At 70.5% G+C, this 55508-nt stretch carries 52 protein-coding genes and 2 tRNA genes (1 of these 54 running past the window's edge); 30 read left to right on the forward strand and 24 right to left on the reverse strand.

Annotated features, from left to right (window positions below; all coding sequences use genetic code 11):
* From CRT23_RS29075 to CRT23_RS10380, 3 genes are all read left to right on the forward strand, one after another.
* A partial coding sequence (locus CRT23_RS29075) for a YDG domain-containing protein (protein ID WP_245436120.1) occupies nt 1-5156 on the forward strand: 5156 nt, incomplete at its 5' end.
* Nucleotides 5157-5182: 26 nt separating this feature from the next.
* Complete coding sequence (locus CRT23_RS10375; RefSeq protein ID WP_103709629.1) at nt 5183-5959, forward strand: SapC family protein; 777 nt, start codon at nt 5183-5185, stop codon at nt 5957-5959.
* Nucleotides 5956-6609, forward strand: a complete 654-nt coding sequence (locus tag CRT23_RS10380) for an invasion associated locus B family protein (protein WP_103709630.1) — start codon at nt 5956-5958, stop codon at nt 6607-6609. Before CRT23_RS10375 ends, CRT23_RS10380 begins: the two co-directional genes overlap by 4 nt.
* 135 nt (nt 6610-6744) lie before the next feature.
* Here CRT23_RS10380 and CRT23_RS10385 read toward each other — a convergent pair whose 3' ends face one another.
* The 5 genes from CRT23_RS10385 to queA all read right to left on the reverse strand — a co-directional run bounded on the left by CRT23_RS10385 (nt 6745) and on the right by queA (nt 10011).
* Nucleotides 6745-7005 (reverse strand): pyocin activator PrtN family protein, encoded by a 261-nt coding sequence (locus CRT23_RS10385; RefSeq protein ID WP_103709631.1) that lies wholly within the window; start codon nt 7003-7005, stop codon nt 6745-6747.
* 89 nt (nt 7006-7094) lie between these two features.
* Nucleotides 7095-7337, reverse strand: coding sequence for a hypothetical protein (locus CRT23_RS27760; protein ID WP_146056357.1), 243 nt, complete (start codon nt 7335-7337; stop codon nt 7095-7097).
* Between the two features lie 163 nt (nt 7338-7500).
* A tRNA-Lys gene (locus tag CRT23_RS10390) sits at nt 7501-7576 on the reverse strand.
* Between the two features lie 118 nt (nt 7577-7694).
* Nucleotides 7695-8867 (reverse strand): tRNA guanosine(34) transglycosylase Tgt, encoded by a 1173-nt coding sequence (gene tgt / locus CRT23_RS10395; RefSeq protein ID WP_103709632.1) that lies wholly within the window; start codon nt 8865-8867, stop codon nt 7695-7697.
* A gap of 58 nt (nt 8868-8925) precedes the next feature.
* Nucleotides 8926-10011 carry a tRNA preQ1(34) S-adenosylmethionine ribosyltransferase-isomerase QueA gene (gene queA, locus CRT23_RS10400; RefSeq protein ID WP_103709633.1) on the reverse strand — a complete coding sequence of 362 codons (1086 nt, stop codon included), beginning with the start codon at nt 10009-10011 and terminating at the stop codon, nt 8926-8928.
* Between the two features lie 182 nt (nt 10012-10193).
* Between queA and CRT23_RS10405 the strand changes: the two genes are divergently transcribed.
* From CRT23_RS10405 to CRT23_RS10425, 5 genes are all read left to right on the forward strand, one after another.
* Nucleotides 10194-10433: a hypothetical protein gene (locus CRT23_RS10405; RefSeq protein ID WP_103709634.1), complete on the forward strand. Its 240-nt coding sequence runs from the start codon at nt 10194-10196 to the stop codon at nt 10431-10433.
* Between the two features lie 119 nt (nt 10434-10552).
* Nucleotides 10553-11440, forward strand: coding sequence for a cation diffusion facilitator family transporter (locus CRT23_RS10410; protein WP_103709635.1), 888 nt, complete (start codon nt 10553-10555; stop codon nt 11438-11440).
* Nucleotides 11441-11528: 88 nt separating this feature from the next.
* Complete coding sequence (locus CRT23_RS10415) at nt 11529-12131, forward strand: TetR/AcrR family transcriptional regulator (protein WP_103709636.1); 603 nt, start codon at nt 11529-11531, stop codon at nt 12129-12131.
* Nucleotides 12132-12217: 86 nt separating this feature from the next.
* Nucleotides 12218-12469, forward strand: a complete 252-nt coding sequence (locus CRT23_RS10420) for a hypothetical protein (RefSeq protein WP_103709637.1) — start codon at nt 12218-12220, stop codon at nt 12467-12469.
* Between the two features lie 102 nt (nt 12470-12571).
* The gene (locus CRT23_RS10425) at nt 12572-13255 is read left to right on the forward strand and encodes a type 1 glutamine amidotransferase domain-containing protein (RefSeq protein ID WP_103709638.1); all 684 of its coding nucleotides are present in this window, start codon (nt 12572-12574) and stop codon (nt 13253-13255) included.
* A 145-nt stretch (nt 13256-13400) separates the two neighbouring features.
* Here CRT23_RS10425 and lipB read toward each other — a convergent pair whose 3' ends face one another.
* The gene (lipB, locus tag CRT23_RS10430) at nt 13401-14096 is read right to left on the reverse strand and encodes a lipoyl(octanoyl) transferase LipB (RefSeq protein WP_245436136.1); all 696 of its coding nucleotides are present in this window, start codon (nt 14094-14096) and stop codon (nt 13401-13403) included.
* A 110-nt stretch (nt 14097-14206) separates the two neighbouring features.
* Here lipB and CRT23_RS10435 point away from each other — a divergent pair, with 110 nt between their 5' ends.
* On the forward strand, nt 14207-14512 hold the full coding sequence (locus CRT23_RS10435) for a FliM/FliN family flagellar motor switch protein (protein WP_055958086.1): 306 nt from the start codon (nt 14207-14209) through the stop codon (nt 14510-14512).
* 135 nt (nt 14513-14647) lie between these two features.
* A tRNA-Leu gene (locus CRT23_RS10440) sits at nt 14648-14732 on the forward strand.
* A gap of 122 nt (nt 14733-14854) precedes the next feature.
* Here the strand turns inward: CRT23_RS10440 and CRT23_RS10445 are convergent.
* The gene (locus CRT23_RS10445) at nt 14855-15988 is read right to left on the reverse strand and encodes an FAD-dependent monooxygenase (protein WP_103709727.1); all 1134 of its coding nucleotides are present in this window, start codon (nt 15986-15988) and stop codon (nt 14855-14857) included.
* A gap of 371 nt (nt 15989-16359) precedes the next feature.
* Between CRT23_RS10445 and CRT23_RS10450 the strand changes: the two genes are divergently transcribed.
* Nucleotides 16360-16569 (forward strand): hypothetical protein, encoded by a 210-nt coding sequence (locus tag CRT23_RS10450; RefSeq protein ID WP_055958083.1) that lies wholly within the window; start codon nt 16360-16362, stop codon nt 16567-16569.
* Nucleotides 16570-16645: 76 nt separating this feature from the next.
* Here CRT23_RS10450 and ribB read toward each other — a convergent pair whose 3' ends face one another.
* From ribB to CRT23_RS10465, 3 genes are all read right to left on the reverse strand, one after another.
* Nucleotides 16646-17722 carry a 3,4-dihydroxy-2-butanone-4-phosphate synthase gene (ribB, locus tag CRT23_RS10455; protein ID WP_055958080.1) on the reverse strand — a complete coding sequence of 359 codons (1077 nt, stop codon included), beginning with the start codon at nt 17720-17722 and terminating at the stop codon, nt 16646-16648.
* A gap of 51 nt (nt 17723-17773) precedes the next feature.
* A complete protein-coding gene (aroC, locus tag CRT23_RS10460; protein ID WP_103709640.1) occupies nt 17774-18877 on the reverse strand; it encodes a chorismate synthase in 1104 nt (367 codons plus the stop codon).
* A 94-nt stretch (nt 18878-18971) separates the two neighbouring features.
* Nucleotides 18972-20111 carry an anhydro-N-acetylmuramic acid kinase gene (locus tag CRT23_RS10465; protein WP_181017313.1) on the reverse strand — a complete coding sequence of 380 codons (1140 nt, stop codon included), beginning with the start codon at nt 20109-20111 and terminating at the stop codon, nt 18972-18974.
* Between the two features lie 135 nt (nt 20112-20246).
* Between CRT23_RS10465 and tyrS the strand changes: the two genes are divergently transcribed.
* Nucleotides 20247-21551: a tyrosine--tRNA ligase gene (gene tyrS, locus CRT23_RS10470; protein ID WP_103709641.1), complete on the forward strand. Its 1305-nt coding sequence runs from the start codon at nt 20247-20249 to the stop codon at nt 21549-21551.
* A gap of 25 nt (nt 21552-21576) precedes the next feature.
* Here the strand turns inward: tyrS and CRT23_RS10475 are convergent, their stop codons facing one another.
* The gene (locus CRT23_RS10475) at nt 21577-22485 is read right to left on the reverse strand and encodes a LysR family transcriptional regulator (protein ID WP_103709642.1); all 909 of its coding nucleotides are present in this window, start codon (nt 22483-22485) and stop codon (nt 21577-21579) included.
* Nucleotides 22486-22628: 143 nt separating this feature from the next.
* Between CRT23_RS10475 and CRT23_RS10480 the strand changes: the two genes are divergently transcribed.
* Nucleotides 22629-23504, forward strand: a complete 876-nt coding sequence (locus CRT23_RS10480; RefSeq protein ID WP_280951977.1) for an aldo/keto reductase family oxidoreductase — start codon at nt 22629-22631, stop codon at nt 23502-23504.
* A 60-nt stretch (nt 23505-23564) separates the two neighbouring features.
* On the opposite strand, the gene CRT23_RS10485 is transcribed toward CRT23_RS10480, so the two are convergent.
* Nucleotides 23565-27014 (reverse strand): DUF3971 domain-containing protein, encoded by a 3450-nt coding sequence (locus CRT23_RS10485; protein WP_103709643.1) that lies wholly within the window; start codon nt 27012-27014, stop codon nt 23565-23567.
* A gap of 173 nt (nt 27015-27187) precedes the next feature.
* Here CRT23_RS10485 and CRT23_RS10490 point away from each other — a divergent pair, with 173 nt between their 5' ends.
* Together CRT23_RS10490 and CRT23_RS10495 are read left to right on the forward strand one after the other, a co-directional pair.
* On the forward strand, nt 27188-27655 hold the full coding sequence (locus tag CRT23_RS10490; RefSeq protein WP_103709730.1) for a peroxiredoxin: 468 nt from the start codon (nt 27188-27190) through the stop codon (nt 27653-27655).
* A 98-nt stretch (nt 27656-27753) separates the two neighbouring features.
* On the forward strand, nt 27754-28974 hold the full coding sequence (locus CRT23_RS10495; RefSeq protein WP_103709644.1) for a M23 family metallopeptidase: 1221 nt from the start codon (nt 27754-27756) through the stop codon (nt 28972-28974).
* Nucleotides 28975-29164: 190 nt separating this feature from the next.
* Here CRT23_RS10495 and prfB read toward each other — a convergent pair.
* A protein-coding gene (gene prfB / locus CRT23_RS10500; protein WP_103709645.1) for a peptide chain release factor 2 occupies nt 29165-30293 on the reverse strand; the annotation gives its coding sequence in 2 pieces (ribosomal slippage) (nt 29165-30223 and nt 30225-30293; 1128 coding nt in all).
* Nucleotides 30294-30410: 117 nt separating this feature from the next.
* Here prfB and CRT23_RS10505 point away from each other — a divergent pair.
* The gene (locus tag CRT23_RS10505) at nt 30411-30806 is read left to right on the forward strand and encodes a DUF2809 domain-containing protein (RefSeq protein WP_103709646.1); all 396 of its coding nucleotides are present in this window, start codon (nt 30411-30413) and stop codon (nt 30804-30806) included.
* Here CRT23_RS10505 and CRT23_RS10510 read toward each other — a convergent pair.
* The 4 genes from CRT23_RS10510 to CRT23_RS10525 all read right to left on the reverse strand — a co-directional run bounded on the left by CRT23_RS10510 (nt 30782) and on the right by CRT23_RS10525 (nt 33505).
* The gene (locus CRT23_RS10510) at nt 30782-31102 is read right to left on the reverse strand and encodes a hypothetical protein (RefSeq protein ID WP_082513268.1); all 321 of its coding nucleotides are present in this window, start codon (nt 31100-31102) and stop codon (nt 30782-30784) included. The two genes, CRT23_RS10505 and CRT23_RS10510, sit on opposite strands and share 25 nt — an antisense overlap.
* A gap of 211 nt (nt 31103-31313) precedes the next feature.
* On the reverse strand, nt 31314-31526 hold the full coding sequence (locus CRT23_RS10515; protein WP_103709647.1) for a hypothetical protein: 213 nt from the start codon (nt 31524-31526) through the stop codon (nt 31314-31316).
* A gap of 163 nt (nt 31527-31689) precedes the next feature.
* Complete coding sequence (locus tag CRT23_RS10520) at nt 31690-32922, reverse strand: LL-diaminopimelate aminotransferase (protein ID WP_055958044.1); 1233 nt, start codon at nt 32920-32922, stop codon at nt 31690-31692.
* 256 nt (nt 32923-33178) lie between these two features.
* Complete coding sequence (locus CRT23_RS10525) at nt 33179-33505, reverse strand: hypothetical protein (protein ID WP_103709648.1); 327 nt, start codon at nt 33503-33505, stop codon at nt 33179-33181.
* 142 nt (nt 33506-33647) lie between these two features.
* On the opposite strand from CRT23_RS10525, the gene phaC reads away from it, so the two are divergent.
* Both phaC and CRT23_RS10535 read left to right on the forward strand, forming a co-directional pair.
* A complete protein-coding gene (gene phaC / locus CRT23_RS10530; RefSeq protein WP_103709649.1) occupies nt 33648-35453 on the forward strand; it encodes a class I poly(R)-hydroxyalkanoic acid synthase in 1806 nt (601 codons plus the stop codon).
* A complete protein-coding gene (locus CRT23_RS10535; protein WP_245436123.1) occupies nt 35450-35920 on the forward strand; it encodes a GNAT family N-acetyltransferase in 471 nt (156 codons plus the stop codon). Before phaC ends, CRT23_RS10535 begins: the two co-directional genes overlap by 4 nt.
* Before the next feature lie 13 nt (nt 35921-35933).
* Here CRT23_RS10535 and CRT23_RS10540 read toward each other — a convergent pair whose 3' ends face one another.
* Nucleotides 35934-37271 (reverse strand): outer membrane protein transport protein, encoded by a 1338-nt coding sequence (locus CRT23_RS10540; protein ID WP_245436125.1) that lies wholly within the window; start codon nt 37269-37271, stop codon nt 35934-35936.
* 435 nt (nt 37272-37706) lie between these two features.
* On the opposite strand from CRT23_RS10540, the gene CRT23_RS10545 reads away from it, so the two are divergent.
* Together CRT23_RS10545 and bioB are read left to right on the forward strand one after the other, a co-directional pair.
* The gene (locus CRT23_RS10545; RefSeq protein ID WP_055958035.1) at nt 37707-38591 is read left to right on the forward strand and encodes a fumarylacetoacetate hydrolase family protein; all 885 of its coding nucleotides are present in this window, start codon (nt 37707-37709) and stop codon (nt 38589-38591) included.
* Between the two features lie 50 nt (nt 38592-38641).
* Nucleotides 38642-39661, forward strand: coding sequence for a biotin synthase BioB (bioB, locus tag CRT23_RS10550; protein ID WP_055958183.1), 1020 nt, complete (start codon nt 38642-38644; stop codon nt 39659-39661).
* Nucleotides 39662-39698: 37 nt separating this feature from the next.
* On the opposite strand, the gene CRT23_RS10555 is transcribed toward bioB, so the two are convergent.
* The 4 genes from CRT23_RS10555 to mnmA all read right to left on the reverse strand — a co-directional run bounded on the left by CRT23_RS10555 (nt 39699) and on the right by mnmA (nt 44030).
* Nucleotides 39699-41189, reverse strand: coding sequence for a HAMP domain-containing sensor histidine kinase (locus CRT23_RS10555; RefSeq protein ID WP_055958031.1), 1491 nt, complete (start codon nt 41187-41189; stop codon nt 39699-39701).
* A 186-nt stretch (nt 41190-41375) separates the two neighbouring features.
* A complete protein-coding gene (locus tag CRT23_RS10560; RefSeq protein ID WP_103709651.1) occupies nt 41376-42176 on the reverse strand; it encodes a VTT domain-containing protein in 801 nt (266 codons plus the stop codon).
* Complete coding sequence (locus tag CRT23_RS10565) at nt 42173-42826, reverse strand: class I SAM-dependent methyltransferase (RefSeq protein WP_055958025.1); 654 nt, start codon at nt 42824-42826, stop codon at nt 42173-42175. Before CRT23_RS10565 ends, CRT23_RS10560 begins: the two co-directional genes overlap by 4 nt.
* A 52-nt stretch (nt 42827-42878) precedes the next feature.
* Complete coding sequence (gene mnmA / locus CRT23_RS10570; RefSeq protein ID WP_103709652.1) at nt 42879-44030, reverse strand: tRNA 2-thiouridine(34) synthase MnmA; 1152 nt, start codon at nt 44028-44030, stop codon at nt 42879-42881.
* A gap of 274 nt (nt 44031-44304) precedes the next feature.
* Here mnmA and CRT23_RS10575 point away from each other — a divergent pair, with 274 nt between their 5' ends.
* The 8 genes from CRT23_RS10575 to CRT23_RS10610 all read left to right on the forward strand — a co-directional run bounded on the left by CRT23_RS10575 (nt 44305) and on the right by CRT23_RS10610 (nt 52185).
* Nucleotides 44305-45768: a flagellar hook-length control protein FliK gene (locus tag CRT23_RS10575; RefSeq protein WP_103709653.1), complete on the forward strand. Its 1464-nt coding sequence runs from the start codon at nt 44305-44307 to the stop codon at nt 45766-45768.
* Between the two features lie 12 nt (nt 45769-45780).
* Nucleotides 45781-46458, forward strand: coding sequence for a flagellar hook capping FlgD N-terminal domain-containing protein (locus CRT23_RS10580; RefSeq protein WP_103709654.1), 678 nt, complete (start codon nt 45781-45783; stop codon nt 46456-46458).
* 101 nt (nt 46459-46559) lie between these two features.
* Nucleotides 46560-46835: a DUF1153 domain-containing protein gene (locus tag CRT23_RS10585; protein ID WP_018044452.1), complete on the forward strand. Its 276-nt coding sequence runs from the start codon at nt 46560-46562 to the stop codon at nt 46833-46835.
* 226 nt (nt 46836-47061) lie between these two features.
* A complete protein-coding gene (gene fliF, locus CRT23_RS10590) occupies nt 47062-48675 on the forward strand; it encodes a flagellar basal-body MS-ring/collar protein FliF (RefSeq protein WP_103709732.1) in 1614 nt (537 codons plus the stop codon).
* A gap of 42 nt (nt 48676-48717) precedes the next feature.
* A complete protein-coding gene (gene fliG / locus CRT23_RS10595; protein ID WP_055958014.1) occupies nt 48718-49770 on the forward strand; it encodes a flagellar motor switch protein FliG in 1053 nt (350 codons plus the stop codon).
* On the forward strand, nt 49767-50366 hold the full coding sequence (locus CRT23_RS10600) for a FliH/SctL family protein (RefSeq protein WP_103709655.1): 600 nt from the start codon (nt 49767-49769) through the stop codon (nt 50364-50366). Before fliG ends, CRT23_RS10600 begins: the two co-directional genes overlap by 4 nt.
* A 40-nt stretch (nt 50367-50406) precedes the next feature.
* Nucleotides 50407-50751 carry a flagellar motor switch protein FliN gene (gene fliN / locus CRT23_RS10605; protein WP_055958008.1) on the forward strand — a complete coding sequence of 115 codons (345 nt, stop codon included), beginning with the start codon at nt 50407-50409 and terminating at the stop codon, nt 50749-50751.
* Nucleotides 50752-50817: 66 nt separating this feature from the next.
* Nucleotides 50818-52185, forward strand: coding sequence for a sigma-54 dependent transcriptional regulator (locus CRT23_RS10610; protein WP_103709656.1), 1368 nt, complete (start codon nt 50818-50820; stop codon nt 52183-52185).
* Nucleotides 52186-52224: 39 nt separating this feature from the next.
* Here the strand turns inward: CRT23_RS10610 and CRT23_RS10615 are convergent, their stop codons facing one another.
* Nucleotides 52225-52503 carry a hypothetical protein gene (locus CRT23_RS10615; RefSeq protein ID WP_103709657.1) on the reverse strand — a complete coding sequence of 93 codons (279 nt, stop codon included), beginning with the start codon at nt 52501-52503 and terminating at the stop codon, nt 52225-52227.
* Between the two features lie 52 nt (nt 52504-52555).
* Nucleotides 52556-53869 (reverse strand): capsule biosynthesis protein, encoded by a 1314-nt coding sequence (locus tag CRT23_RS10620; protein WP_103709658.1) that lies wholly within the window; start codon nt 53867-53869, stop codon nt 52556-52558.
* 268 nt (nt 53870-54137) lie between these two features.
* Between CRT23_RS10620 and CRT23_RS10625 the strand changes: the two genes are divergently transcribed.
* Nucleotides 54138-54515, forward strand: coding sequence for a (2Fe-2S) ferredoxin domain-containing protein (locus CRT23_RS10625; protein ID WP_103709659.1), 378 nt, complete (start codon nt 54138-54140; stop codon nt 54513-54515).
* A 99-nt stretch (nt 54516-54614) separates the two neighbouring features.
* Nucleotides 54615-55508: the 5' portion of a lysylphosphatidylglycerol synthase domain-containing protein gene (locus tag CRT23_RS10630; protein ID WP_103709660.1), read on the forward strand. It continues 213 nt past the right edge of the window; the window shows 894 of its 1107 coding nt (coding positions 1-894); its start codon is at nt 54615-54617; its stop codon lies beyond the right edge, outside the window.

The following is a 55508-nucleotide window of genomic DNA, read 5'->3' on the forward strand; positions in this document are numbered from 1 at the left end:
GCACCGGCGGCTTCGTGCCGGTGGGGGAGAGCACGAGCAACCCGTTCACCGGAAGCCTGGACGGGGCGGGCCGCACGATCACAGGGCTGACCATCTCGCGGCCGAGCCAGGATTTGGCCGGGCTGATCGGCGCTCTCGGCGCGGGCGGCCGCATCAGCGGCCTCGGCCTCGTCGGCGACAGCGTCTCTGGCACCAGCAACGTAGGCGGTCTGGTCGACACCAACGCCGGCAGCATCAGCCAATCCTATGCCACCGGCGCTGCCTCCGGCAGCAGCGCCGTGGGCGGCCTGATCGGCACCAACGCCGGCACCATCAGCCGATCCTATGCCACCGGCGCCGTCTCCGGTAGCGGCGCCGTGGGCGGCCTGGTCGGCGTTAACAACGGCACCATCAGCCAATCCTATGCTGCCGACTCCGTCTTCGGCATCACCTTGGTCGGTGGACTGGTCGGCGTCAACGGCAGCAGGATCACCCAAGCTTACGCCGCTGGCGACGTCTCCGGCAGCAATACCGTGGGCGGGCTGGTCGGCCACAACGGCAACATCATCAGCGAATCCTACGCCACCGGCGCCGTCTCCGGCAACACCATCGCCGGTGGGCTGGTCGGCCGCAGCACCGGCGGCACGTTGACAAGCACCTACTGGAACACCGCGACCGCCCGACAGAGGGACGGTGTGGGCAACGGCCCGGCCGCGGACGCCATCGGCCTGACCACGGCGCAGATGCAGGATCTCGCATCCTTCCGCGCCAACTACGCCGGCTTCGACTTCGCCACCGTCTGGGCGCCGCCGAACCAGGCCGGTCAGGGCGGGCTGGGCAGCGCCTTCTACCCGCAGCTCTACGGGGTCTCGAACGTCGTCGCGGTCACGCCCAGCAGCAGCCGCACCTATGGCAGCGGGAGCGCGCCGGTCGCCACCTATGCGGGCCTGCGCCCCGGCGACTTCGTGACGACGCTCGGAACCCTGAGCACCGGCGCCACCGCGTCCTCGGACGTCGGCAACTACGCGGTGACCGCATCCGGGGCCGCCGTGACGGGCGCGGCCGGCACCGCCTACCGGGTCGTCTATGCCCCCGGCACGCTCAGCATCACCCCGGCGACGATCACCGTGGCGGGGGCGACCGGGCTGGACAAGACCTACGACAGGACCACGGCCCTGCCGGGCGGCACCCCCGGCTTCACCAGCGCGGGCGTGCTGTTCGGCGACGCCGTCACGGTCTCGGCCGGCAGCGCGGCCTATGACAGCGCCAGGGCCGGCCCCCGCTCGGTGATCGTCTCCGGCCTGTCGCTGAGCGGGGCCAAGGCGGGCAATTACAGGCTCTCCGCCGCGTCCGTGACAGGCTCGGGCACGATCGATCCGGCGGCGCTGACGGTCTCCGGCCTCTCCGCCCTGGACAAGACCTACGACGGCACCACCGCCGCCCTGCTCGCCGGCACCGCCTCGGTGACCGCGCTGAGCGGCGACGTCGTCTCGGTGAGCGGCACGGGCACCGGCACCTTCGCCGACAAGAATGCCGGTACGGGCAAGGCCGTCACCGTCGGCGGCTATTCGCTGTCCGGCACCGACGCCGGCAACTACACCCTCGTGCAGCCGAGCGGCCTGAGCGCCGACATCGCCCGGGCCCCCCTGCCCGTCTCCGGCCTCTCCGCCCTGGACAAGACCTACGACGGCACCACCGCCGCCCTGCTCGCCGGCACCGCCTCGGTGACCGCGCTGAGCGGCGACGTCGTCTCGGTGAGCGGCACGGGCACCGGCACCTTCGCCGACAAGAATGCCGGCACGGGCAAGGCCGTCACCGTCGGCGGCTATTCGCTGTCCGGCACCGACGCCGGCAACTACACCCTCGTGCAGCCGAGCGGCCTGAGCGCCGACATCGCCCGGGCCCCCCTGCCCGTCTCCGGCCTCTCCGCCCTGGACAAGACCTACGACGGCACCACCGCCGCCCTGCTCGCCGGCACCGCCTCGGTGACCGCGCTGCGCGGCGACGTCGTCTCGGTGAGCGGCACGGGCACCGGCACCTTCGCCGACAAGAATGCCGGCACGGGCAAGGCCGTCACCGTCGGCGGCTATTCGCTGGCCGGCATTGACGCCGGCAACTACACCCTCGTGCAGCCGAGCGGCCTGAGCGCCGACATCGCCCGGGCCAACCTGGCCGTCTCCCGCCTCTCCGCCCTGGACAAGACCTACGACGGCACCACCGCCGCCACCCTGGCCGGCACCGCGACGGTCACCCCGATCGGCGCCGACCTCGTCGCCTTGACGGGGGCCGCCACCGGCCGCTTCGCCCGCCAGAACGCCGACCCCGGGATCCCGGTGATCCTGTCCGGGCTCGGCCTGACCGGGCTCGATGCGGGCAATTACGATCTGAGCCTGCCGACCCTCTCCGCCGCCATCTCCCCCGCGGCGCTGACCTACACGGCGGCCGCCGCGGCGCGGACCTACGGCGCGGCCAACCCGACCCTGGCTGGGACGGTGACCGGCTTCGTCGCCGGCGAGAGCCTGAGCAGCGCCACCACCGGCACCCTCGCCTTCGGCACGGCGGCGACGACGGCGAGCGACGTCGGCACCTATGCGGTCAGCGGCGGCGGACTCGGTGCCGTCGACGGCAACTACGTCTTCGTCCAGGCGGCGACGAATGCCGGCGCGCTCACCGTCGATCCGGCCCTGCTGAGCGTGAGCGGCAGCCGGAGCTACGACGCCACCACCGGCTTCGCGACCGCCCAGCTCGGCGTGGCCGGCGGCCAGAACGGCGAGACCGTCACCTTGATCCGCGGCAGCGGCACGGCCGCCTCGGCCGATGCGGGCCTCCAGGCCGGCTCGGCCCTCGCGGGCCTGGCCGTGCAGGTCGCAGGGGGCAACGCCAGGGCGGGCAACTACCGGCTGCCGACCACCGGCACCCTCAGCATCACCCCGGCGCCCGTCCGCGTGACGGCCACGGGCGGGCGCTCGACCTACGGCGACGCCCCGGCCGATCCCGGCCTGTCGGCGACGGGCCTGCAGGGCGGACAGGACGTCCGCGTGCTCACAGGCCTGTCCAACGGCTTCGGCATCGATGCGGCCACGGGGGCGGGCCGCTATGGCCTCGTGGTGGTCGGCGCACTGAGCAACGGCAACTACACGGTCGCGGCGCGCACTCCCGGCATCTGGCAGGTCGACCGGCGCCCGCTGACCCTGACCGCGGACGCGCAGAGCCGCGTCTACGGCGACGCCGACCCGGCCCTGACCTACAGGATCGGCGGTCTCGGCCTGGTCAACGGCGACCGCCTCAGCGGTGGTTTGGCGAGCGACGCCGACGCGGCCAGCGGCGTCGGCCGCTACGCCATCGGTCAAGGCTCGCTCGCAACCTCCGCCAACTACGCGCTGACCTATCAGGGTGCCGAGCTCACGGTCACGCCGCGCCCGGTGACGCTGACGGGCACGCGGGTCTACGATGCCGGCGCCGGCATCGTCGGCGGGGCGCTGACGGCCGGCAACCGCGTCAACGGCGATGCGGTGACCGTCTCCGGCTCCGGGACGCTCGCGGGCCGGGACGTCGGGCTCCAGGCCCTGAGCGACGTCTCCGGGCTCGCGCTGTCGAACCCCAACTACACCCTCACCGGGGCGGGCGGCGCCGTGACGGTCACGCCGGCCATCCTGACCTACACCGCCGACGCCGCGCGCCGCCGCTACGGCGCGGCCAACCCGGCGCTGTCGGGCACGGTCACCGGCCTTCTCGGCCCCGACACGCTGCCCGGCGCCACCACCGGCCGCGCCTTCTTCGCGACCGCGGCCGGCACCGGCAGCAACGTCGGGGTCTACGCCGTCACCGGCGCCGGCCTCGCGGCTGGCAACTACGTCTTCGTCCAGGCCCCCGGCAATGCCGATGCGCTCACCGTCGATCCCGCCGGGCTCGCCGTCACGGGGGCCAGGACCTACGACGCCACGACCGGCTTCCGCTTCGGTCAGCTCGCCGTCAGCGGCGGCGCCAACGGCGAAACCCTTACGCTGATGGCCGGCTCAGGCGTCACGGCTTCCGCCGATGCCGGCCTCTATGCCGATGCGAGCCTGACCGGCCTGAGCCTGTCGGTCGCCGCCGGCAACGGCTCGGCCGCGAACTACCGCCTGCCCGCCACCGGAACGCTCGCCATCACCCCGGCGACCGTGACGGTGCGCATCAACGACGGGCGCTCGACCTACGACGATGCTCCGGCCAATCCCGGTCTCGCGGCCACCGGTCTCGTCGGCGGGCAGGATGCCGGCGTGCTCACCGGCCTCGCGACCGGCTTCGATCTCGACGCGGCGAGCGCGGCCGGCCGTTACACCATCGCGGTGGCGGGCCGGCTCAGCAACGGCAACTACCGGGTCGAGGGCGTCGAACCCGGCACCTACACCATCGAGCGGCGTCCCCTCACCGTCGCCGCAGACGCGGTCGCCCGCGTCTACGGGGATGCCACCCCGGTGCTGACCTACACGGTCGGCGGCCGCGGCCTCGCCAACGGCGACCGCTTGACCGGAGACCTCGCGACCGCCGCCGCGGCCGGCAGCGATGTCGGCCGGTACGCGATCGGACAGGGCACGCTGGCGGCCTCCGCCGATTATGCCCTGACCTGGCGCGGGGCCGACCTCACCGTGACCCCGCGGCCGATCACCGTGTTCGCCGACCCGCAGACGCGCCGCGCCGGCACGGTCAACCCGAGCCTGACCTACACGGTCGGCGGCCGCGGGCTCGTCGCGGGCGACCGCCTAACCGGCGCGCTCGCCACCACGGCCGGGGCGCAGAGCGAACCCGGCTTCTATCCGATCACCCGAGGCAGCCTGGCGGCCTCGGCCAACTACGGTCTCGGCTTCGTCGGCGCGACGCTCGCCGTCCTCCCGGCGCAGCCCCAGCCCCAGCCCCAGCCGCGACCGGTCGACAGCGACCCCGCGGGCCTCGCCAGCACCGCCGAGCGCGCCGCCCGCCGCGACGCCCGTCCGGTCGATCCCGATCCGCCACTTCTCCTCGGGGCCGGACCGGACGGCGCCCTCCGGGTCTCCGACCCGCGCTTCGACGCCATCCTCGCCTGTGCAGGCCAGCAGGGCGGCTGCTTCCTCACGCCCCTCCCGCGGGCACCGATGGCCCTCCCGGCCCCCGTCCCCGCCCCGACGCCGCAGGCGAGCCTGCCGGCGCGCACCCGCTGACCCCGAACCGGACCGTCACGCGACCGATGACAGGCTTGCCCCTGCTCTACCGCGCGGTCGTGCCCCTCGACCGCGCGACCCACCGCACCTTTCACCTCGCCAACCCGCAGCGCTTCGGCTTCGCCCGCGACAGCCATCGCGTCCCGGCGGTGATCGACGCGTTCGGCCCCGCCTGCCGCCACCGGCCGATCCTGTTCCTTCCGGACGGCCTCGGCCCGACCCCTGTCTTCCTCACCGGCCTCGTGCCCGCGCACTGCGCTCCGATCGACGCGGACGGCGCCTGGGCCGGCCGCGACCGGCCAGCCTATCTGCGCCGCTTCCCCTTCATCCTCGGCGGGACCGGCGACGCCCCGCCGCTGGTCTGCCTCGACGACCCCGGCGACCCGATCCGCCGCGATTCTGCCGGTGCGGCGCCGGCCGAGGCCGCCCCGCTGTTCCGCGAAGACGGCCGAGAGACGCCGCTGCCGGAAGAGCGGGTGCGGCCGACGGCTGATGATGCGGACGCCGCCCGCCGCACCATGGCCTTCAGCCGCACGCTTCAGGATCTCGGCCTGCTGCGGGCGCTGACGGTGCAGGGCCGGGATGCCGCGACCGGTGCCAGCCACGCGATGCACGGGGTGCTCGGCATCGACGCGGCCGCGCTCGCCGCCCTGACGGATCAGGATCTCGGGCGGTTGCGCCGCGAGGGCTGGCTCGCGGCCATTGACGCCCATCGCCTCAGCCTGCGGACGCTGGCCGACTTCACCCGCGCCTTCGCCCCGCGCGGAGAGACCGCAGCCCAGGCCCAGGACAACGCCGCATGACCTCGTTCGCCCACCGGAAGACCGCCCTCCTTCCGTCCCCTTTTCGCGCCTGCCTCCTGGCCGCCCTCGCCTCGGGCGCCGTCCTGATCGGTGGCCCGCTCCCCCTCGACTCCGCCCTGGCGCAGGCACCCGGCGCCAAGGCTTCGTCCCCGTCGCCCACGGCGCCGGCCGCCCAGCCGACGCTCTCGTCCGAGCCCGGTGTCACCACCGCCAGCTACGGCGACTGGGTCCTGCGCTGCCAGCGGGTCGGCACAGCCGAGAAGGCGGCGCGCCTGTGCGAGGTTTCGCAAGCGATGCAGGTGCAGGGACAGCCCGCACCGATCGCCCAGGTCGCGATCGGACCGGTGCCCGGCGAAGCCGGGTTGCGGGTCACCGCCCTGCTGCCGGTGGCCGTGAGCTTCCCCTCGACCGTCCGGATCGGCCTCGAGGAGAAGGACGCCAAGGCTCCGTTGCTCGACCTCGCATGGCGGCGCTGCCTACCCGGCGGCTGCGTGGCGGACGGGCCGGTGAAGGAGGACCTGAAGCGCTGGCGCGAGGCGGAGGCGCCGGGCCGCCTTCTGTTCAGGAGTGCGGGGGGCCAAGAGGTGGCGATCCCCCTGTCGTTCCGCGGTCTCGCCCCGGCGCTGGACGCGCTCGGCAAGGAACGCTGATCCCGATCCCGGATGAGCACGATTGGGTCATGGAGCCGCGGCTGGACCGTGCGGCCAAAGCGGGATCTTACGTTGTGATTGATCTCGGCCGAATCGCAGAAAGCGTGGCGCGGCGCTACAACGTCGGCTGAGCACTTAGCTGCACAACTGCCGGCATTCCTTATGAGCTGCCTCGATGCGTTCGTTAAGGTCGGCCGCAAAATATATTAAGGCGACGCCCTTTGCGCATTTGTGGCTGGGCTCAATTCGCACTAGCGGCAACGCGATGTCTCCCGCCGAGATCTTTCGCATCAGCGTGTCTCCAGTCAGATGGGAGAAGTAGTCTTTAGCAACACGGTCAATCGGGATCACTACCGCACCGTCGTACTGCGCCATAAGCAGAAACACGGTTTTCATCGGCGATCCTTTCGAGCCTGACGGTGGGTCCGAGACGGTCGGAGGCTTTCGGGATAAGGCGCGCTCTTCGGGGCGCGCCTGTTCTCGTTTCAGCTACCAGCCAACCCGCTGCTCATATAGCGCGGAGGGATGAGCTTCGTTTCGTCTTCGATCGCACGATCAATGGCTCCGATTTGTTCCTGTAAGCTCTTCACATCAGAGCCCCACAAGCCACCCTCGCCACCGTTCGCATCACGCAGATCTAGTGCCGTCGCAACTCTTACCCGTCGCTCGTTGACGAGTACCTTCCGAAAGTCCTCTAGATCTTTGACTGGGTTAGCCCTGTCGGTCATGAACTCGCCTCGCGTGTTCCATTCTTATTGCGTGGAGCTACCTACGTTGGGCCGTAACTCATTGTAAAACCACGGGGCGTGTTGCAGCCCAAAGCAACACGAATTAGCTGGGGACGACCCATTAAGAAGCCCGCTAAGTCACTGACAAAGCGGGCTAAAATGGTGGTGAGCGCGCTGGGACTCGAACCCAGGACCTACAGATTAAAAGTCCGTTGCTCTACCAACTGAGCTACGCGCTCGTGTGCGACGGGGCGTTGCGGCGCTCGGCGCCGCGCCGTGTCGAACAGCGTGGCTCGCAATAGGGGCTCGGCGGTATGGGGTCAACCGGCTTCGCGGCCGTCCCCCGGGGATGGTGCGTCAGGCCGCAGCGCGCTCGGCCTCGGCCCGGGCCCAGGCCGCGCGGGTCTCGTCGCTGAAGTCGGCGAGGCGGCCTTGCGCGATGGCGGCGCGCAGGCCCGCCATCAGGTCCTGGTAGTAGGACAGATTGTTCCAGGTCAGCAGCATCATCCCCAGGATCTCGTCGCTGCGCACCAGGTGGTGCAGGTAGGCCCGGGAGTAGTCGCGGGCCGCCGGGCAGGCCGAGGCCGCGTCGAGGGGGCGGGTGTCCTCGGCGTGGCGGGCGTTGCGCAGGTTGATCCGGCCGTGCCGGGTGTAGGCGAGGCCGTGGCGCCCGGCGCGGGTCGGCATCACGCAGTCGAACATGTCGATCCCGCGCGCCACCGAGCGCATCAGGTCGTCCGGGGTGCCGACGCCCATGAGGTAGCGCGGCTTGCCCGCGGGCAGGTGCGGCTCCACGGTCTCGATCATCGCCAGCATCACATCCTGCGGCTCGCCCACCGCGAGGCCGCCGATGGCGTAGCCCTTGAGGTCGAGATTCACGAGCGCGCGGGCGCTCTCCACCCGCAGGGCCGGCACGTCGCCGCCCTGAACGATGCCGAACATCGCCTTTCCGGGCTGGGTGCCGAAGGCCACGCGGCAGCGCTCGGCCCAGCGCAGGGACAGGTGCATCGCCTTCTCGATCGCGGCGTGCTCGGCCGGCAGGCGGACGCACTCGTCGAGCTGCATCTGGATGTCGGAGCCGAGCAGCCCCTGGATCTCAATGGAGCGCTCCGGGCTCATGTGGTGGGTCGAGCCGTCCACGTGGGAGCGGAAGGTCACGCCCTGCTCGTCGAGCTTGCGCAGGGCCGAGAGCGACATGACCTGGAAGCCGCCGGAATCCGTGAGGATCGGGTGCGGCCAGTTCATGAAGTGGTGCAGGCCGCCGAGGCGGGCCATGCGCTCGGGACCGGGACGCAGCATCAGGTGGTAGGTGTTGCCCAGGACCACGTCGGCCCCGAGTTCGCGGACCTGGCCCGGATACATCGCCTTCACGGTGGCGGCGGTGCCCACCGGCATGAAGGCCGGCGTCCGGATGGTGCCCCGCGGCATCGTGATCGCGCCGGTGCGCGCCGCCCCGTCGGTGGCGTCGACGCGGAAGGTGAAGTCGGCGGGCAGGCCGCCGGATGCGGAGGGGGAAGCGAGCTCGGACATGGGCGCCGTCTTAGAGCCTCCGGCGCTTTCGAGGCAAACCCCGCGCGGGCCGGCTGCGTCAGCCGCGCGCCGGGAACAGCAGGCTGGAGTCGCCGTAGGAGTAGAAGCGGTAGCCCTCCGCGATGGCGTGCGCGTAGGCCGCCCGCATGGTCTCCAGGCCCGAGAAGGCCGAAACCAGCATGAACAGGGTCGAGCGCGGCAGGTGGAAATTCGTCATCAGGGCGTCCACCGCGCGAATGCGCGTGCCCGGGGTGATGAAGATCTCGGTCTGGCCGGCGAAGGCGTGAAGCCGTCCGTCTGCGTCGGCCGCACTCTCGAGGAGGCGCAGGGCCGTGGTGCCGACGGCGACGATGCGCCCGCCGCGGGCCCGCACCGCGTTGAGGGCCGCGGCGGTGTCGGGGTCGAGGCGACCGATCTCCGCATGCATGCGGTGGTCGGCGGTGTCGTCGGCCTTCACCGGCAGGAAGGTGCCGGCGCCCACGTGCAGGGTCACGGTGTGGCGGGCGATGCCGGCGGCATCGAGCTCGGTCAGCATCGCTTCCGAGAAGTGCAGCCCGGCGGTGGGGGCCGCCACCGCCCCCGGCTCGCGGGCATAGACCGTCTGGTAGTCAGTGGCGTCCTGCGCGTCGGTGGGACGCTTGCCGGCGATGTAGGGCGGCAGCGGCAGGTCCCCGAGGGTGGCGATGGCCTCGTCGAGCGCCGGTCCGGCCAGATCGAAGCGCAGGGTGATCTCGCCGCCCTCCCCCTTCGCCGCGATGGTGGCGTCGAGGCCGCCGAGCTCGCAGGGTTCGCTGGCGCCGTGGCGGCCGAAGCTGACCCGGTCGCCGGCGGCGAGGCGCTTGCCCGGCCGGGCGAAGGCGCGCCAGATGTCCGGGGCCTCGCGCAGGTGCAGCATCGCCTCCATGCGCAGGCCCGGGGAACCCGGGCGATGGCGCAGGCCGGCGAGCCGCGCCGGAATCACGCGGGTGTCATTGAAGACCAGGGCGTCGCCCGGGCGCAGGAGCTGCGCGAGGTCACGCACCCGCCGGTCCTCCAGGCCCTCGCCGGGCCGGACCACGAGGAGGCGCCCGGCATCGCGGGGCACCGGCGGCCTAAGGGCGATGCTGGCCTCGGGCAACTCGAAATTGAAGAGATCGACGCGCATGCCGCGCCACCTGCATGGTTTGTCCGAGCGGATCAATGGTCCGGCACGCCCGCCCGGAACCCAGGCCAGTCCGGCCGGTTCGATGATGCGGTCGGGCGAGCGTGCGACCCGCCTGGATTTTCGTACCTGAGGTTGCGATAAGCGGGTCCACGCACGGTGGGATCGAGGCAGGAGTTCGAGGCATGAGCGACGGAATCACCCGGCCGGTGCGGCCGGGCCGCGTGACCCTGGACGGGCAGCTGGTGTCGTACTGGGAGCGGGAGGCGCAGCGCCTCGAGGCCCTCGCCGATGCCGCGCGCTGGAACTGGAGCGCCCGCAGCTTCCGGCGCCGGGCCGAGCGCGCCCGGGCCGAGGGCGCGCGCTTCGCCGCGCGTGAGCAGGCGCGCAGGCCCGCCGCGTCCGAAGCGCCCGAGACGGCATAGCCCCGGCTCAATCGTTCAGCGGCGGGTTCAACCTTTGCCGTGGCCTTGGCGCCGGGACGGGCGCTATGGCCGCGCGACCGGGCGTCGTCGCTGCGCCCGGCGCGAGACCGGACGTCGCCATGGACCGTACCCAGAAAGCTGCCCTCCTGAGCGCCGGCCTCGGCGCCCTGGTGATGGGCCTGAAGTTCGCCGCCTACTGGGTCACCGGCAGCCTCGCGCTGTACTCGGATGCCCTCGAGAGCATCATCAACGTGGTGGCGGCGGTGTTCGCCCTCATCGCCCTGCGGGTCGCCGCCCGCCCGGCCGACGACGACCATCCCTATGGCCATCACAAGGCCGAGTACTTCTCCGCCGTGATCGAGGGCGCCCTGATCATCGTGGCGGCGATCCTGATCCTGCGCGAATCCTTCCACGGGCTCCTTGACCCGAAGCCCCTCGACGCGCCCTTGACCGGCCTCGTCGTCAACCTCGTGGCCACCGCGATCAACGGCGCCTGGGCCATAATCCTGCTGCGCCGCGGCCGGGAATGGCGCTCCCCGGCCCTGGTGGCGGATGCCCGCCACGTCATGGCCGACGTCGTCACCTCCGGCGGCGTGCTCGCCGGCGTCGCCCTGGTGGCGCTCACGGGCTACGCGATCCTCGACCCGCTCATCGCCGGCCTGGTCGCCCTCAACATCCTGTGGTCCGGCTGGGGCATGGTGCGCGATTCGGTGAGCGGCCTGATGGACAAGGCGGCTCCCAGCGAGATGGTCGCGCAGATCCGCGCGTTGATCTCGATCCACAGCACCGGCGCCCTGGAGGCGCACGACGTCCGCACCCGCCACGCGGGACAGGCCACCTTCATCGACTTTCACCTCGTGGTGCCGGGCACCATGACGGTGCAGGATTCGCATGCGATCTGCGACCGCCTGGAGGCTGCGATCGAGAGCGCCATCGAGGGCTCCGTGGTGGTGATCCACGTCGAGCCGGGCGAGCACGCCAAGGGGCGCGGCGTGCCGGTGATCTAAGGCGTTTCGCCCTGAGAGCCGTCGGTCCACGCCGACAAAAAGCGCATGGGTACTAGACGACCGGTCTAATCGGTCCTATATCGCTGTCATGGCACAGGCGAGCAGCAACACCGATGTTCGGCAGGGCATCCTCGATACCGCCCACACGATCGTGGGTGCGAAGGGGTTCTCCGGCGTCGGACTCAACGAGATCCTGGTGGCGGCGCGGGTCCCGAAGGGGTCGTTCTACCACTACTTCGGTTCCAAGGAGGCCTTCGGCGAAGCGTTGCTGGCGGATTACTTCGCGGCGTACCTGGCCGACATCGACGCGACGCTGGCGGAGCCTGGTCTCAGCCATGCCGAGCGCCTGATGACTTACTGGCGCAAGTGGCAGGCGACGCAGGGGAGTATCGATCACCAGCGCAAGTGCCTCGCCGTAAAGCTGGCCGCCGAGGTCTCGGATCTGTCCGAGCCCATGCGCCTGGCCCTCAAGGCCGGAACGGCCGGGATCATCGCGCGGGTGACCGGTGCGATCGAGGCGGGCATGGCGGAAGGGTCGCTGCGGGTCGAGGGCAGCGCCCAGGATACCGCCGAGATGCTCTATCACGTCTGGCTCGGGGCCAGCCTCATGGCCAAGATCGAGCGCGCCGACGCACCGTTCGTGGCCGCCATGGCCACGACCCGTCGCGTCCTCAACCTGCAACCGTCCTGATCCCACGATGCGAGACGGGCACCGCAGCCCCGTCCGGCCCCATTTCCAGACGACTGGTCTACTCGAAACGAACTGAAGGGAGAAGCATGATGCGTTCCGAACTCACCCACAGCGTTGCCCCTTACTTGCTGCTCGCCGAACTCGGCGCGTCCCTGTTCGGGAGCGCCGCCGCCTCGGCCGAGGAGCGCATCACCCTGGAGGTGATCGGCGCCGTCCGCATGGCCGGACCGGATGCCGACCGACGGGCCAACGACCCTGGGCGACCGGGCGAGGCCCGGCCGTTCCGCGCCGTGGACGCGGAGCGCGCCGAGGCCGCGCTCTGGTCCGAACGGCACTGATCGGCATCCGCTCGACAGCCCGTGCCGATCCGCTCGGCTCCGCGGCCGCCCGACCCCATATCCCCAGACGACCCCCGATTTCCCCGTAAACGGAGAGCATTCATGAAAATCCTGATGGTCCTGACCTCGCACGATACCCTCGGTGACACCGGGCGGAAGACCGGCTTCTGGCTGGAGGAGCTTGCCGCACCCTACTACGTGTTCAAGGACGCGGGTGCCGAGGTCGTGCTGGCCTCGCCCAAGGGCGGCCGGCCGCCCCTCGACCCCAAGAGCAACGAACCGGGTTTCCAGACCGACCTGACCCGCCGGTTCGAGGCCGACGACGCGGCCAATGCCCAGCTGTCCGAGACGGTGCGGCTCGATGGCGTCACCCATGACGGTTTCGATGCGGTGTTCTACCCCGGTGGGCACGGACCGCTCTGGGACCTCGCCGAAGACCCGGCCTCGGTCCGGCTCATCGAGGCCACCCTGCGCGCCGACAAGCCCGTGACGCTGGTCTGTCACGCTCCCGGCGTGCTGCGCCACGCGAAAGCCCCGGACGGCAAGCCCCTCGTTGCCGGGAAAGCCGTCACCGGCTTCACCAACACCGAGGAAGCGGCCGTAGGCCTGACCGACGTCGTTCCGTTCCTCGTCGAGGACGAGCTCACCCGCAACGGCGGTGCGTTCTCGAAGGCGGGGGACTGGGAGCCGTACGTGGTCGGCGATGGGTTGCTCATCACCGGCCAGAACCCGGCGTCGTCCGGCCCTGCGGCCGAGCGCCTTCTCGGCCTGCTCGCGGGCGCCTGACGCTCCAGGTCGTTCCGGGAGGCGAATGTGACGGCGAGGCGCGTTCGGCATCCCGGCCGGACGCGCCCGGCCCATCGATCGCGGCGCATCGACCACGACCGATGGGTTCCTCGGAGATCCACGTCGCGGTGCCCGGGCGGGCGCGTCAGTCGACCGGGACAGTCGGCCCGAAGACCGCCTCGAAGGCGGCGCGCAGCTGCATGTCGACCTCGGGCATCGAGACGAGGTGGCCGAGATCGACGAAGCTGGTGACGCCGTGGCCGGCGATGCCGCACGGCACGATGCCGGAGAAGTGCGACAGGTCCGGCTCCACGTTGAGACTGATGCCGTGGAAGCTGACCCAACGCCGGACCCGGATGCCGATGGCGGCAATCTTGTCCTCGACCTCCACCCCGCGTTCCGGCCGCCGGACCCAGACCCCGACCCGGTCCTCCCGCCGCTCACCGCGGACGTTGAAGGCCTCCAGGGTCGCGATGATCCAGGCCTCTAGGGCGGCCACGTAGGCCCTCAGATCCCGGCGGCGCCGGTTAAGATCGAGCATCACGTAGGCCACCCGCTGGCCGGGCCCATGATAGGTGTACTGCCCGCCCCGCCCCGTCCGGTGCACGGGAAAGCGCTCGGGCGCGACGAGGTCGGCGTCATGCGCCGAGGTGCCGGCGGTGTAGAGCGGCGGGTGCTCCAGCAACCAGACGAGTTCCGGCGCCTGCCCCGCCGCGATGGCCTCGGCGCGCGCCTCCATGGCCGTCACGGCCTCTTCGTAGGGCACGAGCGCGCCGCTGATCCGCCATTCCACCGCCGCCGCGCCGGCCTCGGCCCGGAAGTCCCCGGACGGGAGTGCCAGCCGGGGGGCGTTTAGGGTTTCGTTTACCAAGACTTCACCATCGCGCGTGGAAGGTGGACGAAAGGGCGGACGCCGCATCGCGCGCCGCCCCGGAGCGAGGGACGGGTCGCGTGGCGGTTCTGGAAGACCTGAAGGTCGATCTTACGGTGGTGCTCGGTCGCAGTCACATGCCGCTGCACATGCTGCTGCGCATGGGCCGGGGCGCCGTGATCGAACTCGAATCCACCGAATCCGATATGGTCGAGATTCTGGCGAACGACCATCCGATCGCGCGCGGTCAGATCGTCGTCACGGGCAACCGCATCTCCGTGGAAATCACCGAGCTGATCCGGAAGGCCGAGGTGGTGCGCCTCGCCGGCGTGACCATCGGCGAGGGGGCGGTCCCGGTCCTCGAGAGCGGCGTCGATTTTCTCTGATCCCGCCCTCGCGGCGCTTGTCGGACGGAAATCCCTCTGTTATTGGCTGCGCCGCGCCCCGAGAGATCGGCCGCCGCAGCCGAGTGAGACAGGATCTCCGGGCCCGGTGACCGACGCGAACGGTGTGTTGACGATGCGGCCATGGCGGAATTGGTAGACGCGCTAGCTTGAGGTGCTAGTCCTGCAAGGGGTGGAGGTTCGAGTCCTCTTGGCCGCACCAGCTCAACTGAGTTGGTGTCCCCTTCTGAACGATGAGGCCCCTACCAGGCCTCCCCATCTCCTCAGACACTTCAATCGATGCGGCGCCCTGCACCGGGTGCGTGATCCTTTGCAAACCGGATCTCACACCGAGACCGGCTCGCGGAGGGGCGCGTAAGTGGCGCGGTAGCTGCGCGGACCGATCATGGGCAGCAGCTGGTTTCGGACCCAGTCCGGCAGCGTCGCGGTGCGCGACAGGCGATCGGTCATGGCCTGGACATGCGCCACGCGCGGCCGGCGCCGCGCCTCGTAGGCGGGACCGATCGCGTTCCAATCGGTTTCATGCGCCAGGTTGTCGGACAGCACCAGGGCATCCTCCAGGGCGAGCGCGGCGCCCTGCGCCCAGACCGGCGCCGTGGCGTGGGCGGCATCCCCGGCCAGGAGAACCCGCCCTTGAGTCCAGCGCGCGATCCGCACCTCCTCGAGCGGGGAGTGATGGATCGCGTCGGGACGGGGCAGCACCCGCTCCAGCGTGTCCTGCACCAGGCGCGGAAACCGTTCGAATACCCGGCGCATCTCCGCCAGATCCCGGTCGCCCGCGCCGGCCCGGCTGATGGAGACCCACCCGTAGACCTCTCCGTTGTCGACCGGAATGAGCAGGAACAGGCCGCCCGCTCCGGCCCAGAGGGTCCAGGCGTCGATGCCCGGGTTGGGTGCCATGAATCGCCAGCTGGCTTGTCCGAGTACCGCCGCGCGGGTCGCCTGTTCGCCGAACATGGAACGCCGGACCGTCGAGTGCACGCCATCCGCGCCGACGAGGAGGCCGCCGTGCTCCACCCCGCCCGCGCCGAGATCGACGGTCACGCCCGCGGCGGTCGCCGCGATCGCCTGGATCGTACAGCCGCGCCGGATCGTCTCCGCCGGGAGGTCCTGCCCCAGGAGGCGCTGGAGATCGCTGCGGCGCAGGCAGCGCGGGCAGGCCGCCTCCCCCCAGAACGCCGCCTCGTCCACGGCAAACAGCAGGTCGCCGCGATGGGTGCGATAGTCGCGCCGCCGCACGGGTGATCCGACGTGCTTGAGGGCTTCGCTCAATCCGAGCTGCCCGAGGGCCTGCACCGCATTGCCCGGGAGGTTGATGGCGAGCCCGCCGTCTTCCGGTGCGGCGCGTCGCTCCAGGGCGAGGACGGGGCGTCCCTGCCGGTGCAGGGCCCGCGCCAGCGCCAGTCCGGCGATGCCGCCGCCGGCAACGAGAACGCGACCGCGCGCATCATCGATCATGAAGCTCTCCATCCTCGTCCCGATCGGCGCCGCGCACGCGGCACGCGCGCCATTGTCACGAAGTCGCGTGCGGCAGGGAACCGTCCGCGGCGCCGGACCTTCCTAGTGCGGGTCTGCGACGGGCGGGTTCGCCCTGTGCGGGTGTTGCGCGCGCAGGGCTGCCCTGTGCGAAACGGCCTTGCCCGGGTCGGACTTGTACGAAACCCAGGCCCACGGCCCGGCGCTTGCAAGTCGCCGAGAGGCGTCGGCCCTGGCGCCCGTCGCAGGCGGCACGCGTCCGTCGCCCGAAGCGACGGACGAAAATGGGTGCCATCGCGGACGAATCTACGTAGTTCTAACGCGGACGCTCGCCGAGCGCAGGGGGAAGCGGAATGCGGTTGATCGAGGACGTGGATGCGACGGGGGGACGACGGCTCCTGCGAGGGGCCTACATCTGGTATCGCTTCACCCTCCTCGCGGTTCGCGAGATCCTGACGCGCCGCGACACCGAGCACGATCAGGCAGGGGCCCCGTCCTACCCGAGTTCGCCGTCGGGATCCCACCCGCGCCGGCTGTCCTGGTCGAGCGGCCCCAAGGCCTGAGGCTCGGACGACCAAGACCTCCGCTGACCGGACCCTGCAGGGGGTCGGGGGCAAACGGAGGCTCCCGCGCCCCGCCTCAGCTCTCGAGGCGCTCGTCGCCCAGGAACTCGATCCCGAAGCCCGATAGGCCGACATAGGCCCGCGACGAGGTCGCGAGGTTGCGGATCGACGACACGCCGAGATCGCGCAGGATCTGGGCGCCGAGCCCGACCTCGCGCCACTGTGCCACGCGCTGGGCCTCCGAGCCCTCCTCGGCGAAGGGCTTCAGGGGCACGCCGGCCGTGCCGTCGCGCAGGTAGACGAGAATGCCGCGGCCCTCCTCGGCGAAGCGGCGCATCACCGTTTCGATCTGGCGCCCGCCCTCGATGACGTCGGCCACCACGTTCGACCGGTGCAGGCGCACCAGCACGTCCTTGCCGTCGCCGATGCGGCCGTGGACGAAGGCGAATTGCTGCACGGTCTCGAAGGGCGTGGTGTAGGCGTAGCCCGTCATCTCGCCGAACTCGGTCTTCACCGGGAAGGTGCCGACCCGCTCCACCAGGGTCTCGCGAGCCTGACGGTAGGCGATGAGATCGGCCACCGAGACGCGCTTGAGGTGGTGCCGCTCGGCGAAGGCCGTGATCTGCGGACCCTTCATCACGGTGCCGTCGTCGTTGGCGAGTTCGCAGATCACGCCCACCGGGGGCAGGTTCGCGAGCTTGCACAGGTCCACCGCCGCCTCGGTGTGGCCCGAGCGCATGAGCACGCCGCCATCCTTGGCGATCAGCGGGAAGACGTGGCCCGGACGGACGAAATCGTCCTCGCCCATGTTCCCGTTGGCCAGCGCCCGCACGGTGTTGCAGCGCTGCTCGGCCGAGATGCCGGTGGTGAGTCCGTGCTTGACGTCCACCGTCACCGTGAAAGCGGTGCCGAGCGGGGCGTCGTTCGAGGCCACCATCGGGTCGAGGCGCAGGCGCCGGGCCTCGGCCCGGGTCAGGGGCGCGCAGACGATGCCGCAGGTGTTGCGGATGATGAAGGCCATCTTCTCCGGCGTGCAGAGCGAGGCGGCGACGACGAGGTCGCCCTCGTTCTCGCGGTCGTCGTCATCGGTGACGACGACGATCTCGCCGCGGGCATAGGCCTCGATGGCTTCGGTGATGTGGGTGTGGGGCACGGGCTGTCTCTTGGCGTTTCGCGGATCGACGGCGGCGGGCGCAGGCGGGGGTCAGACCCGCGCGCCGACCTGCCCCCGATGGCGCAGATAGTGATCGGCGAGGACGCACGCCATCATGGCCTCGGCCACCGGGACGGCGCGGATGCCGACGCAGGGGTCGTGGCGGCCCTTGGTGACGAGGTCGACGTCGCGGTTGTCCTGCGTCACGCTCATGCGCGGGGTCAGGATCGACGAGGTCGGCTTCACGGCGAAGCGGCAGATCACCGGCTGCCCGGTGGAGATGCCGCCGAGGACGCCGCCGGCATGGTTGGCGAGGAAGGTCGGGGCGCCGGCATTGCCCGAGCGCATCTCGTCGGCGTTCTCCTCGCCCCGCAGGGCGGCGGAGGCGAAGCCGTCGCCGATCTCGACGCCCTTCACGGCGTTGATCGACATCATCGCGGCGGCGAGATCCGCGTCGAGCTTGCCGTAGATCGGCGCGCCGAGGCCGGGGGGCACCCCCTCGGCCACGACCTCGATCACCGCGCCGACGGACGAGCCGTCCTTGCGGATGCCGTCGAGGTAATCCTCGTAGAAGCGCGCGGTCTCGGCGTCCGGGCAGAAGAACGGGTTGGCGTTCACCGCCTCCCAGTCCCAGCGCGACCGGTCGATGGCGTGCGGGCCCATCTGCACCAGGGCGGCTCGAATGGTGACGCCGGCCGGCAGGATCTTGCGGGCGACGGCGCCGGCCGCGACCCGCGCGGCGGTCTCGCGGGCCGAGGAGCGCCCGCCGCCGCGATAGTCGCGGATGCCGTACTTGGCGTCGTAGGCGTAGTCGGCATGCCCCGGCCGGTAGCTGTCGCGGATCTCGGAATAATCCTTCGAGCGCTGGTCGGTGTTCTCGATCTCGAGGGCGATCGGCGTGCCGGTGGTGAGCTGGACGCCGCCGGTGCGGTCGTCGGCGAAGACGCCGGAGAGGATGCGGACCTGATCGAGCTCGCGCCGCTGCGTGGTGAAGCGCGACTGGCCGGGCTTGCGCCGGTCGAGCTCGGCCTGGATGTCCCCCGCCGAGAGGGCCAGCCCGGGCGGGCAGCCGTCGACCACGCAGCCGAGGGCGACCCCGTGGCTCTCGCCGAAGGTGGTGACGCGAAACAGGTGTCCGAACGTATTGTGCGACATGGCGCTCCCGCTCTAGCGCGGGTTTGGCCCGAGGGCCAGCGCACGGCCATGCGCGGCTCCCGGGGCGACCGTGCGCCAGGACACGCGCCGCACCTCAGGCATCCGGTCGCGCGAGCACGCCGCCGGTGGTCGGCTCGCGCACGCCCGTGGTCGACGGGAAGGTGATCGGCAGGCCCTTGAGCGAGCGGACCGCCAGATGCGCGAAGGCCTGCGCCTCCAGGTAGGCCGAGGACCAGCCGATGGCGTCGGCCGTCGTGATCTCGGCGCGCAGGTGATAGTTCAGCAGGCGGACGAGCTCACCGTTGCGCGCGCCGCCGCCGGCGACGATCCAGCGCGCCGGAATCTCGGGGGCGTGGTCGAGGGCGCGGGCGACGGCGCGGGCGGTGAAGGCCGTCAGGGTCGCGGCGCCGTCCTCGGTGGAGAGCTGGCCCGTGAGCTTGTGCGAGAACCAGTTGCGGTCGAGGGATTTCGGCGGCCGCCGGGCGAAGAACGGGTGGATCAGCAGCCAGGCCAGCAGCGGCTCGTCGGGGCGCCCGCGGGCGGCGGTGCGGCCGCCGTCGTCGAGGGGCCGGCCCGTGCGCTCGCGCATCCAATCGTCGATCAGCGCGTTCCCGGGGCCCGTGTCGAAGGCGATGACGTCGCCGTTCGACGACAGGATCGTGGCGTTGGCGACGCCGCCGATGTTGAGGATGCCGAGCGCGCCCTCGAAGCCGGAGGCGCGGGCGAGGGCCTGGTGGAACACCGGCACCAGGGGGGCGCCCTGCCCGCCCGCCACCACGTCCGCGTGGCGCAGGTCCGAGACCACGGCGATGCCGAGGCGGCGGCTGAGGGCGGCGCCGTCGCCGATCTGCACGCTCATGCGCTGGTCCGGCCGGTGCACCACGGTCTGGCCGTGGAAGCCGATCACGTCGATGTCGGACGGCGTGAGCTGGTTGTCGGCGAGGAAGCTCTCCACCGCCTCGGCATGGGCGGCGGTGACGAAGGCCTCGGCCTCGGCGAGGCAGCCCGGCCGGTCCTCGCGAGCGGTGACCCCTTCCGAATCGATCAGCGCCTGGCGCAGCAGGGCCCGGTCCTCCTCGCTGTAGCCGCGATAGCCGGTCGGCCCGAGGGGTTCGAGGTAGCCGTTGTGGCTCTCGACCACCCGAACGGTCTCGCCATCGGTCTCGATCAGGGCGACGTCGACGCCGTCGAGGGACGTGCCGCTCATCAGTCCGATCGCGCGCATCATCGTCATGGTGCCCTCCCCGGGCCTCGATGCCCGTGCCTTCCGTCCGCAGCCCTGCTAAGAGCCGCCCCAACAACCCGTGCGGTGCTATCACGCGGCCTTCGGCCCTGTCCCGCGCCGCGATCCACCAGACCGGAACCTCGCATGTCCCCCGACGCCACCCAGGCTGCCCCCGCCAAGCCCGTCGACGCCTTCGTGCCGCAATCCGACTTCCTCAAGGTGCTGACCGAGCGCGGCTACATCCACCAGGGCTCGGACCTCGCCGGCATCGACGCGGCCGCGCGCGAGGGCCGGCTGACGGCCTATGTCGGGTACGACTGCACCGCCGCCTCCCTGCATGTCGGCCACCTCCTGTCGATCATGATGCTGCACTGGCTCCAGGCCACCGGCGGCACGCCGATCACCCTGATGGGCGGCGGCACGACGCGGGTGGGCGACCCCTCAGGCCGCGACGAATCGCGAAAGATCCTCACCCTGGAGCAGATCGAGGAGAACAAGGCCGGCATCCAGAAGACCTTCTCGCGGTTTCTCAGCTTCGAGGCCGGCGGCAACGGCGCGACGATGGTCGACAATGCCGAGTGGCTGACGAAGCTGAACTACATCGAGATGCTGCGCGACATCGGGCGCCACTTCTCGGTCAACCGCATGATGTCGATGGACAGCGTGCGCATGCGGCTGGAGCGCGACCAGGAACTCTCGTTCCTGGAATTCAACTACATGATCCTGCAGTCCTACGACTTCGTCGAGCTCAACCGCCGCTACGGCTGCGTGCTGCAGATGGGCGGCTCGGACCAGTGGGGCAACATCGTCAACGGCATCGACCTCGGCCGCCGCATGGGCACGCCGCAGCTCTACGGCCTGACCTGTCCGCTCCTCACCACCGCCTCGGGCGCCAAGATGGGCAAGACCGCCGCCGGCGCGGTCTGGCTCGATGCCGGGATGCTGAGCCCGTACGATTACTGGCAGTTCTGGCGCAACACCGAGGACGCCGATGTCGGCCGCTTCCTCAAGCTGTTCACCCTGCTGCCGATGGACGAGATCGCGCGTCTCGAATCCCTGCCGGGCGCCGGCATCAACGAGGCCAAGAAGGTGCTGGCGACGGAGGCGACCGCATTGATGCACGGTCGCGAGGCGGCGGAGGCCGCCGCCGAGACGGCCCGCAAGACCTTCGTCGAGGGTACGGTGGCGCAGGACCTGCCGAGCATCACCGTGTCGCCCGAGCTCCTGGATGCGGGCCTCGGCGTCCTCTCGGCCTTCGGCCCGGACTACGCCAAGCTCCTGCCCTCCACCAGCGAGGGTCGGCGCCAGATCAAGAGTGGGGGCCTGCGCGTCAACGACGTCCCGGTGACGGACGAGCGCGCGGTCCTGCGGACGGTCGACCTCACGGCGGACGGCGTGATCAAGCTCTCGTTCGGCCGCAAGAAGCACGTGCTCGTCCGCGTCGGTTGACGCGGACGCCAGCGCCGCGCCGGCCTCAGGCCCCGCGGCGCTGGCGGCCGATGAAGTCCACGAAGGCGCGCAGCGGCGCCGGTAGGTAGCGGCGCCCGGGATAGTACAGGAACGGCCCCGGGAATCGCTGCCACCAGGGTTCCAGAACGGGTTCCAGGGCGCCGCTGTCCAGGTGCGGCCGAAGCCAATCCTCGAACAGGTTGAGGATGCCGACGCCGGCGATCGCCGCGTCGACGGCGAGCTCGGTGGCCGCCCCGACGCGCACGATCAGCGGCCCCGTCGGCTCGACCCGCACGATCGCGCCGTCGCGCTCGAACTCCCAGGGCGGCATGGCGCCGCTGGCGAAGCGGCCGCCGATGCAGGCATGGTCGAGAAGGTCGCGCGGGTGTTCCGGGCGGCCGCGCCGGTCGAGATAGGCCGGGGCCGCGACGGTGGCGAAGCGCTGCTCCCGCGGGCCGATCGGGACCGCCACCATGTCCTGCTCCAGGCGCTCGTCGTAGCGAATCCCGGCGTCGCAGCCCGCGGCGAGCACGTCGACGAAGCTGTCATCGGCGATCACCTCCAGGCGGATATCGGGATAGGCCGCTAGGAAGGGCGGGACGATCCGGGGCAGCACCAGCCGGGCCGCACTCACCGGCACGTTGAGCTTCAGCGTTCCGGCCGGCCGGTCGCGAAATCCGTTGACCACGTCGACCGCCGCCGCGACTTCGCCGAGGGCGGGTTTCAGGCGCTCGAGCAGACGCAAGCCCGCCTCGGTCGGGACGACGCTGCGGGTGGTGCGGTTGAGGAGCCGGACCCCGAGGCGGGTCTCCAGCCGTCGCACCGCCTCGCTCAGCCCCGAGGCGCTGAGCCCGCTGGTCCGGGCGCCGTCGCGAAAGCCGCCCGCCTCCGCCACGGCGACGAAGGCCGCCAGTTCTCCGAGATCTCGGCTCATTGTTCGCATTTCCGCACGGGCCGTGCACATTATGCCGGATTATCGCGCGGGGTGGCAGGGTCTAGGTGGAGCTCATCGCAGAGGAGTTTTCCATGACCGACCTTGCCACCCCGAATGATCTCGACACGACGAACGATCTCGACATGGCGAAGGATCTCCACATGGCCGGGACCTACCAGCTCGGCGACCGGACGGTGAAGCGGATGGGCTACGGCGCCATGCAGCTGGCCGGACCGCAGGTGTTCGGCCCGCCGAAGGACCGGCCGCGCGCCGTCGCGGTGCTGCGGGAAGCGGTGGCCTCCGGCGTCGATCACATCGACACCAGCGACTTCTACGGGCCCCACGTCACGAACCAGATCATCCGCGAGGCGCTGCACCCCTATCCGGACGATCTCGTCCTCGTCACCAAGATCGGGGCACGGCGCGGCCCCGACGCCTCCTGGATCCCCGCCACCTCAGCCGCGGATCTGACCGCCGCCGTGCACGACAACCTGCGGAACCTCGGGGTCGCGGCGCTCGACGTGGTCAACCTGCGGATCATGTTCGACGCGCACGGTCCCGCCGAGGGCTCCATCGCGGAGCCCCTGGGGGTCCTCGCCGACCTCCAGCGCCAGGGACTCGTGCGCCGGATCGGGCTCAGCAACGTGACGCCGCGGCAGGTGGCCGAGGGCCGCGCGATCACACCCATCGTCTGCGTGCAGAACGCCTACAACCTCGCGCATCGGGCGGACGACGCGCTGGTCGACGACCTCGCCGCCGCCGGCATCGCCTACGTGCCGTTCTTCCCGCTCGGCGGCTTCAGCCCGCTGCAATCGACCACGCTGTCGGCCGTCGCCGCCCGGCTCGGCGCGACGCCGATGCAGGTCGCGCTCGCCTGGCTCCTGGCCCGGGCCCCCAACATCCTGCTCATCCCCGGCACGTCGTCACCGGAGCACCTGCGCGAGAACATGGCCGCTGCAGCCCTGAGGCTGCCGGAGGACGCGATGGCGGACCTCGACGGCATCGGCGGCGCCGGCTGATCGCGACTGCCTGCGGTCGGGCCGATCGGGTTCGGACCGACCCGCCGGCGGACCGGTCCCTCAGCGCTCGGTCTCGTTCATCGGGGTGCCGGCGGCGAGGCCGTCATTGCCGCCGCCGGCGCTGAACAGCTTGCGCAGGATGCCGGGGGCGAGGGCCGAGAGCGGGTTCACGCTGACGTCCGGCTTGGCGAGGCGGCCGGAGACGCGGAAGTTCAGGGCGAACAGGCCCTCGTTGCGGCCCCCGCCGAGGAGCTGGCCGAGGATCGGCAGCTGCGAGACGACGTTGTTCAGGCCGTAGAGGGGCACGAAGGTGCCGTTGATGTCGGTGCGCTCCTTGGCGGTGTCGAGGTAGCCCGTCATGGTGAAGCCCATGGCGGGGTTCGAGATCGCCGCGTCGCTGATGTCGATCCGGCTCCCCGTGCGGGTGAAGATCGCTCGCAGGCGGTCGAATTCCACGTCGTTGCCGGAATTCTGGACCACGTATTTCCGGCCGCGCGCATCCGTGACCTCGCTGGTGGCGGGCCCCTGCGCCATGATGCTCGACAGGGCCGGCTCGTTGCGCAGGATGAAGTTGCGGATCTGGACGGAGCCCGGCTGCGGCCCGTCGTTCAGGGCGCTCGTCATGATCAGCTTGCCGCCGTACATCCGCTTGTAGATGTCGGCGAAGCGCAGGGTCGAGCCGGCATCGAGCGTCTCGATGGTGACGCTCGATCCGCCGCGATCGGTGTGGGTCACCTGCGCCGTGAAGGGCGCGCTGCTGAACTTGCCCTGGACCCGGCCGCTGCGCAGGTCGCGGCCGCGCAAGGAGAGCTTCGCGCTGGCATTGGTGAGGGATTCGCCGTTGAAGCCGCTGACGATGCCCAGGCTGAGATCGGCCTCGACGTCCTTCGGGCTGGCGTCCCGGGTTCCCTTGACGTCCGGCCCGCCGAGACTGCGTAGGAACGGGCGCGCATCGGCCACGGCGCCCCGGACGGTGACCCGATAGGCGTTGCCGCCGCTGCGGTCGACCTGAAGCCGCATGTCGTCGCCGGGCGAGAGCTTCAGCGCCGTCAGATCGGCGCGCTCCAGTCCCCCGTCGCCGTTGAGGCTGGCGCTGCCGCGCGCCATCAGCGGCGACGCATCCACCACGAGGTCGCGCAGGTCCTGGTTGCCGTTCGCGCCCTCGCTCACGGTGAAGCTCGCGCGCCCGGCCTTGCCGACGGCCTTGGTCACGCCGGGCAGGAGCCCGTCGGTGCCCATCCGGGTCAGATCGGCCTCCACGCGGATCGGGGGTTTGCCCGACCCGGTCCGGCCGATCGGCAGGGTCAGGCGGACCGGGATGGTGCCGGTGATCTGGGGCGCCACCGGCAGGCCCTTGCGGGCCCGCAGGGCGTCGTCGATGGCCAGGCCGATATTCACCTCGCCGGGGGCGCCGGCCTTCGGCTGGCGAAGGTCCACGGTGATGGGCGTGCCCATGACGCGGCCGTCGCCCTTGAGGGAGAAGGCACCCCGGTCGCACAGGACCGTGAAGCGTCCGCTCTCGAGCCGCTCCTTCCCGAACACCTTGTCGACCGCGATGTCCGACAGGGTCCCGGTGATGCTCACCGGCAGGTCCGGCAGGTCGGGGATGTGCTTCAGGTTGAGGGGGAAGTCGATGCGCAGGTCCGCGGCACCCTTCACCGTCCCGGGATCGAGATCGAGGCCCGTGAGCGTCTTGAACATGTTGGTCTGCAGCAGCGAGACCAGGGCGTCCGCGCCGCCGCTGAGGCGCAGCCCGATCTGCGCCGTCACCGTGTCGGGGGTGATCTTCGGGATGACGAAGGATCCATCCGAGATCGACAGGGTCCGGTTGTCCGCCATACGCACATCGGCGGTGACGTTGCGGATCTTGGTCGTCTGTCCGGTGATCGTGCCGGTCACCCGCCCCCGCGTCAGGGGCGGCGCGTCGGGCACCACGATGAGCGTGGCGTCGGAGACCGCGAAATCGATATGGACCGCGTTGTCGGGCATCGGCTCGCCGCGGGTGGCGGCGGCGAGTTCCGAGCCGCTCATGTCCACGGTGAGGTCGACCGTGTTGACCTTGCCGCCGCGCAGGTTGTCCACGAGGTAGTTGCGCGCGGGCGGCGCCACGTGCTCGGGCCAGAGGCGGAGCGCCATGCGCCCATCGGTGTCGGCGGCGGCGATGTGCAGGGTCAGCCCGTCATCGTCCGCGGAGGTCCCGATGGTTCCGGTGATCCGGCCGTTGGCGACACCGGCCCGGACCGAGAAATCGTCGATCACGACGCCGCCGGCCTTGCCGGTGAGATGGGCCGAGACGGTGTCGAGGCTGACGGGCTTGTCGGCCGCATTGGCCCCGCGCAGCACCGCGTCCTTGCCCGCCAGTTCCAGGGTCCAGGCGGATTCAGCGCCCGACGGGGCCGCGGTCCAGGCGCCGGTGAGGTGCACCGCGTTGCCGGCCCCGCGATAGTCGAGGGCGTCGAGCTTCATCGCCCGGCCCGCCTCGTCCCAGCTCACCGCGGCCGACAGGCTGTCGATGGTGACGGGGTTGAAGTCCTTCTCCTCGATCAGGACGTTGCCGCCGCCGGTACGGATCTCCGCCGTCATCGTCTCGATGCGCCCGGCATCGATCGCCACGTCGGCCTTGGCCGAGAGCTTGAGGTCGGTGTCCACCGGCAGCTTCGACTGGCCGGACAGCAGGAGCAGGTCGGTGATCGGCAGGTCGTCGAGGGTGATGATGCCGGTCCGCTTGGTGCCGCCGGCCTCGTGCAGGTCGCCGCCGAAGCGCCACTCCCCGTGCGGGCCGTCGATGCGCAGCTCGAAGACCCGGGCATCGCGCACGGCATCGCGGCGGAACAGGCCGTTCACGTGCTCGAAGACGGCGCGCTGGCGGGCATCGTCGTCGATCAGGGTCAGGCGTCCGTTGGTGATCCGCGCCCGGTCGAGGGCACCGATGACGCCGGCGGAATCGAGCACCACGCCGAAGATCGAGGCGACACCGGCGGAGATCGGCGAGACGTGGCCGATCGCGGCGTCGACGCTGGGCAGGGTGTGGGGCACCACCGCATTGCCCTGGCTGCTGTCCGAGGCCGCGAAGGCGATGCTGCCGTTGCGGTGGACCAGGGCCGTCATCTGCAGGTCGCGGAACTCGATGGCCCGGGGCTGCACCGCGAGGCGCAGGAGGCTCCAGGTGTCGAGGCTGACCACGGCCAGGGGCGCCCGGACCACGAGGGCGCCCTCGGGATTGTGGATGTCGAGGCCGGAAACGCGCAGGGCCAGGGACTGCTCCGAATCGAGCTCCAGGGCGCTGTCGCTGAGGGCGACGCGCCAGCCGGGACCGATGCTGCCGGCGATGGCCGAGGCCACCCGCTCCGACATCCCGTCGATGCGCAGCGGCCCCATCGACAGGCGGCCGATGACCCCGCCGATGGCGACCATCAGGCCCACCACCAGGACGGCCGCAATCCAAAGCAACGGCCGCCGCCGTGCGGCGGGCCGCGCGGGCCGCAAACCTTTGGCCGTTTCCTGGTCCATCAATCCTTGTGCCGCTGGATCGGAAAGTCCCCTCGGGCTATCGAGCGGCAGTCCTACGGGTTTCAGCTTTCGCGGGTCTTTGGCGTTCGTCGGTCCCGGTGCGCCGGGGCGTCGGGCTGCCGTCGCGGTGCAACGCCAGAGGCACACCATCAATCGGCCGAAAGGAAGGCATGATGCCCCTCGATACCGGAGATCAGGCGCCCGATTTCACCCTGCCGGGCGCCGGCGACGAGACGATCAGCCTCGAAGCGCTTAAGGGCCGCAAGGCGGTCCTGTACTTCTACCCCAAGGATGACACGAGCGGTTGTACCCTGGAGGCGCAGGGCTTCAACGCCCTCGGCCCCGACTTCGCCGCGGCTGACACCATCGTGATCGGGATCTCCCCGGACTCGGCCAAGAGCCACGACAAGTTCCGCGCCAAGTACGCCCTCACCTTCCCGCTGGCCTCCGACGAGGGCAAGGCGATGCTCGAGGCCTACGGCGTCTGGGTCGAGAAGAGCATGTACGGCCGGAAATACATGGGCGTTGAGCGCACGACGATGCTGCTGGACCGCGATGGCCGCATCGCCCGGATCTGGCCGAAGGTGAAGGTGCCCGGCCACGCCGGCGAGGTGCTGGCCGCCGCGCGCGACCTGGCCTGAGGACGAAAGTCGAAAGGGTGAATCGCCGGGGCGGCGCCTTGGCGGTTCGTTAACCCTGATTCGGGCAGGGTGACGGGGTGGATCAGGTCACGCGTCCCATGTCATCGTCTTCCCGGAAACCCTCCTCGACGACGAACCGCCTCGTCTCCGCCACCCCGGCTTCAACGCTGCGGTCACGCCTCCTCGCAGGGGCGCTGGCCGTCGCCGTCGCCTGGGCTGGCGGAGCGACGTACTACCTCGTCTTCCACGACGAGGTGCTGGCGCGCTTCGTCTCACAGCAGAGCGCCATCCAGTACGGCTACGAGGAGCGGATCGGCACCCTGCGCCTGCAGCTCGACCGGGTGACGATGGAGCAGACGGCGTCGCGTGACGGGCTGGCCCAGCGCATGGCCGAGCTCGCGCGCCGGCAGGCCGCCATGGAGGCCCGCCAGGCCACCATCGCCAGCCTCGCGGGCGATACTGCCCCGGTGGCACTTCCGACGCCGGTGATCGAGGCGCCCGAGCCGGCGCCCAAGGTCCCGTCGGGTCCCCTGTCGGGTCCCCTACCGGGAGCCAAGCCCTTCCCCACGCCCGATGCGCTTCGGCTCCGGACCGACGCCGAGCCCAGTCCCGGGCGCCAATCCGCCCGCGTCGTCGAGGGTCAGGTCGCGGCCCTGGAACAGCGTCTGGACGGCCTCGCGGAAGCGCAGTCCCGCGTGCTCGCCACCCTCGGGTTGCGGGCCGGCAAGGGCGCGCAGCGCCTGCGCGGCCTCGTCGCCCGCCTCGGTCTCGACCCGGCCCGCTTCGAGCACGAGCGCCCGGCCGGCATCGGCGGTCCCCTGGTGCCCCTGAGCGGCGACGCCTTCGCCCTGTCCCTGTCGGAGGTGCAGCGCTCCCTGGCCGAGGAGGCGCGCCTGCGCCGGATCACGGCCGCCCTCCCCGTGCGCCGTCCGCTATCCGGGGAGATCAGCCTCTCCAGCAATTTCGGCGCCCGCCTCGATCCCTTCACCCGCGGCTACGCGATGCATACCGGCATGGACATGCGGGCGGAGACCGGCGAGCCGGCCCGCGCCACGGCGGCGGGCCGCGTGACGGTGGCGGATTACAATGGCGGCTACGGCAACATGGTCGAGGTCGATCACGGCCACGGCCTCGTCACTCGCTACGCCCACCTCTCGGCCTTCGACGTCACGCCGGGCCAGTGGGTCGAGCCGGGAACGGTGGTCGGACGCGTCGGCTCCACCGGCCGCTCGACCGGCAGCCACCTGCATTACGAGACCCGCATCGACGGCGAGCCGGTGGACCCGGTGCGCTTCCTCAGGGCCGCCGACGCACTCTGACCGGCTCTCCACCGCCCCCGCGTCGAGAGGCCGGGACCGCCGACGGGACTGTCTCCCGAAACGGGATCCCCCGCACGCTCAAATCGCTGTGGCGCCTCCCGGAACCGGGAGACGCCGCCTGACGATGGGGAAAGTGACGCTAGGCAAGTGACGATGGGCAAGTGACGCTGGCGACGTGGGGTCGGGCGCCCTACGCGATGTCCTCGACCACGTCGGCCCCGCCATAGACGCGCTGGGCCAGCGAGGCTTCCATGAACGGATCGAGGGAGCCGTCCAGCACCGCGTCGGGGTCGGTGGACTGGGTGCCTGTGCGCAGGTCCTTCACGAGCTGGTAGGGCTGCAGCACGTAGCTGCGGATCTGGTGGCCCCAGCCGATGTCGGTCTTCGCGGCGGCCTCGGCACTCGCCTTCTCCTCCCGCTTCTTCAATTCGGCCTCGTACATGCGGGCGCGCAGCATATTCCAGGCGGTGGCCCGGTTCTTGTGCTGCGAACGCTCCTGCTGACACGCCACCACGATGCCCGTCGGGATATGCGTGATGCGCACCGCCGAATCAGTGGTGTTCACGTGCTGGCCGCCCGCGCCGGACGACCGGTAGGTGTCGATCCGACAGTCGGATTCCTTGATCTCGATCTCGATCCGGTCGTCGATGACCGGATAGACCCAGACGCTGGCGAAGCTGGTGTGGCGGCGCGCGCTCGAATCGTAGGGCGAGATGCGGACCAGCCGGTGCACGCCCGACTCGGTCTTGAGCCAGCCATAGGCGTTGTGGCCCTTGATCAGCAGCGTGGCGCCCTTGATCCCGGCCTCGTCGCCGTCCGACCACTCGACGATCTCGACCTTGTACTTCCGGCGCTCGGCCCAGCGGCCGTACATGCGCTGGAGCATGTTGGCCCAGTCCTGGCTCTCGGTGCCGCCGGCGCCCGAATGGACTTCGAGATAGGTGTCGAAGCCGTCGGCCTCGCCGGAGAGCAGGGTCTCGATCTGGCGGCGCGCGGCCTCCTTCTCGACGGCGCGGACGCCGGCCTCGCCTTCCTGGATCGTGGACTCGTCGCCCTCCATCTCGCCGAGTTCGATCAGCGTGTGGGCGTCCTGGAGCTCCTGGCTCAGCTTCCTGATCGCGGTCACGGCGTCATCGAGCTGGGTGCGCTCGCGCATGACCTTCTGGGCCGCCTCGGCGTCGTTCCAGAGTTCGGGGTTCTCGGAAGCCGCGTTCAGCTCCGCGAGGCGTTTCTCGACGGTATCCCAGTCAAAGATGCCTCCTCAGCAGTCCGATCGACTGCTTGGCGGCATCCGAGAGTTGTTCGATCTCGGCGCGCATCTGGTGTTTCGGGCTCGTGTGTTCGGGGTGTGGGACGGGGTGATACCGGGCCGGCCGGATGGTGTAAACGGCGCGGGCTGAAAACCGGGGGCGCGCTCCCGTCAGGAGAACCGCCGCATGACAGGACCGAACCGCGCGCGGCTGCGCCTGCTCGTCGGCACCGCGCTGGTGATCGCCGCCGGTCTCGCCCTGCGCCTCCTCGGGCTCGGGCTGCCGGGGCCGGTGGTCAAATGGGGTGGATCGGTCCTCTGGGGCGCGATGGTCTATGGCCTCGTCGGCCTCGTCCTGCCCCTGCCGCGCTGGCGCATCGTGGCCGTGGCGGCGGCGATCGCCCTGGCGGTGGAGCTGTTCCGGCTCATTCACACGCCGGACCTCGACGCCTTCCGGCTGACGCTGGCGGGCAAGTTGCTGATCGGACGGGTGTTCTCGCCCTGGAACGGCGTCGCCTATGCGGCCGGCATCCTGTGCGCGCGCGTGGCCGACCGGCGTCAGCGGAGCGCGGGACGAACGTAGTCCGGCGGGCCGATGCGGGCCGGCGACAGGACGAATTCGCGCGGGCGGTGCCGCTGGTTGAGCGGGCCCTCGCTGAGGCCGTCGCTGAAATAGTCGGTTCCGGTCAGGCCGAACCCGCCGCCATTCATCACGCTCGGCACGGGAACCGCCTCGGGCACGTCCGGGATCGGCCGGCCGGAGCTCGGGCTGGTCGGCAGCACCACGGGGCCGTTCGCGCCGAGATAGAGGGTCTGCGCGGAGGCGCCGACGGTGAACCCGAGACCGATCAGGCCAGCAGCGAGGAGGGTCCGCATCATCAGCACCACGATCAAACTCCGGCGGGCAGCCTGAAGACCCGGAGGGACGCGCCCGGGGGCACCATGCCTCAATCCGGCGCCCCTGTCCGTGTCCGTTCGGTCGCGCCGGCGCGACATTCGTCGCTGTCCTGTGGGAAAGCCGCCGCGCGGTGCGGCCGCGGAACGACGAAGGCCGGGCATCGGCCCGGCCCTGCGACGCGTTCCGGCACGCTCAGCCCTTGGCGCGGAGCACCACCGAGCGCTCTTGGAGCGACGGCTCGCAGCTGGAGTAGAAGCCGTTCAGCACGGTCGGTCGCGAGGTGCACTCGTAGCCGAGGGTCGGCTCGGGCGCCGGAACCGGGTCGCGGGCGACGATCGGCTTCGGAGCGCAGGCTCCCGCGGAGGCGCTCAGCACCAGGGCGACGGCAAGGGTCAGGCGACGCATACGATCCTCGGGCCTCGGCGAACGCGCCGCGCGCAAACAGGACATGCGGCGCGGCTTCGTTGCGACCCTGCTGAGCGCACACCGCCGTGACAAGCACGTCGGCGCGTTTCGGCAAGCTTTGCGGCCGGCTGTCTCCCGGCCGCAACATGCGGGCGATGACGCCTCAGCCGGCCTTCGAGAGCGACGCTTCGGGCATCGGCACCACGTTGTGCAGGGTCTTGTCCGAGGTCTCGAAGAAGCGCCGGACGTTGCGCGCGGCCTGCCGGATGCGCTGCTCGTTCTCCACGAGGGCGATGCGGACGTAGTTGTCGCCGTGCTCGCCGAAGCCGATGCCGGGGGCCACCGCCACGTCCGACTTCTCGAGGAGGAGCTTCGAGAACTCCAGGCTGCCGAGGGCCTGGTACTTCTCGGGAATCGGCACCCAGGCGAACATCGAGGCCGACGGGGTCGGGATCTTCCAGCCGGTCTTGCCGAAGGACTCGACCAGCGCGTCGCGGCGCTTCTTGTAGATCCCGCGCATCTCGACGATGCAATCCTCCGGCCCGTTCAGGGCCGCGGTGGCGGCGACCTGGATCGGCGTGAAGGCGCCGTAATCGAGGTAGGACTTCACGCGGGTCAGCGCCGCGAGCAGGCGCTCGTTGCCCACCGCGAAGCCCATGCGCCAGCCGGCCATGGAGAAGGTCTTCGACAGGGACGAGAACTCCACCGTGCAGTCGATGGCGCCCGGAACCTCCAGCACGGAGGGCGGCGGATCGCCGTCGAAGTAGACCTCCGCGTAGGCGAGGTCCGACAGGATGATGATCTCGTGCCGCTTCGCGAAGGCGACGAGGTCCCGGTAGAAGTCGAGGCTCGCCACGTAGGCGGTGGGGTTCGAGGGATAGCAGACCACGATCGCCACCGGCTTCGGGATCGAGTGCTGCATCGCCTTCTCGACCGCGGGGAAGAAGGCGGGCGTCGGCTCGGCCGGCACCGAGCGGATGACGCCGCCGGCCATGAGGAAGCCGAAGGCGTGGATCGGGTAGCTCGGGTTCGGCACCAGCACCACGTCGCCCGGCGCCGTGATCGCCTGCGCCATGTTGGCGAAGCCCTCCTTCGAGCCCAGCGTGGCCACCACCTGGGTGTCGGGGTTCAGGCTCACGCCGAAGCGGCGCTTGTAGTAGTTCGCCTGGGCGCGGCGCAGGCCGGCGATGCCCTTGGAGGCGGAGTAGCGGTCGGTGCGCGGACGGCCGGCGGTTTCCACCAGCTTGGCGATGACGTGCTTCGGGGCGTCGAGGTCCGGGTTGCCCATGCCGAGGTCGATGATGTCGGCGCCATTGGCGCGGGCCTGGGCCTTGATCCGGTTCACCTGCTCGAACACGTAGGGGGGCAGGCGCTTGATGCGGTGGAAGTCGGTCATGGCCTTCACGATGTCCGAGAAAACGAGCGAGGATACGAGTTTGGGCGCGAGGCGGCGAGCGTGACCCGGCGCGAAGCTGTCATCATCCCGAGACGGCAGCGTGGTCTCGTCCGGAGGTCCCTCGGGCGGAATCCGGACGTCTTTTGACGGCCTTGCCTGACGCAGGGCCGTCGCAGAATTCGCACGCTCGGCTCCGGTCTAGCAGTTTTGTGCCCCGACGCCGAACGATATCTCGGGATCCCCGACGGCCTGCCCCCTAGGGCTTGGCGCCCTGGGCCGCGCCCTCGGCGGAGCGGCCGCGCGCCTCGTTGCGCCCCCGCGCCGCGACCAGCTCCGCCTCCAGGGCCTTGGTGCCCTCCGGCGTCTTGGCGCGGATCGGCCGGGCCGGGGCGGAGACCCCCACCGGCATGAAGTCGTCGCTGCCGCGGCGGGACTGCGCCACGAAGTCCGGCGCCTTGGCGGGCGGTCCGGCCTCGCCGGTGCCGTAGGCGATCCGCATCGGGTTCAGGTCGCCGGAACATCCCGCGAGCAGGACGGCCACGGCGACGACCGCGACAAACTGGGAGTTGTGAAGCCGGGACATGGAGAAGTCGGCCGTTTTGGAGGCGTGCGCTCTGGCGGAACTCCGCGATGGCGCGTTAATTTGTCGGAAACGAGGCCCCCCGGGCCGCGCGGCAGGCGTCGCCCGGCGAAAGGTTCGGCCACACTCGGGGAGAGATGCACGCGTGACGACCGAACGGACGACACCGCTGCCCGACATCGAGGCCCTGTCCCGCAACGCGAGCCTGCTGGTCGAGGAATTCGGGCGGGCCGCATCACGCTACATGAAACCCGTCGGTACGCCGGACGCCCTGCCGGTCGAGGCGGTCGAGCCGCCCGAGGAGGTCAAGGACGTGGTCCGCACCCTCGGCAGCGTGGCCGAGACCTGGCTCTCCGACCCGAAGAAGACCGTCGAGGCTCAGACCAAGCTGAGCGAGGCCTTCATCACCCTCTGGGGCTCGACCTGGCAGCGCCTGCAGGGCGAGGCCGCCGCGCCCGTGGCCCAGCCCGAGCCGAAGGACAACCGCTTCGCCCACGCGGAATGGTCCACCAACCCGATCTTCGACTTCATCAAGCAGAGCTACCTCATCACCTCCCGCTGGGCCGAGGGCCTCGTGGACGAGGCCGAGGGCATCGACGAGCACACCCGGCACAAGGCACAGTTCTATCTGCGCCAGATCACCGGGGCCCTGTCGCCGTCGAACTTCGTGATGACCAACCCGGAGCTGATCCGGCACACCCTGAAGGAGAACGGCGCCAACCTCGTGCGCGGCATGAAGATGCTCGCCGAGGATATCGAGGCCGGGAAGGGCCAGCTCCGGGTGCGCCAGACCGATCCGGCCGCGGGCTTCGAGGTCGGGGTCAACGTGGCGGTGACGCCGGGCGAGGTCGTGTTCCGGAACGACCTGATGGAGCTGATCCAGTACGCGCCCAGCACCGACACGGTGCTCAAGCGGCCGTTCCTGATCGTGCCGCCCTGGATCAACAAGTTCTACATCCTCGACCTCAACCCCTCGAAGAGCCTGATCGCCTGGATGGTCAGCCAGGGCCTGACGGTGTTCTGCATCTCCTGGGTCAACCCGGATGCGCGCCACGCCGACAAGGACTTCGAGAGCTACATGCGGGAGGGCATCGAGACCGCGATCGATGCCATCGGGGTCGCCACCGGCGAGAACGAGGTCGCGGCGGCAGGCTACTGCGTCGGCGGCACCCTCCTGGCCGTGACCCTGGCGATGCAGGCCGCCACCGGCAACAAGCGCATCAAGAGCGCCACCTTCCTGACCACGCAGGTGGATTTCACCCATGCGGGCGACCTGAAGGTGTTCGCCGACGAGGATCAGATCCGCCTGATCGAATCGCGGATGCAGAAGCGCGGCTACCTCGAAGGCACCGGCATGGCGACCGCCTTCAACATGCTCCGCCCCAACGACCTGATCTGGTCCTACGTGGTCAACAACTACGTCAAGGGCCAGACGCCGATGCCCTTCGACCTGCTGTACTGGAACGCCGATTCCACCCGGATGCCGGCAGCCAACCACTCGTTCTACCTGCGCAACTGCTACCTCAACAACACGCTCGCGCAGGGCAAGATGATCCTCGGCAACGTCCGGCTCGACCTGAAGAAGGTGAAGATCCCGATCTTCAACCTCGCCACCAAGGAGGATCACATCGCGCCGGCCCTGTCGGTGTTCGAGGGTTCGTCGAAGTTCGGCGGACCGGTCGACTACGTGCTCGCCGGCTCGGGCCATATCGCCGGGGTGGTGAACCCGCCGGCCAAGCCGAAATACGGCTTCTGGACCGGAGGGCCGGCCAAGGGCCGGTTCGAGGATTGGATGGCGGCGGCCACCGAGACCAAGGGCTCCTGGTGGCCGCACTGGTTCCAGTGGCTGGAGCACCAGGCGCCCGCCCGCGTCCCGGCACGGGTGCCGGGCGAAGGCGGCCTGGCCTCCCTCGGTCCGGCGCCCGGCACCTACGTCCGCATGAAGGCGTGAGCGCGGGCATGGAGGCGCCGGTCTGGTCCGTTCGCCTCGAGGCGGAACCAGACCCGGCGATGCGGGTCGCGATCCTGGCGCCTCTCGTCGCCCATAACGAGGCCCAGGTGCCGAATGGGAATTGGGGCCTGCTCGCCCTCACGGTGCGCGACGCGGGCGGAGCCATCGTCGGCGGTCTCTGGGGCCGGACCGGCTACGGCATGCTGTTCGTCGAGTTGCTCGCCCTCGGCCCGGCCCGGGGGCGCGGCCTGGGCCGCCGCCTGATGCGGGATGCCGAGGCGGAGGCGCGCCGGCGGGGCCTGTCCGGGATCTGGCTCGACACCTGGACCTTCCAGGTCCCGGGCTTCTACCAGCGCCTCGGCTTCACCGAGTGCGGGCGGATCCGCGATGATCCGCCCGGCCACGACCGCATCTTCTACGTCAAGCGCTTCGCGGACGGCGGGACCGGACCGGCTCCGCCGCCCTGAGCGTCGTGCGTCCTCAGAACTTGCGCACCAGGGGGGCCGGCGCGGCCGCCACGGGCTCGCCGAACACGTAGCGGAAGCCGACCGAGACGATGTCGGCGCTGCTGTCGGCGACGCCCGCGAAGACCACGTTCTGGACGTTGTAGTCGCGGCCGGGGCCGGCCAGGATCCGTCCCTTGTCGACGAAGAAGTGCGAGTAGGCGAGGTTGAGGGTCAATTTCTCGCTCCAGCGGTAGCTTCCGCCGACCGAGACGTTCACCCGGTCGCCATCGGGCAGGCGCACCGACCGGTTCGAGAAATCGATCGGGGAGGATTCGTAGGCGACGCCGGCGCGGACCGTCAGGGCCGCCGACCAGTCGTACTCGCCGCCGATCGAGTAGGTGTAGCCGTCCTTGTAGTTCAGCGGCAGCTGCGTCGCGACGGCACCGGTCCGGTCGAGGAGGACGTTGACGGTGCCCAGACGGCTCCAGTTGTCCCACTCGAAACCGAGATTGAGGCGCGCCACCGGGGTGATCGCCTGGGTGAGGCCGACGCTCAGCTTCTCGGGGGTGTTCAGCTTGGCCTTCACGTCGCCGCCGAGCGCCGCCAGCGGCCCGGGCAGGATGAGCTGGCCGCCGATGTCGTGATGGACGGAGGAGCGGAAGCCGACGCCGATCGCGGTCCCGTCGAAGGGCGTGATCAGCGCACCGGCGGTGAAGCCGACGCCCCAGGAATCGCCCTTGAGGCCGGAGCTCGGCAGGGCGGCCGGGTTGGTGCTGAGCGGCGAGAGCAGGGCCTGGCGCAGGACGAGCTTGAAGTACTCGATGTTCGGGCCGGCGGCGATGGAGAGCCACTCGTTGACCTTGAAGCCGACGACCGGGTTGAAGGCCAGGGAGAAGATGCGGCTGGACCGGCCGTAGAGCTCGCCCGACCAGGTCTGGCGCGGCTTCGTCACGAGGCCGAAGGGCGCGCCGGAGGTGATGCCGACCCAGAGGCGGTCGTTGAGCTGGTAGGAGGTGGCGCCGGCCGGAACCACGGCACCCTGGCCGATCTCGCCGCTGTCACCGAGGCGGGCGAAGGCCGGGTTCGTGCCCACGTCGGGCGTGATCTTCGCCGACAGGTTGATGAAGGACAGGTTCTGCTCGGTGACCCAGCCCGGCCGCATGGTCACGGTGGCGGGGTTCCAGAACAGCGAGGAGACGCCGCCGGAGCCGGAGGCGGCGCCCGCCCAGGCGAGACCCTGGGCCTGGGCGCTCTGCTCGCGGATGCCGAAGGCCCCGGCCGAGGCACCGGCGACACCGGCGCAGAGGAGGGCTGCGGAAACTCCCGAAAGCGCCAGGCCGCGCAGGGAACGGCGCCGAATCGTACCCATCATGACGTAGGACCCACCCCAGTTGTTGGTGCTCGCTTGTCCTCTCCCATCGGGGGAGGCCTCGCACCTTGGGTGTGACAATGACGCGAGTGACGCAACTTCGCAAATCGCAGGCCGACAAGTATATCTTCAGTATCAGGGAAAATTTAGACTTAAATCAGCGCGATATTGCAGGCCTGGATTCGAGCTGGCGAGGAAGCCTGCAGAATGGTTCACATCTAAACTCTCGTCTCCGTGAGTAAGCCCTTCGGCCGAAAAAACACGCCCGGCGCATCTCCGGACGGGGGTGTGACCTTTCGGCGACAAAATCGCCGTCGGACCGGGCCTCGGGTCCCGGCGCGCGATGAGACGGCACGCCGTCCGTCGCCGATTGCCCCTTGCCGCCCGTCCGGGTCCGATCGATGTCAGGCAGCGGACAGACATGCGGAGGCACGAGCGATGAAACTGGTACGCCACGGCGCGAGCGGAGACGAGAAGCCCGGTCTGGTCGATGCGCAGGGTGTCCTGCGCGACCTCTCGGCCCATGTGCGCGACATCGCCGGGCCTGCCCTCTCGCGCGAGACCCTGGAACGCCTGCGCCGGCTCGATCCGGCGAGCCTGCCGGCCCTGCCGGCGGAGACCCGCCTCGGCCCCTGCGTCGGCGGCACCCGCAACTTCGTGGCCATCGGGCTGAACTTCACCGACCATGCCGCCGAGATCGGGGCCGACATCCCACCGGAGCCGATCATCTTCAACAAGGCGCCCTCGTGCCTCGCCGGGGCGAACGACCGGGTCATCCTGCCCAAGGGCTCGGCCAAGACCGATTGGGAGGTGGAACTCGCCCTGGTGATCGGCGCGCGGGCCTCCTACGTGCACGCCAACGAGGCGCTGTCCTACGTGGCGGGCGCTTGCATCTGCAACGACGTGTCCGAGCGCGCGTACCAGATGGAGCGCGGGGGCACCTGGACCAAGGGCAAGGGCTGCCCGACCTTCGGACCGCTCGGTCCCTGGCTGGTCACCCTCGACGAGATTCCCGACCTCAAGAACCTGGGCATGTGGCTCGACGTGAACGGCACCCGGATGCAGACCGGCTCGACGGCCACGATGATCTTCGACGCGGCGCAGCTCGTCGCCTACGTCTCGCATTTCATGATGCTGGAGCCCGGGGACATCATCACCACGGGTACGCCCCCCGGCGTCGGCATGGCGCGCAAGCCGCCCCGCTTCCTGCGCAGCGGCGACGTCATGACCCTCGGCATCGCGGGACTCGGCGAGCAGCGCCAGGAAATCATCGCCTTCGACGACTGGACCGCCAAGGTGGCGGCGGGCGAGCCGACGCACTGAGGTCGCGCGGCCGGCTTGATTTTCCGGCCGAGATTCGCCTCATGGGGATCATGACTGACACCCTGGCCCCCCTCGCCGCCCGCCCGGTCTCCGCCACAGCCGCGATCCGTCACGACTGGAGCGTCGCCGAGATCCAGGCGATCCACGACCTGCCGCTCCTCGACCTCGTGTTCCGGGCGGCGGAGGTCCACCGCGCCCACAACGATCCGGCCGACATCCAGCGGGCCGCCCTGCTGTCGATTAAGACCGGCGGTTGCCCCGAGGATTGCGCCTACTGTCCGCAATCGGCCCACCACAAGGGCACCGGCATGGCCCGCGAGCGCCTGATGCCCGTCGACGCCGTGCTGCGCGAGGCGGCCGAGGCCAAGGCGGCGGGCGCGCACCGCTTCTGCATGGGCGCGGCCTGGCGCCAGCCCAAGGACGGGCCGGAATTCGACTCGGTGCTGGCGATGGTGCGCGGCGTGCGCGGCCTCGGCATGGAAGCCTGCGTCACCCTCGGCATGCTCTCGCCCTCGCAGGCCGAGCGCCTCGCGGAGGCCGGGCTGACCTCCTACAACCACAACCTCGACACCGGCCCCGACTTCTACGGGGACATCATCTCGACGCGGACCTACGAGGACCGCCTCACCACCCTGCAGAACGTGCGCGATGCCGGCATCGGCGTCTGCTGCGGCGGCATCGTCGGCATGGGCGAGGGCGTGAAGGACCGCGCCAGCATGCTCCAGGTCCTGGCCAACCATGCGCCGCACCCCGAGAGCGTGCCGATCAACGCCCTGGTGGCGGTGGAGGGCACGCCCCTCGAGGACCGGCCCGCGGTCGATCCCCTCGACCTGGTGCGGATGTGCGCCACCGCCCGCATCGTGATGCCGCGTGCCCGCGTGCGCCTCAGCGCCGGCCGCAAGGGCCTGACCCGCGAAGCGCAGATCCTCTGCTTCCTCGCCGGGGCCAACTCGATCTTCTACGGCGAGCGCCTTCTGACCACGGCGAACAACGAGACCGATTCGGATGCCGAGCTCCTGCGCGACATCGGCATCACCGTTCCGGGCCTGACCCTGGCGGCGGCCGAGTAGCCGTCGCCGTTCGAGACCCGGCCCGTCCGCCGTCCGGTCAGGCGCCGGCGGCGTCCGGGATCGTGATGCGGAAGCAGGTCCCGGCGGCGGTGTCGTCGAGGCTGAGGCGTCCGCCGTTCAGCTCGATCAGCTCCGACGCGATGGCGAGGCCAAGGCCGGTGCCGCCGGAACGCGACGAGCCCTTGAACGGGGAGAACAGGTGCTCGCGGGCCCGCGGCGGCAGGCCTGGGCCGTTGTCGGCGACGAGGATCGTCGTCTCGCCGGCGCCGGGCTGGCCCGCGCGACGGGCCCGGATGGTGATCTCGGGATTCTCCTGGGACGGCGCCTCGTAGCCGGTCCCCTGCGGGCTCAGCGCCTGGACGGCGTTCCGGACGATGTTGGCGAGGGCGCGCGAGAACTGGTCCGGGTCGACGAAGATCCGGAGCTCGCTCGGGCAGAGTTCGCGGATGACGATCTTCGAATCGCGTCCTCGCCCGGCGAGGTCCGCCTGCTCGGCGACGATCTGGGCGATGGGCACGAGGCGGCGGTTCGGGTTGCGCTCCGTCGCCCTTCCATAGGCCAGGGTTTCCTCGCAGAACCGGATCGCCCGATCCAGGGTGGCGACGAGGCGCGGCGCCACCCGCTGGGCGACCGGATCGGCGACGCCGTCGAGGCGGTCGCTGAGGAGCTGCGCCGTGGTCAGCAGATTGCGCAGTTCGTGGTTGATCTTGCTCACCGACAATCCGAGTCCGGCGAGCCGCCGCTTCTCGCGCAGCTCGCTCGCCAGGGCGGTCTCCATGCGGGCGAGCGCGATCTCGGCATGGCCGATCTCGTCCGTCCGGCGCGAAGGCACGATCACGCCGTCGATCGCCTCCGGGTCGTCGGCGAAGCTGGTGATGTTCTGGACGAGCCGGCGCACCGGCCGCACGATCGCCCGCTGCAGGACGAGGAAGATCAGGCCCGCCACCGTCGCCGCCAGCGCCATGGACGACAGGGCCAGCCGGATCGAGAAATCCGCCACGGCCAGCCGCAAAGGGCGGGGATCCATCAGGATCTCCACGAGGTCGAAGCCGTCACGGCCGTGCCCGATCACCCGTATCGGATCGTTCGATTCGATCAGGAGCGTCCGGGCGACGCCGCGGATCGACCGGATCCAATGCTCCGACCGCAGGTCGATGATGTCCGAGACCGTGTCCGGCACCGTCTCGTTGGCGAGGAGCCGGCGGGTGCCGTTGCCGCGCACCGCGATGGCGCGCGCGCCCGCACCGTCGAGCAGGCGCTGGGACAGGCCCTCCGAGACCTGCTGGTCGGGCGCGGCGTCGAGGACGAGGGCGGCCACCTGGGCGGCGGCGATCCGGTCCGACAGCCACATCCGGCGGTAATTCGCCACCGTGGGGACGTAGATCAGCACCTCGATCAGCGCGACGAACGCCACGGTGAGCAGGAAGAGGCGACCCGAGAGGCCGAGATGCCGGCCGAGACCGCGCGCAGCCACGGGATTCGCCGCGGCCGCCTCCTGCTGAAATTCGACGCGCGACGTCACAGCCATCTCGGTACTTCGCGTTTCCGGTGTCCCAACGGCGCGGCGGGTGACGGCGTGAACCCGATCTGGAGCGTGGTCCAGTGGCGTTTTCAGGGCGACGGCTCGGAGCGCGATTGCCCACCAACGTCCCGGACCGCATTAGGCTGCGTCCGGAGATGCAACTTTTTAGATCAGATGTATGGCCAAATTCGATCAGGACTCTAACCGGCGCCGCGCCTGAACGCGACGTCGTAGGAATACCGAGATCAGGGCTAAAGCCGCGAGAGCGCCGAGGCCGAGCACCATTTTGGGGGTGATCAGCGCCCGCAGCGTCAGGGCGTTCTCGCAATCGAGGCCGTCGGCGGCAAGGCAGGCCGCCTTGGCGGTCTCGTGCGCCAGCACCACGTCCTCGATCGCCGCGCCGGTGGCGGCATACACGAAGGCCCCCGGCAGGAGACCCACGAGGGTCGCCAGCACGAAGGTGCTGCGCTTCACTCCGAAGGCGGCCGGGGCGAGGTTGGTCATCCAGAACGGAAAGATCGGCAGCAGGCGCAGGACGGCGATGTAGCCGAAGGCGTCCTCGCGAAAGCCCGCCGCGAGGCTCGCGAGCCGGGGCCCGGCCCGACGCAGCAGCAGGTCGGCGGCCGCGCCGCGGCCGATGGTGAACACGATCGCGGCCCCCGTGGTGGCGGAGGCGACGGCCACGAGGGCGCCGGGCACGATCCCGAACAGGAATCCGCAGAGCATCGTCAGGAAGAGCGAGGCCGGGATCGAGACCACCACGGCGCCGACATAGACGAGATAGGCGACCACCATCGCGCGGAAGCGGTCCTCGGCCACCCAGGCGTTGAGCCAGGCCCGGGAGGCGAGCAGCCGGTCGAGGCTGAGAAGGTGCGAGGCGCCGGAGGCCAGCACGGCCAGGGCGGCGCAGACGAGGAGCAGGAGTGGTCCCCAGCGGAGGAGGCGCTTCAGCCGGGTCGGCGCTTCGTCGGCCGGAGGCGTCGGCGCACTCACCCGCGCTTGCGCATCCGCAGGATCTTGAAGAACCCGCCCGGGAAGGTCGGCGAGACGCCGATGAACTCGACGCCGTTGGCGCGGGCCCAGGCCTCGATCCGGCTCGACTTGAAGTCGGAGGACCAGCCGATCTTGGTGCAGAGCGGCGCCACGATCTCCTCGACCTTGGCCAGCGTGCCGGCATTCTGGCCGAAATGGTTGGCGAGCACGATCTCGCCGCCCGGCCGGACCACGCGCAGGAACTCGGAGAGGGCGGCCTCCGGGTCGGGCACCAGGGTGATGAGGAACTGCGCCACCACGGCGTCGAAGCTCGCATCGGCGTAGCCGAGGCGGCAGACATCCATCACCTGGAGGCCACGCACGTGGCGCAGGCCGCGGCGCAGCACCTTGGCGCGCGCCCGCTTGAGCATGTCCTCGGAGAGATCGACGCCGCAGACGAAGCTCGTCGGCGGATAGTAGCCCAGCGACAGGCCGGTGCCGACGCCGGCCTCGAGGATGCGCGGACCGCAGGCGACGGCCGCTTCCACCGCGTCGCGGGCGGCCGGCTCCGTCAGCTTGTCGTAGACGACGTCGTAGACCGGCGCCCAGCGCGCATAGGCCTTGCGCATCAGGGCGGTGCTCGGACCGGCCTCCCGCGGCTCGCTCAGCATGTCGATCTCGTCGTCCTGTTGGGGGATAGGGGTGGTTCGGGGCGTGATCCGGTCAGGCCGCTTCGGCCGCGCCGGTCGCCAACGCGTCGATGCGCCGAATGGTGCCACCGCCGAGGACGCGGGCGCGCGGGCCGTCATCGGCGTAGATCACGCAGGCCTGTCCGGGCGAGACGCCGTCCTCCGGCGTGGCCAGGACGATCTCGGCTCCGCCGCCCGCGGCCTCGCGGCTGAGGAGCGCCGGTCGCGGCTCCCGGGTCGAGCGCACGCGCACCGCCACGGGCAGGTTCTCGACCGGGCCGGCGCCGCCGAGCCAGTTCAGGTCGGTGATGCGGATCCGGCTGGTGGCCAGCGCCGCGCGCGGGCCGACCACGACCCGGGCGGTCTCGGGCTCGAGGCGGATGACGTAGAGCGGCTCGCCCACCGCGAGGCGCAGGCCCCGGCGCTGGCCGACGGTGTAGTGGATGATGCCCTCGTGCTGCCCGAGCACCTGACCGCCGAGATCGACGATCTCCCCGGCCCGGGCCGCGTCCGGCCGCAGCCGCGCGATCACGTCGGCGTAGCGCCCCTGGGGCACGAAGCAGATGTCCTGGCTGTCGGCCTTCTCGGCTACGGCCAGGCCGAGGTCGCGGGCGAGGCGGCGGGTCTCGTCCTTGGGGAGCTCGCCCAGGGGGAAGCGCAGGAAATCCAGCTGGTCCGCCGTGGTGGCGTAGAGGAAGTAGCTCTGGTCCCGGGCCGGATCGAGGGCGCGGTAGAGCCCGCGTCCGCCGGTGGCCTCGGGCCGGCTCGCCACGTAGTGCCCGGTGGCGAGGCAGTCGGCCTCAAGGTCCCGGGCGGTGCGCAGGAGATCGCGGAACTTGATCGAGCGGTTGCACTCGACGCAGGGGATCGGCGTCTCGCCGGCGAGGTAGCTCTCGGCGAAGCGGTCGATCACCGATTCCCGGAAGCGGTCCTCGTAATCGAGGACGTAATGGGGAATGCCCAGGGTCTCGGCCACGCGGCGCGCGTCGTGGATGTCCTGCCCGGCGCAGCAGGCACCCTTGCGATGGGTGGCGGCACCGTGATCGTAGAGCTGGAGCGTGATGCCGACGACGTCGTAGCCCTGCCGCTTCAGGAGCCCGGCCACGACGGAGGAATCGACGCCGCCCGACATGGCGACGACGACGCGCGTCTCGTGCGGGGCCTTGGGAAGATCGAGGGAATTCATCGCGCCAGGGTGTGCCGGGAGGGACCGGTCCGGCCCCGCGCGTGAGTCTATAGCGATCCTCGCCCGCGAGTTCCAGGGAGGCGGATGCGCCCGGTGTGTCCCCGCGCAGGGCGCCGGCGGACGGGCGAAAGCTGCCGGGCGCCCGGCAGGATTTGCCCTCCTGAGCCAGGGCGGGACAGGCCGCCTGGTAAAAAACCGTTCTCTCTCAGGGTCTTGCGCTTCGGTTGCGCTGGCCTGCGCCTTGCTGAGGAAGGGATCGTAGAGGATTGTCGCCATGGCTGTCTCATCGATCGAGTGGAACACATCGTCCCGGCGCACGGCTTCGCCGAGCGCGGTTCCGTCACGGGGAGCGGCCGCCGCCGCGTTCCGTCTCGACCCGCCCGCACCCGATCCCCGTCCGCGGGCCGCCGACGCCCGGGCCCGGGACGACCGTGCGGCGGCCGAAGACCGCAACGACCGGATCGCCGCCCAGCGCGCCAACGACGCGGCGGCGACCCGTGAGGCGACGCAGGCCCGCGACAGCGCAAAGGCCGCCGCCGACGCCCGGGCGGCCAAGGCGGACAAGGCCGAGGCGAACCAAACCAAGGTGAACCAAGCCGAGGCGAACCAAACCAAGGCGGGCGAGGCCCGCGCTCCGGCAAATGCCAAGCCGGGCGCTGCCGGCGCCGAGGCTCGCGGCACGAGCGACTCCGCCGGTCCCGGCGTACCCGGCAAGGCGCAGGCTACGCGCAACGACACGAACGCGGCGCCTGGGGCCAGCGCGGGCCAGGACACGACCGAGACCGGCACGCCCGGCGGCACCACGGCGGGCGGGGAGACCGCGGCCGCTGATAAGCCGGAGGAGAGCCAGGCCGCCGCGCAGGCCGGGACCGCCACGCCGCTCATGTTCTTGCCGAACGCCCCGCCTCCCACCGCCCCGCCTCTCAATGCCCTTGCCTCGGCCGCGCAGGGCGCAGCGGCGGGCAGCGCCGGCGGAGCGGCTGCCGACGCGGACCCGTCCGGCACGGCCGCACCGGTGGTGGCCGTGGGCACGAACCCGAGCGGAAGCGCGGCCCAGGGGCCGCCCGGGCTGAAGGTCAAGGCACCTTCGGACGGCGACGAGGGGTCCGAGAGCGGTGAGCCGGGCAACGGCAAGCCACAGGGCGAATTCGCGGCCGGCCTCGCCCTTGCCTCGGATGCCGCCCGCACCGACCTGACGCCCGCCGCCCCGGCGACGCCGTCCCCGGTGACGCCGGCCACGGCGCACGCGAAGGGGGCGGAGGCGTTCGCCCCGAGCGCACCGGGCGCGCCGGCACCGGCACCGGTCCCCCTTGGCGCCGTGCCGATGACGATCGGCCTGCGCTCGCTTGCGGGCAGCAACCAGTTCGAGATCCGCCTCGATCCGAAGGATCTCGGCCGCATCGACGTCAATCTCGACATCGACAAGGAGACCGGCGCGGTCCAGGCAAGCCTTGTGGTCGACCGCCCCGAGACCCTGGCGCTGCTCCAGCGCGACGCCGGCAGCCTGCAGCAGGCGCTCAACCAGGCCGGCCTCAACGCCGCCGATGGCAGCATCACCCTGTCGCTCCGCGGGGACGGCTCGGCCAATGGCCAGTCGAACGGTTCCGGCGCGGACGGGCAGCGGCCCGACGCGGGCGGGTCTGCGCGCTCCGGCGCCGAATCCCGCGAGCCCACCCCCATTTCCGCCGTTCCGCTGCGCCGCTACGGCGCCGTCCTCGGCATCGACATCCGCATCTGAGGATTCACCACGATGACAACGGGCATCAGCAGCCTCGCCAGCACGGCCTCGGCCGGCGTGGCGAGCACCAGTTCCTCGACGCAGGAGATCGCGGGCAACTTCACCCAGTTCCTGACGCTGCTGACGACGCAGCTGAAGAACCAGAACCCCCTCGACCCGATGGACACCAACCAGTTCACCCAGCAGCTGGTGCAATATGCCGGCGTCGAGCAGCAGCTGAAGTCGAACGACCGCCTCGACTCGATCCTGAGCAACGCCAAGTCGTCGAGTGCCGCCTCCGCCACCGGATTCATCGGCCAGACGATCACGGCGGACGGGAAGTCCACCGCCCTCAAGGACGGGGCTGCGACCTGGACGCTAAATCCGGCCCGGGCGGCCAAGCAGGCGACGATGACGATCAGCGACGCCAAGGGCAACGTGGTGGCCACGCAGACCAAGGCGCTCAACGCGGGCGAACAGGCCTTCACCTGGGACGGGCGCTCGTCCAGCGGCTTCACCGCGCCCAACGGAACCTACGCGATCAAGGTCGATGCCGTGGACGCCACGGGGTCGAAGGTGGCCGTCGACACCAAGGTGAGCGGAACCGTCGACAGCGTCGATCTCAGTGGCACCGAGCCGGTGCTGTTGGTCGGCAAATCAAGGGTGCCGATCTCCACCGTCCGGGACATCGGAGCTGGGTTGTCCACATGACGAACAGGGCGAATCCAATGCGATCGATCCGCTTCAAGATATCTTAAGTGGGTACAAGTAGCTTCCAATCTCGACAGGTCAGTCGAGTTGTAGAGCGTATCATGACCGAACCAAGCCGCCCGAGAGTAAAGTACGTCATCGGGCCTGATGGAAGTCCGTTAACCATTGCGGACCTTCCGCCGACCACCACCCGTCGATGGGTGATCCGTCGCAAGGCCGAAGTGGTCGCCGCCGTCAGAGGCGGATTGCTCAGCCTCGAGGAGGCCTGCCAGCGCTACACCCTCACCACCGAGGAGTTCCTGAGCTGGCAGTTCTCCATCGATCAGCACGGTCTGGCCGGCCTGCGCACCACGCGCATCCAGCACTACCGCCACTGAGCCGGGCGACGGCCGGGGTCCCTGTCGGACCCCGTCGCCTCCCTTGCCGAACCCGGAAGCCGCGTCCCCTCACCCGGGCGCGGCTTTCGCGTTTTCCGGCGTGCATCCGTGCCTGCGACCCTGCTTCGTTCAGGAATGTTAACTCCGCGCTAACCACGACCCAGGCAAATTTTGCCCAGCGGGTGCCGGCAGTCCGGTGCCGCGTCTCGGGTGGGTGCGTCGCGTCGTGAAACCGGTCCTTGACCTCGTGACCAAGTTGGGCCCGGCGCGCCTCGCCGCCATGGCCGCCGTCACGATGACGCTGATCGGCTTCTTCGCCTTCGTGATCCTGCGCGTCTCCAAGCCCGACATGGGCGTGCTCTTCGCCGACCTGTCGATGTCGGATTCCTCGGCCGTGATCCGTGACCTCGACGCGCGCGGCATCAAGTACGAGACCAAGGGGGATGCGGGCCAGACCATCCTGGCCCCCCGGGCCGACCTGCCGCGCCTGCGCATGGACCTCGCCGGCAAGGGCCTGCCGAGCGCCGCCGGCGTCGGCTACGAGATCTTCGACAAGGGCGACGCCTTCTCGTCGACCAACTTCGTGCAGAACGTGAACCACCTGCGCGCCCTGGAGGGCGAGCTGTCCCGCTCCATCCGCGCCATCGGGCGGGTCCAGGCGGCGCGGGTCCACCTCGTCATCCCCGAGCGGCGCCTGTTCGAGCGCGACCGTGAGACGCCGAGCGCCGCCATCGTGCTCAAGCTGATGGGCGACCTCGACCCGTCCCAGGTCCGCGCCATCCGCCACCTCGCGGCCTCCGCCGTCGAGGGCCTGAAGCCGGAGCGGGTCTCCATCGTCGACGAGCGCGGGCGCCTGCTCGCGGACGGCGCCCGCGGGGCCGAGGCCGAGACCGGCGCCGGCATGGAGGAGAAGCAGGTCGGCATCGAGCGCCGCCTGCGCTCGCAGATCGAGGAGATCGTCGCCGGCATCGTCGGCGCCGGGCGCGCCCGCATCCAGGTCAGCGCCGAACTCGACCTGAACCGCATCGAGAGCAAGTCCGAGAGCTTCGATCCCGAGAGCCGGGTGGTGCGCTCGACCCAGACCCGGACCGAGAATTCGCTGACGGGGGGCGCCGAGGGCGCGGTCAGCGTCGGCAACGAACTCCCGGGTGCCAACCAGCCCGGCCAGACACCGACCCAGAAGGACTCCACGAACAAGAATGAGGAGACCACGAATTACGAGATCTCCCGGGTGACCAAGACGGAGGTCGCCGAGGGCGGCCGGATCAAGCGCCTCTCCGTGGCGGTGGTCGTCGATGGCGCCTACGTGCCCGGCCCGGACGGCAAGCCCGTCTACCAGCCGCGCCCGGCGGCCGAGGTCGATCGCATCGCCGCCCTGGTGCGCTCGGCCGTCGGCTTCGACAAGGCGCGCGGCGATCAGGTCGAGGTGGTGAACCTCCGCTTCGCCGAGACCCCGGTCCCGGCCGAGTTCGCCGAGCCGTCCCTGGTCCAGTCGCTGCTGAGCCCCTCGAAGGAGGAGGTGATGCGGATCGTCGAGCTCGGCGTCCTGACGATGCTGATCCTGATCGTCCTGATGGCGGTGGTGCGCCCGCTCCTGAAGAAGGTCCTAGCCTCGGAGCCGATCCAGATCGCCCTGGTCTCGGGCGCCGGAGCGGCCGGGGCGATGGCGGGCGCCGAGGCGCTGATGGTGCCGCCCGACAACCCGACCGCACGCCTCGTGGATTTCGCGCAGCTCAACGGCAAGGTCCAGGCCGAGACCGTCCAGCGCGTGGTCGACATGGTCCGCGCCAGCCCGAGCGAGACCGTGGAAGTGCTCCGCAACTGGATTCACGAAAGCTGATGCGCGTCCTGTTTCCCCACCCGACCGTGAGGCGTTGAGACCATGTCTTCGGGACTGAACATCCAGGCGGAACTCGCCAAGGGCAACAACGGTGCCTTCGGCGCCATGACCGGCGCCCAGCGCGCCGCCGCGCTCCTGCTCCTCCTCGGGGAAAGCGAGGGCGCGCCGATCTGGCAGATGCTCGACGAGGACGAGGTGAAGCTCGTCTCGCACGCCATGGTGCAGCTCGGCTCGCTCGAGGCCGAGACGGTCGAGAAGCTCATCGTCGACTTCGTGTCCCGCCTGTCCTCCGGCGGCGGCATCACCTCGAACTTCGAGCGGACGGAATCCCTGCTCCTCAAGATCTTCCCGACCGATCAGGTCTCCTCGATCATGGCGGAAATCAAGGGCGCCTCGGGCAAGCGCGTCTGGGCGAGCCTGACCCAGATCGATCCGGAGATCCTGGCGTCCTTCCTGCGCAACGAGTACCCGCAGACCGTCGCGGTGGTGCTCTCCAAGGTGCGCTCGGACTACGCGGCCCGGGTGCTCACCATCCTCCCCGAGGAATTCGCCATCGACGTCCTGAACCGGATGCTGCGGATGGAGACGGTGCAGAAGGAGGCCCTGCGCCACATCGAGGAGACCCTGCGGGTCGAGTTCGTCTCGACCATCGCGCAGACCACGCGCCGCGACGCCCACGAGCTGATGGCCGACGTCTTCAACGCCTTCGACCGACAGACGGAAGGCCGCTTCCTGACGGCCCTCGACCAGGCCAATCGCGGCTCGGCCAAGAAGATCCGCCAGCTGATGTTCACCTTCGAGGACCTCCTCAAGCTCGATGCCGGCAGCGTCCAGACGCTGCTGCGCAAGGTCGACAACGAGACCCTGTGCCGGGCCCTCAAGGGCGCTGACGACCGGGTGCGCAACTTCTTTTTGAAGAACATGTCCACCCGCGCGGCCAAGAACATCACCGACGAGATGGGCTCCCTCGGGCCGATCCGCCTGAAGGACGTGGATGAGGCGCAGGCCAAGATGACCGAATTGGCCAAGGAGCTTGCCGAGAAGGGCGAGATCATGATCGCCAAGTCGAGCGGCGAGGAGGAGCTGGTCTATTGAACGCGCGCCGCTTCCTCTTCGACACCGATTTTCGGCCCCGGCCCGACAGCCCGGTCGCCGCCCAGGAGGCGGCCGCCCTGGCGGAGACCGTCGCCCGCGCCGAGGCCGAGGGCTATGCACGCGGCGTGCGCGAGGGCCAGGCCCTGGCCGAGCAGCAGATCCAGGCGCGCCTGTCCGACGCCCTCACCCGGGTCGGGCTCGCCGCGGCGGGCCTGATCGGGCAGTCGGACGCCCGGGACCAGGCGCGCGAGGACGAGGCGCTCGACTTCGCCATCCTGCTCGCCCGCAAGATCGCCGGCGAGGCCCTGGACGCGCAGCCCCTGGCGGCGATCGGCGACGCCGCCCGTGCCGCGCTCCAGCACCTGCGCGGCGTGCCCCACCTCGTCGTCCGGGTGCACGAGAGCCTGGTCGACGAGTCCGAGGCCCTGGTGAAGCGCCTCGCCCGCGAGCGCGGCTTCGAGGGCCGCCTGGTGGTGCTCGGCGAACCCGATCTCGCGCCGGGCGACGCCCGCATGGAATGGGCCGATGGCGGCGTGGTCCGGGACCGGACCCAGATCGAAGCCGCAGTGCTCTCCGCCCTCGGCATTCCCGCCTGATCCGCCCGCCCGACCCGAATCCAGACCGAGAAGCCTCCGCATGTCCGATGATTTCAGCCTGCCCCAGCTCAACGGCGGCGATGCCTCCTTCGACGGCCTCGGCACTGAGTCGATCCGCGAGACGCCCACCACGCCGAAGAGCGCCGCCGACCTAGAGCAGGTCTTCGACGTGCCGGTGGTGGTCTCGGCGGTGCTCGGCTCCTCGCGCATGCCGATCGGCGACCTGCTCCGGCTCCAGCCCGGCGCGGTGCTGGAACTCGACCGCAAGGTCGGCGAGGCCATCGACATCTTCGTCAACAACCGCCTCGTGGCGCGCGGCGAGGTGGTGCTCGTCGAGGATCGCCTCGGCGTGACGATGACCGAGATCATCAAGAGCGATCACTGACCCCCCCTCGCCTTTCCGGCCGCCGCGCCCCCCGCGCGAAGCCGAACCTGACGGAGACCCCGAGCCATGCGGCTACTCATCATCGGACGCCTCAACGGCGAGCTGATCACCGCCTCCAAGATCGCCATGAACCGGGGCGCGGCCGTCACCAACGCCGAGAGCCTCGCCCAGGGCCTCGCGGTGCTGCGGGCCAAGGGCGCCGATCTCATCATGATCGACGTGGCCCTGGCGATCCGCGACCTGGTGACGGCCCTGGCCGAGGAGCGCATCCGCACCCCCGTCATCGCCTGCGGTGTCACCACGGACGCCAAGGCGGCGGTGGCCGCGATCCAGGCCGGGGCCCGGGAATACATCCCCCTGCCCCCCGATCCCGAGCTGATCGCAGCGGTGCTGCAGGCGGTCTCCGAGGATGGGCGGGCCTTCGTCTGGCGCGACGCCTCCATGGAGAAGGTGGTCAAGCTCGCCGAGCAAGTGGCGCGCTCCGAGGCCTCCGTGCTCATCACGGGCGAGAGCGGCACCGGCAAGGAGGTCCTGGCCCGTCACCTCCACGGCAAGTCGAACCGCGCCAACCGGCCCTTCGTCTCGGTGAACTGCGCCGCGATCCCCGAGGCGCTGCTGGAATCCGAGCTGTTCGGGCACGAGAAGGGGGCCTTCACGGGCGCCGTGGCGCGCCGCATCGGCCGCTTCGAGGAGGCCCACGGGGGCACGCTCCTGCTCGACGAAATCTCCGAGATGGACGTGCGGCTGCAGTCGAAGCTCCTGCGCGCCCTGCAGGAGCGGGTGATCGACCGGGTCGGCGGGACCGCGCCCGTGAAAGTCGACATCCGCGTGCTCGCCACCTCCAACCGCAACCTGGTGGAGGAGGTCCGCAAGGGCACCTTCCGCGAGGATCTCTACTACCGGCTGAACGTCGTGCACCTGCGCCTGCCGGCCCTGCGTGAGCGCCCCGCCGACATCCTCGCGCTGGCGGCGCACTTCGCCAAGAAATACGCCGAGATGAATGGCGTGCCGGTGCGGCCCCTCAGCGTCGAGGCACAGGGCCTGGTGCGGGCCAACCCCTGGCGCGGCAACGTCCGCGAACTCGAGAACACCCTGCACCGCGCGGTGCTGCTGGCCTCCGGCGCCGAGATCGGGCCCGACGCGATCCTCACCCCGGAAGGCGACAGCATCGCACCGGTCTCGGCCGGTCCGGCCGAGCGTGCCGCCCGTGTGGCGGAGGCCGCCACGCGCGGCCTCGTGGGGCAGACCGTGGCGCAGGTCGAGTGCGACCTCATCCTCGACACCCTGGACCATTGCCTCGGCAACCGGACGCATGCCGCCAAGATCCTCGGCATCTCGATCCGGACCCTGCGCAACAAGCTCAACGAGTACGTCGATGCCGGCCTCTCGGTGGCCGAGCCCGGCAGCGCCCGGGCCATGGCGGCCTACGGCTGAACACGGCGACCGGAATGGCGGGCCGGACGGGGGCCCGCCCTACTGGCCACTGCTGGCGCGCTCGGCGGCCATCTGGGCTTCGTGGGCGCGCTCCAGCTTCTCCATCGAATGGAACCGGGCGATGTCGGCTTCCACGTCGCGGATCGTCTCCTCGACGAGATGCTGCTGCAGGGCGCTGCGCGGATCGTTCGGCTCCAGGCCGTCGCGGGCCTGCAACCGCTCGACCGCCTGCTTGACGACGCCGTAGACCGCCTCCCGCTCGTCGCGGGACATGGCGGGATTGACCGCGCGGGCGATGAGATCGGAGAATTCGGACATGCGTGCTGGCAGGACGTGCGTGCTGGCGGGAACGACCGGGGCGTGAGGCGGATCAGAGGCGCTGGTCGTTGATGCCCGCGAGGATGAGGGCGAACGAGCTCCAGACCACCAGGCAGCCGAAGAAGACGACCATGATGCTGTAGCCGCGTTGTGGGAAGATCGAATCGTCGGGCAGGGCGGGCTCGACGAAGGTCGCCAGGTAGATCTGCTGCTTGTTGGCGGCGATGCGGGCCCGGTCGACCATCAGGTTCGCGGATTCGTTGAGCTTGGTGGCGATGACGCGCTCGACCTGCAGGCCCTCGTATTCGAGCAGGGCGCGGGTCATGTTGTTCGAGGCGTCGGAGCCCGACAGGCCGTCGCTGGTGAGCTGGTCGGTCAGCTTCTTGATCTGCTGATCGAGGGCCGCCACGGTCGAGGCCAGATTCTGGATGCTGCGGGACTGCTCGCCGAGATTCGAACCGCGCAGGACCGCGAGGTCGGACTCGGCCTTGAGCCGATCCTTCCGCAACGTCGTGATCGTCGTCAGGGTCGATTCGGCGGCCTTGGCCGGATCGATGATGCCCCAGCGGTTCCGGAAGACCTGAAGGGCAAGGTGCGCGTTGCGCAGGCGCTCCTGCGCCTTCGCCGCCTCGGCCTCGGCATGCTTGACCATGTCGGCCTGGGCCCGGCGGGAGATGTCGTTGATGAGCGCTTCGCTGCGCTCCACGATCCCGCGATTGATCGCCAGGGCATCCTCCGGCGTGAACGCGCGCACGCTCAGCGTGATGATGCCGGAGAGCACCTCGATCCGGGTGCCGACATGCTTGTTCCAGTACTTGACCAGTTCCTCCATGGACTGGTCGACCCGGTAGCGTGTCCAGAAATCCGCTTCCGGGCGGGAGAACATCTTCGAGACGTGAAGGCTCTCTTCCATCTTGGCGACGATCGCGCGGCTCTCGACGAAATCCCGGATGATGAAACTGTCTTGGCTGTTGTGCTTCATGATCAGGTCGGAGAACTGACCGCCCGAGCTTTCCTCCATCGGCTCGACGTTGCCGCGCACGGCGAACTGCGACACGGCCACGTACTGGTCGGCGGCGAAGACGTAGAAATAGATGCCCGCGAGGGCCGTCGGCAGCAGGACGAAGAAGCCGAATTGCCGAAGCAAGCTACGGACGAGATTCACCGGCTTGCTCGACGGTGGCCGCAGGCCCGGGAGCTGGCGCCAATCGAGCCGTTCCTGCGCCCGGCGCAGGAGGGCCGGGACGCGGCTCCGTGAAATCGGATCGACCGTCTCGGCGTTGCGACGCAGATCCGGCAGGGAACGCAGGGCGATATCGATCACCCCCCGCACGCGGTCGGTCTGCTTGACCTCGTCGGTACTCATGACTTCATGTTCCCGAGGCTCGGCGCGTTCAAGGTCGACTGCGGACTCACCATCACGGGCAGCAAGTCTGCACGAGCCAGATGACGATGCATATGGTCACGCCTGTGGAGCCCTCTCGCCGTCCTCGTGTTGAGCCCGACGAATCCGTTGTTTTTCGGCCCTTTTTAAGGCGTGCCGCCCTGGTGGCGGGAGCCTGGGCGCCGGGGTCCGCACGGGACACCGGTCACGGCATGGATGACAAGGCAGGGCATGGATGACAAGGCAAGGGATGGATGACAAGGACAAGGACGCCGCACGCCCGGCGCGGATCCGCATGGCGCGGGCGGGGTTCACGGAATTGGTGCTCGTCTGCAGCAAGTGCGTCAAGCGCCAGGGTCTGAAGAAGGGCTCGGTGCGGCGGCGCCTCAAGGGTGAACTCAAGCGGCGCGTCACGGCGCGCAAGCTTCGCGTGGTCGAAGTCGGGTGCCTCGGCCCGTGTCCCAAGCGCGCTCTCGCGGTGGTCACCGCGGACAGCCTCGCCAAGCAGCGCATCCACCTGCTTGACCCGCAGGCCACGCCGGCCCAATCCGTGGACGCGCTGTTCCCCGATTTCGGCCCCAAAGGCCGCCTAACCCTGCCGGACGCAGCGGACGCGTCGCGCGGCTGAGCCGGGGCCGCGCGTCGGAACGGGACGTCGGGATCGCTGTCCCGGCAGGACGGATGCGGGAGCGGGGCGCCTTGAGACGGACGATTCGGAACGGGTCCGATGCCTGACGATCCGCGCTTCGCGACGACCCGGATCGCCGAACGCCCCGCTTCTGCGCCATCCTGGCCGGCGCGTCTCGGGCGCCGCGTCCTGCGACGCCTTCCCCTGGTCGGAACCCTCCTCGGCCTGGGCCTCGGCGTCTGGCTCATCGCCACCAACGATCTCGCAGCCGTCGCCGACGCCTTCGGCCGGGTCGGTCCCGGAGGCCTCGCGGCCATCGTGCTGGTGCGGGTGTCGGTGATCCTGTTGTGCGGCCTCGCCTGGGGCTGCGTCGTCCAGGGGCTCGCGGGACTGGGACAGGCCCGGACCGGAGCCTTCGTGCTGCTGCGCCTCGTCCGCGAGGGCATCAACGTGCTGCTGCCGGTGGCCTCCGTCGGGGGCGACGTCGTAGGCGGACGCCTGCTGACCTTCTGGGGGACCACCGGGACCCTGGCGGCGGCCTCGATCCTGGTCGACATGCTGTTCCAGGCCGGGACCCAGGCGGTCTTCGCCCTGGCGGGGGTGGGCCTTCTGCTTCAGGTCGGCGGCGAGGCCGCGCAGGCCTTGGCCACCTGGGTCCTGCGCGCCCTCGCGGTCACCGCCCTGCTGCTGGCGGCGTTCCTGGCGGTCCAGCGCAGCGCCGCGGCGCGGGCAGCCGGGGGCAAGGTGGTCAAGGCCCTGCGCCGCGTCTTTCGTGGCGAACCCGTCGATCCGTCGCCGCCCGGCGGCAGCGTCTACGACGCGCTCGATGCCGTCTGGGCGCCGGGCCGGCGCGGGACGCTCGCGGCGTCCGTCCTGCTGCACCTCGCCGCCTGGGGGCTCGGAGCCCTGGAGATCTGGATCGCCCTCACCTGCATCGGCGTCGATTCGGTGAGCTTCACCGAAGTCGTGGTGATCGAGGCCCTGAGCCAGGCC

This window comes from Methylobacterium sp. V23, assembly GCF_002917135.1.
Taxonomy (GTDB): domain Bacteria; phylum Pseudomonadota; class Alphaproteobacteria; order Rhizobiales; family Beijerinckiaceae; genus Methylobacterium.

Bases quoted from the DNA above. Each gene is read 5' to 3' on its own strand.
- CRT23_RS10375 (WP_103709629.1), top strand. From the start codon at position 5,183: ATGACAGGCTTGCCCCTGCTCTACCGCGCGGTCGTGCCCCTCGACCGC.
- CRT23_RS10380 (WP_103709630.1), top strand. From the start codon at position 5,956: ATGACCTCGTTCGCCCACCGGAAGACCGCCCTCCTTCCGTCCCCTTTT.
- CRT23_RS10385 (WP_103709631.1), bottom strand. From the start codon at position 7,005: ATGAAAACCGTGTTTCTGCTTATGGCGCAGTACGACGGTGCGGTAGTG.
- CRT23_RS27760 (WP_146056357.1), bottom strand. From the start codon at position 7,337: ATGACCGACAGGGCTAACCCAGTCAAAGATCTAGAGGACTTTCGGAAG.
- tgt (WP_103709632.1), bottom strand. From the start codon at position 8,867: ATGTCCGAGCTCGCTTCCCCCTCCGCATCCGGCGGCCTGCCCGCCGAC.
- queA (WP_103709633.1), bottom strand. From the start codon at position 10,011: ATGCGCGTCGATCTCTTCAATTTCGAGTTGCCCGAGGCCAGCATCGCC.
- CRT23_RS10405 (WP_103709634.1), top strand. From the start codon at position 10,194: ATGAGCGACGGAATCACCCGGCCGGTGCGGCCGGGCCGCGTGACCCTG.
- CRT23_RS10410 (WP_103709635.1), top strand. From the start codon at position 10,553: ATGGACCGTACCCAGAAAGCTGCCCTCCTGAGCGCCGGCCTCGGCGCC.
- CRT23_RS10415 (WP_103709636.1), top strand. From the start codon at position 11,529: ATGGCACAGGCGAGCAGCAACACCGATGTTCGGCAGGGCATCCTCGAT.
- CRT23_RS10420 (WP_103709637.1), top strand. From the start codon at position 12,218: ATGATGCGTTCCGAACTCACCCACAGCGTTGCCCCTTACTTGCTGCTC.
- CRT23_RS10425 (WP_103709638.1), top strand. From the start codon at position 12,572: ATGAAAATCCTGATGGTCCTGACCTCGCACGATACCCTCGGTGACACC.
- CRT23_RS10445 (WP_103709727.1), bottom strand. From the start codon at position 15,988: ATGATCGATGATGCGCGCGGTCGCGTTCTCGTTGCCGGCGGCGGCATC.
- CRT23_RS10450 (WP_055958083.1), top strand. From the start codon at position 16,360: ATGCGGTTGATCGAGGACGTGGATGCGACGGGGGGACGACGGCTCCTG.
- aroC (WP_103709640.1), bottom strand. From the start codon at position 18,877: ATGTCGCACAATACGTTCGGACACCTGTTTCGCGTCACCACCTTCGGC.
- CRT23_RS10465 (WP_181017313.1), bottom strand. From the start codon at position 20,111: ATGACGATGATGCGCGCGATCGGACTGATGAGCGGCACGTCCCTCGAC.
- tyrS (WP_103709641.1), top strand. From the start codon at position 20,247: ATGTCCCCCGACGCCACCCAGGCTGCCCCCGCCAAGCCCGTCGACGCC.
- CRT23_RS10475 (WP_103709642.1), bottom strand. From the start codon at position 22,485: ATGAGCCGAGATCTCGGAGAACTGGCGGCCTTCGTCGCCGTGGCGGAG.
- CRT23_RS10480 (WP_280951977.1), top strand. From the start codon at position 22,629: ATGGCGAAGGATCTCCACATGGCCGGGACCTACCAGCTCGGCGACCGG.
- CRT23_RS10485 (WP_103709643.1), bottom strand. From the start codon at position 27,014: ATGGACCAGGAAACGGCCAAAGGTTTGCGGCCCGCGCGGCCCGCCGCA.
- CRT23_RS10490 (WP_103709730.1), top strand. From the start codon at position 27,188: ATGCCCCTCGATACCGGAGATCAGGCGCCCGATTTCACCCTGCCGGGC.
- CRT23_RS10495 (WP_103709644.1), top strand. From the start codon at position 27,754: ATGTCATCGTCTTCCCGGAAACCCTCCTCGACGACGAACCGCCTCGTC.
- CRT23_RS10505 (WP_103709646.1), top strand. From the start codon at position 30,411: ATGACAGGACCGAACCGCGCGCGGCTGCGCCTGCTCGTCGGCACCGCG.
- CRT23_RS10510 (WP_082513268.1), bottom strand. From the start codon at position 31,102: ATGATGCGGACCCTCCTCGCTGCTGGCCTGATCGGTCTCGGGTTCACC.
- CRT23_RS10515 (WP_103709647.1), bottom strand. From the start codon at position 31,526: ATGCGTCGCCTGACCCTTGCCGTCGCCCTGGTGCTGAGCGCCTCCGCG.
- CRT23_RS10520 (WP_055958044.1), bottom strand. From the start codon at position 32,922: ATGACCGACTTCCACCGCATCAAGCGCCTGCCCCCCTACGTGTTCGAG.
- CRT23_RS10525 (WP_103709648.1), bottom strand. From the start codon at position 33,505: ATGTCCCGGCTTCACAACTCCCAGTTTGTCGCGGTCGTCGCCGTGGCC.
- CRT23_RS10540 (WP_245436125.1), bottom strand. From the start codon at position 37,271: ATGATGGGTACGATTCGGCGCCGTTCCCTGCGCGGCCTGGCGCTTTCG.
- CRT23_RS10545 (WP_055958035.1), top strand. From the start codon at position 37,707: ATGAAACTGGTACGCCACGGCGCGAGCGGAGACGAGAAGCCCGGTCTG.
- bioB (WP_055958183.1), top strand. From the start codon at position 38,642: ATGACTGACACCCTGGCCCCCCTCGCCGCCCGCCCGGTCTCCGCCACA.
- CRT23_RS10555 (WP_055958031.1), bottom strand. From the start codon at position 41,189: ATGGCTGTGACGTCGCGCGTCGAATTTCAGCAGGAGGCGGCCGCGGCG.
- CRT23_RS10565 (WP_055958025.1), bottom strand. From the start codon at position 42,826: ATGCTGAGCGAGCCGCGGGAGGCCGGTCCGAGCACCGCCCTGATGCGC.
- mnmA (WP_103709652.1), bottom strand. From the start codon at position 44,030: ATGAATTCCCTCGATCTTCCCAAGGCCCCGCACGAGACGCGCGTCGTC.
- CRT23_RS10575 (WP_103709653.1), top strand. From the start codon at position 44,305: ATGGCTGTCTCATCGATCGAGTGGAACACATCGTCCCGGCGCACGGCT.
- CRT23_RS10580 (WP_103709654.1), top strand. From the start codon at position 45,781: ATGACAACGGGCATCAGCAGCCTCGCCAGCACGGCCTCGGCCGGCGTG.
- CRT23_RS10585 (WP_018044452.1), top strand. From the start codon at position 46,560: ATGACCGAACCAAGCCGCCCGAGAGTAAAGTACGTCATCGGGCCTGAT.
- fliG (WP_055958014.1), top strand. From the start codon at position 48,718: ATGTCTTCGGGACTGAACATCCAGGCGGAACTCGCCAAGGGCAACAAC.
- fliN (WP_055958008.1), top strand. From the start codon at position 50,407: ATGTCCGATGATTTCAGCCTGCCCCAGCTCAACGGCGGCGATGCCTCC.
- CRT23_RS10610 (WP_103709656.1), top strand. From the start codon at position 50,818: ATGCGGCTACTCATCATCGGACGCCTCAACGGCGAGCTGATCACCGCC.
- CRT23_RS10615 (WP_103709657.1), bottom strand. From the start codon at position 52,503: ATGTCCGAATTCTCCGATCTCATCGCCCGCGCGGTCAATCCCGCCATG.
- CRT23_RS10620 (WP_103709658.1), bottom strand. From the start codon at position 53,869: ATGAGTACCGACGAGGTCAAGCAGACCGACCGCGTGCGGGGGGTGATC.
- CRT23_RS10625 (WP_103709659.1), top strand. From the start codon at position 54,138: ATGGATGACAAGGACAAGGACGCCGCACGCCCGGCGCGGATCCGCATG.